Below are 40,707 nucleotides of genomic sequence, written 5' to 3'. Positions count from 1 at the left end.
TGGTTCGCCCATGTGAGAGTAGGTCATCGTCAGCTTCCTATTCTAAAACACCCCCTTTATTTGTTTAAAGGGGGTGTTTTTTTGTCAAAATAACATGCAGTATTAAGATGTTAATTTTATTCTTTTTATATATGCTGCATTAATAACCTACTTGTTACATAGCTTTACGCATTTTCACACTGTAAATTTTTGAATCCTATATACTAATTACATCAATGTCGATCCTTTTTTAACCTTAGGCGAACATTTGATGTTTTCTAAAAAATTACAAATATAATTAAATATCTAGGATAAAAAATGACACAAAAGCCCGTTAAACCAGAGCCAAATATGAATATTCAGCAAGGCAATGCTGGTGAAACTCATCAGCAGGCTGATAATAATTCAACTAATTTAACCACGCAGCAAGGTATTGTTATTGCAGATAATCAGAATTCGCTAAAGGCAGGTCGCCGGGGTCCTGCATTGCTGGAAGATTTTATTTTACGTGAGAAAATTACCCATTTTGACCATGAACGTATTCCTGAGCGTGTTGTACATGCTCGTGGTACGGCAGCCCATGGTTATTTTGAATTAACCAAATCATTAGAGCAATTTACCACAGCTAAGGTATTAACAGAGGTGGGCAAGCAAATCCCATTATTTGCTCGTTTTTCAACGGTAGCCGGTGGTGCGGGATCGATTGATACGCCGCGTGATATTCGCGGTTTTGCCGTCAAAATCTATACAGAGGAAGGTAACTGGGATTTAGTGGGTAACAACACCCCTGTGTTCTTTATCCAAGATGCGATTAAATTTCCCGATATTATTCATGCTGTAAAAATGGAGCCTGATCGTGGTTTCCCACAAGCGGCATCAGCGCATGATACCTTTTATGATTTTATCTCGTTAAACCCTGAAACCTTACATAACTACCTATGGGCGATGAGTGATCGCGCTATTCCTCGCAGTTTACGCATGATTGAGGGCTTTGGTATCCATAGCTATCGCTTTATTAATACCCAAGGCGAAAGTGTGTTCTTCCGTTATCACTGGCGTCCACGTTTGCAGCTTCAATCACATGTGTGGGATGAAGCTGTGAAAGTTGCCGGTGCTGATCCAGACTATCATCGTCGTGATTTATTTGAAACCTTGTTTGAAAATGGTGACGAAGTTGTTTGGGACTTTGGTGTGCAGATCTTTACCCAAGAACAAGCAGAAAAATTCCCATTTGATCATTTGGATGCAACCAAATTAATTCCAGAAGAATTAGTCCCTGTTGAAATCGTGGGTAAAATGGTATTAAACCGTTATCCCGATAACTTCTTTGCTGAGACAGAGCAAGTGGCTTTCTGCCCAGCGAACATCGTCCCAGGTATTGACTTTAGTAATGACCCATTATTACAAGGCCGTTTATTTAGTTACCTAGATACCCAGTTGTCACGTTTGGGCTCACCAAATTTTGCCCAGCTGCCAATTAATGCGCCAAAATGTCCATTCCATAATATGCAACGTGATGGCCATATGCAGATGCAAATTCCTAAAGGTCGCGTCGCTTATGAACCACAAAGTGTGGAACCAGAAAAACCGCGTGAAAATCCGTCAATTGGGTTTAAATCATTTACAGATGATTTAACTCAAAATAACGATGCGGTTAAAGGTCGTATCCGTGCAGAAAGCTTTGCAGACTTTTATAGTCAGCCGCGTATGTTCTATCGTAGTCAAACCCCTATTGAGCAGGCGCATATTGCTTCAGCGATTGTGTTTGAGCTTTCAAAAGTTGAGACCCCCTATATCCGTGAACGCATGGTTGCGCAGTTGTTAACGGTTGATGAAACATTGGGCAAACGCGTTGCCGATGGGTTGGGGATGAAATCAGTGCCAAAACCGATTGAGCCAACGGTTCCAGTGCAAGATTTGCCATTATCACCAGCTTTGCAGTTGATTGGCAAAGCCAAGCCAACGCTTGAAGGTCGTAAAGTGGCTATTCTAGTTGCAGATGATTCAAATGCAGAAATGCTTGAAAAATATAAAGTGGCGATTACTGCAGCAAAGGCAACACCCTTTATAGTAGCACCAAAAATTAGTATTACGTTAAACAATGGTGAAACCATTGCGGCTGACGGTCAATTGGCGGGTTCACCTTCTGTCTTGTTTGATGCAATCGTTAGTATCATTATGCCAGAGCAAGCGAAAAAACTAGCCAAAGTAAGTGAAGCGATTGCGTGGTTTAAAGACGCGCACGCCCATCTAAAAGCGATTGCTTATTGTGGTGCGACAGATGAATTTATTCTAATTCCCCAGAACATTGAGAAAGATGCCAGTGTGGTGGCTTTAAAGGAAATAGATACCTTTATCGAGAAGGCCAAATCGCGTGAATGGGATCGTGAACCTAATGTGCGTGATTTAGCATAACTCATCAACCTAGCAACAAAAAAGCTAGCTTATTATTAAGCTAGCTTTTTATTTGTTTGGCGGAAACGGAGGGATTCGAACCCTCGATACGCTATTAACGTATACACACTTTCCAGGCGTGCGCTTTCGACCACTCAGCCACGTTTCCAATCGAGTTGCAATTCCAAAATATAGGTAATCGCAAAACGGACGCCTATTTTACCCAAAATAATGCCAAATGTCATGTATAATTAATCAATTTTCATCAATGGCTAGAGTTGGTAAGTTATAGCGTATGAGTGGTTATCAGCGTTTTTCCCACAAATCACTGTCACAGACACTAGTAGTGATAGCTTTATCCTTATTGCCCTTATGGGCACATTCTAGCAGCTCTTTAGATTATCGCAAACAACATCTCAATCAATGCGGCAATACCTATGCTAACCAACAAAGTCCGCAGCCACTCTCGAATCAACCACTCTCAAATCAACCACTTGAGATTTATTATCTATGTCTAAATGGCTTTGCTGTGGGGTATTCGTCACTGAGTAAAACCGCCTTGTGGTCAGCGGAGTATTTGACACGAGCGCGTATTGAAAAAGCGAGCGAGTTATCTAGGGTTGATAATTTTCACGAAGAAAGTCAGCTGCCTAATCGGGTTAAAGGCTATTTATCTGATTATCGTAACGTACCTTATGATCGTGGGCATCTAGCGCCGAATGCAGATATGAGTACGCTTGAATCACAATATGACAGTTTTAGCCTTGCCAACATTGTACCGCAAAATCCTGTCAATAATCGTAGCACTTGGCGAGACATTGAGTCCCGTACCCGTTACCTAGCGATCAAACACAATCGTATCTATGTGGTGACAGGGGTGGCTTTTATCAGTAATCGGGTTAAGAAAATCAATAACAATATATTAGTACCCAGTCATCTGTACAAAGCGATTTATATTCCAAGTCTACAACAAGCAGGGGTTTATTTTGTCCCTAATGATGATAGTCAGCGAGTGGAAATCATTAGTCTGGATGAACTTGCGGTAAGAATAGGCGTGGATGCCATGCCAGGGTTATCAGGGAAGGTACAAAAAACGGCAATGACGCTGCCTATTGATGATTATTCACCAGCTACAAAAAATAAAAACACGCCAAAATCAGAGCCCGATAACCAGCAAATTTTATTAGTCTTAGTTAATTTAGTTTTGACCATTTTTGAATGGATAATCAGCCTATTTAAGTCCTAAAAATAGTAATTATACACAAATGACTGATTAGTCAGTTTAAGCTTTTGGAATTTTTTAAAAAAATAATTACTTAAAAATCAGTAAGTTAAAATTAAAAAAGCGGATAATTTTACCCTGTAAGGATGTAGAAAACTATTAGAAACTTTTGCGTATCAAAAAATATCTTTACCTCAAAACCATTTTGGCTATAATGATTGTCAATGGCACTGCATCTCACTTCCCTTACTTTTTTGCAGTGCGCTACAGAAGGAACTGTTATGAAAATTTCTCTTAAATCAATCAGCGTTGGTGTTGCTCTTTCTACTTTAAGTGTTGCTGCTATGGCTGCCGATCCAATCGTGGGTACTTGGCAAACTTATGAAGACAATCAACCAAAAGCGCAAGTTCAAATCTCACAAACAGGTGCTACTTTCACCGGTAAAATCGTTGCGGGCAATACTGAAAAAGCAAAATCTTTTGTTGGTAAAACTGTGTTAACAAACGTGAAAGCCAAAGGTAATGGCAAATATGCAGGTAAAGCAAAAGACCCACGTTGGGGTCTTGGATTAGGTGCAGATATTTCATTAAGCGGTTCAACCTTAACTTTATCTGTTCCAGTCAAAGGCAGCCAAACTTGGAAAAAAATTAAATAATCGCCCATGATTTGAAAGCCCAAAAAAGCTAGATATTAATATCTAGCTTTTTTATTTGTCCAATCGCAAGTTTTCTAGAGTCTTTTAGTATGCTTATATAAAAAAATAGGCTGATTGAATCAGCCTATGTTTATCATTCTTTGTCTATTCGATACGTTCGCCATGTACGGCTAAGTCAAGACCGGTGTATTCATCTTCATCAGTGACACGTAAGCCCATGGTTAATTGAATCACTTTAGCAATAATGAAAGTCACAATCGCGCAGTAGATGATAACCGCAAACACGCCTTCTAATTGCACCCATACTTGACCAATGGTCGATAAAGCCAGGGGTTTGCCAGTGATAGCAGGACTCACAAAGACACCTGTCAATATGGCACCGACGATACCACCAACGCCATGCAATCCAAACGCATCCAAGCTATCATCGATTTTTAACAGACGTTTGAGATAGTTGACTGCATAAAAGCAAACCAATGAGGTGATGATACCAATCGCTAATGCACCTGCTACCGTCACAAAACCTGCCGCTGGGGTAATACCGACTAGACCCGCCACTGCACCTGATGCACCGCCTAGTACAGAGGCTTTACCACGGACTAATTTTTCGATGGCAAACCAAGTCAATGCCCCTGCCGCTGCCGCTACTTGCGTGACGAGTAGCGCATTACCTGCCAATGCATTTGCCGCCAACGCACTACCGCCATTAAAGCCAAACCAACCTACCCAAATCAAACCCGTACCAATTAAGGTTAAAGCCAAGTTTGAAGGTGCCATTGGGTCACGGTTATAGCCATTGCGTTTACCTAAAACAGCCGCTAACACAATACCTGCTACACCGGCATTAATGTGCACGACCGTACCGCCTGCAAAGTCTAGCGCACCATCTGCCATTAACCAGCCGCCGCCCCAAACCCAGTGGCAAATCGGTGCATACACCAATAATACCCAAAGGGCAGTAAACACCATGAAACTACTAAATTTGATACGTTCAGCAATCGAGCCTGCTAAGATTGCCACAGTGATAATGGCAAAGGTCATTTGAAAAGTAACAAATAACAGGGTGGGCACGGTACCCGTTAAATCACTTAGCCCAATATTAGATAACAATGCATTATCGAAACCGCCAATAAATTGATTAAAATCGCTGCTACCAAACGCCAGCGAATAACCTAACACAATCCAAACAATAGATACTAATGCTGTGGCACCATAACTGTGCGCCATCGTCCCTAAAATATTCTTTTTGCGTACCATGCCTGAGTAAAACAACGCCAACCCTGGAATAGTCATTAGGAGCACTAATGCAGTAGAAATTAATACCCAAGCCGTGTCGCCCGCATTTAGCGTAGGCGTGTCAGCTGCATGAGCCACCAATGGAGATAACAACAATAACGATAAAATTGATTTAGTAGATACTAGTGGCTGTAAAAATTTGGCAAAAGCTGCCCTTGTAATGACGGCATTCATCGTAACCCCCTTAAAATTATTTGAGATAGTCGTTAAGCGGCTTGATAGGTCTGCGTTAATGTTTAAAGGATGGTCGACTTTAAAAGTTAACAAGCGTTGCCACAACGACAGTCATGATAGTGTTAGATAGCGTTAGCGCCTGTTTCACCCGTACGGATACGAATCACTTGTTCTAATGGTGATACAAAGATTTTGCCATCACCGATTTTGCCCGTGCTAGCCACGCGAGTGATAGCTTCAATCGCTGCATCAACCATTTCGTCAGTCACTGCAATTTCTAACTTAACTTTGGGCAGGAAATCAACCACATACTCAGCGCCACGATACAATTCAGTATGGCCTTTTTGACGGCCAAAACCTTTTACTTCGGTAACTGTGATACCTTGAACGCCAATCTCAGAGAGTGACTCACGCACATCGTCTAGTTTGAACGGTTTTAAGATAGCCGTAATTAATTTCATAATAATTTCCTTTTAAGTGCCGCTTATGGTTGGGTTAGTTACTAGCTGCTGCAGTGGCTTAATAGCGATTACCCTAAACAGCATTCGTATAGCGAGTTGAAAATGGTAGTTTGGATAATTCAAAAGCTATGCCAACTTTCATAAATGTCCTATTTTTAAGGGGGTAAAAAATACAACCTATTGAAAATAAAGCAAAAACTTTTTTATGGTTTCAATGCGACCATCACACAGAAAGCGTAATTTTATTATAACGAAAAAATAAAAATTCCTCTAATGTAAATCAGTTATTGCACCAAAAAGGTTATTTGGGTGCCATTAACGATTTTGTAGATAATTTTTAGAATTATTTTAATAATTAGCGATAAAAACAAAATAATTGCACCAAAAAAGTGCATTTTGCTGTCTAATATAGTCAAATTTGTTGGGTAATACAGATAAAGAGTATATCTTCATCGCAAAAATCGTAGCATTTAAACCGTCTTTTATTGCGGTCACTACAAAACATGAAAACTCACATTTAATCGCAAAACTTTTTGTCATAAAATGGTATGATAGAAAACGTCTTTTAGCTTATGCGGCAAGTATTGTTATTGCCTTATCTAGCGGTACCCTTATTTAAGTGTTACAAGTTTAAGTATTATAAGTTTAAGTGTTACAAGGAATTCTCGTGAGCCAACTCTCTGCCACTCAATCAGCCGTTTCACCTGCTTCAACCAACCAAAGCATGCAATCACCATCGAGCATGATTCAACGTGGCAATGGATTACAAGTGGTGGTTGGACTTGGCAAATCAGGCTTGTCGGCAGTCAACTATTTACACGCGCTTGGCTACCCCGTAGCTGTCACCGATGCCGGTCTGCCCAAACTTGCCGAGCATTTGCCAACCGATATAGTGACCAAGTTTGGGGCATTAGATGGCGAATTGTTGGCAGTGGCAGATCGCATTATCATCAGTCCTGGTATTGACCCTTACTTGCCTATATTTGATGGCGCACGTGCGAAAAAAATCGCGATTGTCAGTGATATTCAATTGTTCCATGAGGTAGCTAAACAGCGACATATTCCGATTATTGCGATTACCGGCTCTAATGCCAAAAGCACCGTCACCACCCTGGTTGGCGAGATGGTCAAAAATGCGGGGTTTAAAGTCGGTGTCGGTGGTAACTTGGGAACGCCCGCGCTTGATTTGCTACTTGAGCCCATACAGATGGCGGTGCTTGAGTTATCTAGCTTTCAACTACAGACCACCACCAATTTGGCCGCTAAAGTAGCCACCGTGCTTAACATGTCGCCTGACCATCTAGATCGCCATGGCAATATGCTCGGCTATCACCAAGCCAAACACCGAATTTTCCAAGGCGTGCAATCCATTGTGGTCAACCGCGAGGACTTGCTTAGTCGTCCGTTGGTATCCGATGATATGCCCACCATTAGCTTTGGTAGTAACGCACCTGATATGAATCAGTACGGATTGATAAAAGATAGCGATGGTGAAATCTGGCTAGCACGGGGTCGCGAGCGGTTGCTCAATGAAAAAGACGTGCCGATCAAAGGTGAGCATAATTTGATGAATGCGCTGTCAGCCCTAGCAATTGGCGAACTAGCAGGTCTGCCGCTAGACAGTATGTTAACAACATTAAAAAACTTTGTCGGGCTGCCACATCGCTGTGAATTTATCACAACCACCCATCAGCTCGATTGTTTTGACGACTCCAAAGGCACTAACATTGGCTCGACCATCGCGGCAATTTTGGGGCTAGGTAAAGTATATGCGCCCAAAGGCAAAAAACTTGCAGTGATTTTGGGCGGGCAAGGTAAAGGTCAAAACTTTGCTGAACTGGCAAAACCCTTGATGGATTATGCGCAAGTGGTGTACTTTATTGGAGAAGATGCCGATAAAATCGCGGCTGATTTGGCATCAGCGGGTTTAGATGCTCACAATCCTGCAGGGATTGTATTAACCAAATGCCAAACCCTGGAACAAGCGGTCAGTCAAGCTTGGCAAGACCAGCCAACATTCCCCGCTTTAGGCGTATTATTGCTATCACCCGCTTGTGCAAGTTTTGATCAGTTTAGTGGCTATGTGGAACGTGGACAAGTTTTTCAACGCTTAGTCAAACCCCAATAATCATTCGCTAGTGTATTTTTAATATTTAGGTTGTGTTATGCCCGCGCCCCATTCAACTACTTCTTCACTTTCTTCATCCCTCTCAGCTAACAGTGTTTCTGCTAAGAAAAGCCGCCAGTGGATTCCGCCCATTAATTCGGTGCTATTGACCACGGTGGCAACCATTATGGTATTTAGTCTGTTGATGGTGGCGTCCGCGTCAATACCTTTTGCACAAACCAAAAAACTGGGTGATTTTTACTTTTTCTATCACCAACTGGCGTACATGGGAATCGGTGCAGTTCTTGGTTTACTGGTGTATTTTATCCCGCTTCGCAAGACGTTTCGCTTAGATTTTATTATGTATGCGCTACTGGCTTGTCTTTTGCTGATTATTTATACCCTAATCGGTGGGTCAGTGATTAACGGCAGCAAACGCTGGATTGAATTGGGTGGTATCAACTTTCAGCCCTCTGAATTGGCAAAATTGTTGATGATTTTGTACACCTCAGATTATCTGGTGCGCCGATCAGAAGAGATTCGCAACCATTGGAAAGGCTTTTTGCGGCTAACACTGATAGCCATGGGGCTGATCTTATTTATCATGTTGCAGCCTGACTTTGGCTCGGTGGTGATTATTGCGACCTGTATTGCGGCGATGATTTTTGTCGGTGGCTTACCCATGCGCCAGTTTTTTATCATCATGGGTGCCATGTTTTTGGCAGGCACCATGGCGATTATGGGGGCAAGTTACCGACTAAAGCGGGTAACCTCGTTTTTAGATCCGTTTGATGACTTAAAAAATAGTGACTATCAGCTAGGTCGCAGTATTGTAGCCTTTGCCCGCGGTGAATGGTTTGGTGTCGGCTATGGGGAAAGTATCCAAAAACTCTCCCATTTACCGGAGGCGCATACCGATTTTTTACTAGCGATTACCGGTGAAGAGTTAGGCTTAGTGGGTGTGTCGTTTTTACTGGTGTTACAAATTATTTTGGTCACCACGGTTATGCGCATTAGCTACCAAGCGCTAGCACGGCACCAAACACGCTTAAGCTATTTTGCGTTTGGGGTTGGGATTTTGTTCTTTGGGCAAATTTTTGTTAATGCCGGCATGACCATGGGGATGCTACCTACCAAAGGGTTAACCATGCCATTTTTTAGCTATGGTGGTTCTTCTATGGTGGTTAATCTGGTTATCGTCGGATTGTTGATGCGAATTATCAAAGAAAGCCCAACAATTCCTGCCAATCAATGTCGTTATTATTAACGGCTTGCCAAAAGATTTTGTAAACTATCAACTTTTATACGCTGTTTGCCTTGCAGCGGCGTATGAGTCCATTGGCAAACCGCCTGCTCGAGCATCGTGGTTGGTTTATCCATATCAACCGGTGGCTGTTGTAATAATTGCAGTGCGGTCTTAATAAGTTGGGGTGCGGGGTAAGATTGAATCGGCTCGGCAAGCGTTTGTTTAGACAGTTTTTGCCCTTGTGCATTCACCAAAATGGGTAAGTGATAGTAGTATTGGTTAGGGGGAAAATTTAAATAATCCGCGATGACCATTTGCGGTATCGTCAATGGCAATATATCCAAGCCGCGCACAATTTGATTGACGTTTTGTAGTGCGTCATCAATCACCACCGCAAGCATATAATTAATCATGCCTTTGTTGGCGGTTGGCGTATTTGAGAAAGACCGCCCAATGCGCCGCCTTCTGACCACAATATCACCCTGTTCTAGTTGCGGATTGCCCGAAATCACCCCTTGCAGCTGATCGAAAAAAAGCATTGGGTTATCTGGCATCACTAAGCGTATGGCATAATCGCGCGATAACCGCTTATGGACACAGATTCTGGGATAAGGGTATTGGGTGTTGGGGTGGGCGAGTTGATAAGTTTGCAGGTATTTACGACTGCAATCACAGCCATAACTTACTGCTTTTAGCTGCTCATCCAATAACGCGTGATACGTGTTTAGGTGTTGCGACTGGTAACGAACGTTACCATCCCAGTGCAAGCCTAATCGATCCAAATCTGCTAAAATCAAATCGCTAAATTTTGGATGACAGCGCTCAGTATCAGTATCTTCAATCCGTAATAGCCACTGGCCTTGCGCTTGCTTAGCGATACAGTAACTGGCAATCGCAGTCACCAGTGACCCCAAATGCAAAGCTCCCGTCGGAGAGGGAGCAAAGCGACCAATAACAGGAGATGTTGATAAATTAAGCATGACCCCATGCTTGTTTTTCTTTAATCTCTGATAAGGTTTTGCAATCGATACATTGGGTTGCGGTTGGACGGGCTTCTAAACGACGCAAACCAATCTCCACACCGCAAGTCTCACAAAAACCGTAGTCGCCACTGTCAATTTCAGCAATCGATTTATCAATCTTACGAATCAGTTTACGCTCACGGTCACGCGTGCGCAGTGCCAATGCAAACTCTTCTTCTTGGGTGGCGCGGTCATTAATATCAGGCATCGCCGTTGATTCATCTTGAATATAAGATTTGGTTGATTCAGCTTCGCTAATTAACTGCTCTTTCCAATCTAATAAAATTTTTCTAAAATGCGCAAGTTGTGCGTCATTCATATATTCTTCTTCAGCCGCTGGCTGATATGGGGTAAAGCTTAATTCACGTTCATTTTGGGCAGATGCCATAGCTAATTCCTTTAAAAACCGATAGTGATACAATTTTAAGTTTACAATTTCATTACGAGTTCAGCACTTAAGCCAATGACACCGCGTTATTAACGCTTTAAACACTGCAATTCGCCAGTATATGAAATCAAACTAAAATAAACGCTAAAACCTTAATAAACAAGCTAACCAAACTTTCACGACATTAAGTTTATGAACATAAGTTCAACGACCATGAAAAATTAGTCAGATAGTATCTGTTCTTTTGATACCAGTTGCAAGTAACCCATTGTTATATAAATTTATCCAACGTAAACCAGGCGCAATTTCGTCAATGGTATAGTCTTTACACAAGGGTTTAAACTGTAGGCTGGTCGATGGGCAGCCAAACACAGATATCCCATAATTAATCTTATGCATTTCTTGGTGAATATGACCGACAAATATAGCTTTAATGCGGTCTAGATACGGCATTACGACTTCCCAAAAACGGTCCGCATTGATTAGGGTGTACTCATCAAGCCATGTTGAATCGATTAACACCATCGGATGATGACAAAAAATTGCACAAGGGCGACTGGCATTCGCCAACTGTTGCGCCAGCCACCGCAATGTCTGCTCGTCAATTTTGCCATGACTGTGTCCCTCACAAGAGGAGTCTAATAACAATAAGTCCCAATAATCGGTGGCAATACTATAGCAGTTTTGCAGGCGAGTATCTGCTTTGACTGGCAAATGACGGCGCTGGGCAAAAGGTAGATGATTATCAAGCTCTAGGGTCACATCATGATTGCCTGGAATGGCTATAAACGGAATGTCGACGTCGTTTAAAGTTGCAAATAAACGGTCATAATTTTGTGGGGTAGGTTCATGGCATAAATCCCCCGTCAGTACCAATAAATCAACATCATCGCGCTGTTGTCGAACTAAGGATAATACCGATTCAAATGTGTCTGCGGTATTAACGCCATTCATTAGCTTATTAGGGTCATTAAAAAGATGCAGATCACTTAATTCAATAATTGAAAAATAATCAGCATGGTGTTGTGATATCGAACTTGGCAGTAACGTCACTCAGTTATCCTTAGAATAATGACGGTAATCGTGGCAGTACAACTTTATCAAACAACGGTTAATTGACTTAAGTCAATCAAATAAGGCATGTTTTATATCACAAATGCTCATAATTGACAAACACAATAACAAAATAATTGTTGGCTGAGTCTCATTCTAAGCATTCGATAAAAAAAAGGTGGCTATTGGCAGCGCTGACAAACACCTGAAAGCTCAATAATGCTTGACTGAGTGGCAAAATTGGTCGATTGCTCAACCTCAGTTAGCATGGTCTGGATAGATGGGTGGCTAAACTCTTGTACCTCGCCACAGCATCGACAGACCAAAAAAGCGGCAACATGGCGATCGGTGGGCTGAGAGCAGGCAAAAAATGCCTTGCTGGAATTTAATTGATGAACCAAGCCATGTCTGAGCAAAAACTCCAAACTACGATATACAGTTGGCGGTGCGACGACTTTTTCGCTCGTTGATTGCAGCAAATCCAATAATTCATACGCTCCAATGGGCTGCGCGGCAAGTAAAATTAAACGATACACCTGCTCTCGCAATGCCGTAAAACGTAAACCTTGCGCTTGGCAATCTTGTTTTATCTGAGCAATCTGTGCTTCAATCTGCTCGGCGGTCATTTGTTGCATACACATGGACATAGATATAGATAGGTGGTGACAATTTGCGTCGTAACTATTGGCTGATTGAATAGAACTTCCAGCTGATTGAATAGAAGGTTGGGTCATATCACATAAAATCATCAATAACTATCAAATTACTTTAGCATGAAAACCGCATAATTTGTCTGCGAAATTAGCAGTTCGGCTATAAAACTACCTGACAATATAACAAGCCTAATAACACACTATTCATAATGACTGGCGATTAACGTCAGCATAGATAAAACAACCTTTAGCAAAATTTTAATCAAGATTCTGCTATACTACTTTTATCATTCCTGCCCACAATCAGCCAGCCCTTATTTTGCTATGTCAAAACCTGCCAAGCCATTTGACCCACAGTCTATCCAACAATCCATCAACAAGCAGTCATGGCTGATACTTGGGCTGGTTGCCATCGGGATTGTATGGGATGTTTGGCAAGGCAATAGCCAGTATACCGTGAGTAAAAATCTGCTAGCAGGTAGTGTGTTAGGGTGGGTGAGTCAAATCATCTTTGCTAAAATTTCCCTGAGCAAATCGGGCTATCAGCAGCGTCGTCAAATTGTTCATCGTTTTTACCAAGCGCATATGGCAAAGTGGGTGTTGACCATTATTGGGTTTGCACTGATTTTTCTGCTGTTAAAACCGCTAAATGCCCTTGCGGTATTCGCGGGCTACTTAATTTTGCAAATGAGTTACCTCATTATCACTTACCGAAATCCTTGGTAAAAAAAGGCTATTTACATTTATCTCGTAATCCTGGAAATAACCTAAACTAAATCACAAATAAATCTATTTAATCCTTTACAAAAAGGTAACAGTTGAATTAATATAGTGAAAATTTTTTGAAGGTGCGATTGCTCAGCGCTAATTGGCTAAAAAGAATTAGTTTTCAAGCAATTGCATATATGTTTTACTGATGACCCACTTATTTGAGTCAAGCAAAACACAGTAGGTCGATAGCCTATATTATTACGTTGATAAACAATCCGTTTATTCACGGTTCATCACCTTAGTTAAGCAGATTGCTTAAACGCCTCGATGTGCCTTTGACGTCATGTTTGCACTTCTCATTGAGTATCATCAGCTCAGTTAGATACGATTATAGTGTTAAGTTACAAATTTTTGTGATTAGACGAAATATCTGACGCTAACTCCCTCTATTATCGGCTCAATATAAAAAAGAAGTTAAGATTATGGCAGAAGCAAACGCAGAAATTACTTCAAATGAGTATATCAATCACCACTTGACAAACTGGACTTTCGGTAATCACCCAACAGAAGGTTGGATAGTTGCCGAAACCAAACAGCAAGCTTCTGAAATGGGTTTTAATGCGATTCATTTAGACTCAATGCTGTGGTCGATTGGTTTAGGGGTGCTTTTTTGTGCCATTTTTTATATGGTGGCAAAAAGAGCAACCTCGGGTGTACCCGGCAAAATGCAAGCTTTTATTGAAATGATTGTGGAGTTTGTTGATAGTAACGTTCGTGATACTTATCATGGCACATCAAAAGTTATTGCGCCATTGGCATTGACAATTTTTGTGTGGATTTTCTTGATGAACTTCATGGATCTTCTGCCAGTTGATTATTTGCCTGTAATTGCACAAAAAATTGGTGGTTTGCTAGGACATAACCCACACCATGTTTACATGAAAGTCGTACCAAGTACTGACCCAAATGTGACGCTTGGTATGTCGTTCTCAGTATTTGCACTGATCATTTTTTATAGTATTAAAGAAAAAGGTTTTGGCGGTTTTATTGGTGAATTAACCCTTCATCCATTTAGCGCAAAAAACCCAATCGCTAAAATCTTATTGATTCCAGTGAACTTTATCCTAGAGTTTGTAACTCTAATCGCAAAACCTATCTCACTTGGCTTACGACTATTCGGTAACATGTATGCAGGTGAATTAATTTTTGTGTTAATCGCCCTTATGCCATTTTGGATTCAATGGGTGTTATCAGTACCGTGGGCAATCTTCCACATTTTAGTAATCACTTTGCAAGCGTTCGTTTTCATGATGCTAACCATTGTCTATCTTAGCCTTGCATCACAAACTGAACATTAATTTCAAAACAGTAATGAGGATACATCAATGACTCTAGAAGGTATGACCGTTCTTGCCGTTGCTTTGCTAATCGGTTTAGGTGCACTAGGCACAGGTATTGGCTTTGCAATCTTAGGTGGCAAATTCTTAGAGGGCGTCGCTCGTCAACCAGAACTAGGTTCACAATTGCAAACTCGTATGTTCATCGTGGCAGGTCTTCTTGACGCCGTACCGATGATCGGTGTTGGTATTGCAATGTTATTGTTATTCGCAAATCCTTTAGCAGGTTAATAGGTACACTATCAGTACAATGTCCACATCATCTTATGTGGACAAGGATTGAAGAAACTTAATTAACGAGGGATTCTAAGTGAATATCAATGCAACCCTAATTGGACAATCGATTGCATTCGCCATCTTCGTGATGTTTTGCATGAAGTTTGTGTGGCCGCCTTTGGTTGCTGCTATTTCGGATCGCCAACGTAAAATCGCAGATGGCCTAAATGCTGCCGAAAAAGCCAAAGCAGACTTAGCAACTGCATCACAAGCTGCAGAGCAAGAGCTTATCGCAGCAAAAGCAAAAGCCGCTTCACTCATTGACCAAGCGAACAAAAGCGCCAATCAAATGATTGAAGATGCCAGAGTGCAAGCACAAGTGGAAGGCGAACGTATTCGTCAGCAAGCGCGTGAAGCAATTGATCAAGAAATTAATAAAGCCCGTGAAGGTTTACGCGCGCAGGTTGCAGAACTTGCCGTACTCGGTGCCGAAAAAATCTTACAAGAAAAGGTCAATCCAGAAACTCATGCCAATATGTTAAACCAATTGGCAGCCAAGTTATAAGTAGCAATAGTACAGTGAGGATATGATGGCTGATTTATCAACCTTAGCAAGACCCTATGCAAAAGCAGCATTTGATTATGCTAAAGAGCATCACGCTGTCAATGAGTGGCAAGATTACTTAAACGTGATGAATGCCATCGTTAGTGATAAAGCATTTGCCGATTATATCAATAATCCAGCAGTTGCTGCACAAGCTAAAGTCGCTACTTTAAAAGACCTTTATAACCAAAGTTCACCTGAAGATAGCAATACCGTGTTTAAGACTTTAAGCACCGCTATTGAAGGTGGGGCACAAGCAGATTCCAATGCTTTTGTTAATTTTTTGACGCAACTTGCAGAGCAAGATCGTTTGGCATTATTACCCAGTATCAATGAGCGTTTTGGTTTATTAAAAGCCGCTGATGCAAAAGAAGTTCATGCGTATGTCACGTCGGCATATCCATTAACGCAAGTGCAAGAGCAACTCATTGAAAACCGACTTGCCACCTCCCTAGGCGCGAAGGTCGTACTACATGTTAATGTAGACCCTGCCCTACTTGCAGGTGTGACGATCAAGGTCGGTGACAAAGTAATCGATGACTCTGTACGTGGCAAATTAAAACAGTTAAAAACACAGCTGACGGCATAAATTTCAACAAAATTGATTCTAGTCAGTAAAAATTAAGGAACAGTGCAATGCAACAATTGAATCCAGCGGAAATCAGTAATCTGATTAAGCAGCGAATTCAAGACCTGACTGCGGGTGCCACAGCAAAGAACGAAGGCACTATTGTCATGGTATCTGACGGTATCGTACAGATTCATGGTCTTGAAGATGCCATGTACGGCGAAATGATTGAGTTTGAAGGTGGCGTATATGGTATGGCGCTAAACCTTGAACAAGACTCAGTCGGTGCGGTTGTTCTAGGTGAATACTTGAATCTCCAAGAAGGACAAAAAGCTTACTGTACTGGTCGTATTTTAGAAGTACCAGTTGGACCCGAGCTTTTAGGTCGTGTGGTAGATGCACTGGGTAATCCTATCGATGGTAAAGGCCCAATTAACGCCAAGTTAACGGATAAAGTTGAAAAAATCGCCCCAGGCGTTATCGACCGTCAATCAGTTGATGAGCCAGTAATGACAGGTTATAAAGCTGTGGATACCATGATTCCAATCGGACGTGGTCAACGTGAGCTTATCATTGGTGACCGCCAAACTGGTAAAACAGCCATGGCAATCGATGCGATCATCGCGCAAAAACACTCGGGCATTAAATGTGTGTACGTAGCCGTTGGTCAAAAACGTTCAACCATCGCAAACGTGGTACGTAAACTAGAAGAAACAGGCGCACTAGCTTATACAACGGTTGTGGTTGCATCGGCGTCTGAGCCAGCAGCGCTGCAGTACATCGCGCCATACTCTGGTTGTACTATGGGTGAATACTTCCGTGACCGCGGTGAAGATGCGCTTATCATTTATGATGACTTATCAAAACAAGCCGTAGCCTATCGTCAAATTTCATTGCTATTACGTCGTCCACCAGGACGTGAAGCTTACCCAGGTGACGTATTCTACCTTCACTCACGTCTATTAGAGCGCGCTTCACGTGTAAGCGCTGAGTATGTAGAAAAATTCACCAACGGTGCAGTAACAGGTAAAACAGGTTCGTTAACTGCCTTGCCAATTATCGAAACTCAAGCAGGTGACGTATCAGCATTCGTACCAACCAACGTGATTTCAATCACGGACGGTCAGATTTTCCTAGAGTCAAGTTTATTCAACTCAGGTATCCGTCCAGCGGTGAATGCGGGTATTTCAGTTTCTCGTGTGGGTGGTGCAGCACAGACTAAAATCATCAAAAAATTGTCAGGTGGTATCCGTACCGCATTGGCACAGTATCGTGAATTGGCAGCGTTTGCACAATTTGCTTCTGACCTAGATGACGCAACCCGTAAACAGCTTGACCATGGTCAACGTGTGACTGAATTGATGAAACAAAATCAATACGCACCAATGAGCATCGCTGAACAAGCTGCGGTAATTTATGCTTCTAACGAAGGCTATCTAGCTGATGTTCCCGTCAACAAAGTGGGTGCATTTGAAGCAGGTTTGTTACGTTACCTACGTGACCAACATGGTGATTTTATGGCAGACATTGATAACACTGCCAACTATAATGATGATATCGCAAACCAATTCAAATCAGCGATTGAAAACTATAAGCAAAATCATTCATTCTAAGATTCAGTGAAATTTTAGAACTGCATTGTCATAGAACAAATGAACAAAGGGGTTATGATTACTTTGTTCATTTTTCCAAATTTCGTCCATGTTACAACAATGGGCGTGGACTGAAACTAAACATGGCTGTATGGATTATTTATGGCAAGTTTAAAAGAAATTCGAGCAAAAGTTGCTAGTATTAAAAGTACCCAGAAAATTACTCGCGCCATGCAAATGGTTGCAGCGAGTAAGATGCGACGTGCCCAAGAACGTATGCAACTAGGTCGTCCTTATGCTGATAGCATGCGTCGAGTGGTTTCTCATCTGGTTAAAGCTTCACCAGACTACAAACATCCTTACCTAGTACCTCGTGCAGTTAATCGTGTTGGCTATATTGTAGTCAGTTCTGACCGTGGACTTGCAGGTGGTTTGAATATCAACTTATTCAAAAAATTGATGCAGCACGTTAAACAACAAAAAAGTCAATCGGTTGAAACGCGTTTTGCGGTGATTGGTCAAAAAGGCGTGAGCTTCTTTAAAACATTTGGTGGTACGGTGATTGCAGCGGAAACTCACTACGGTGATAACCCAAGCTTTGAGCAACTCAGTGTCCCAGTTCAAGTAATGCTTGATGCGTATAATCGTGGCGAAATTGATGAAATTTACCTGGTATATAACGAATTCGTTAATGCCATGACCCAAAATCCCAGTGTGCAACGCTTAGTACCGATTGCGGCTGAGTCTTTGGTTGATGAAACGATGGCAAATCGTGAACACAGCTGGGATTACATCTATGAGCCCACTACCAAAGAGCTGCTTGATGGTTTGATGGGACGTTATGTTGAATCAATCGTCTATCAAGGTGTGGTAGAAAATATTGCTTCTGAACAGTCTGCACGTATGGTTGCTATGAAAGCAGCAACGGATAACGCAGGTAACTTAATTAACGAATTACAATTGGTTTACAACAAGCTGCGTCAAGCGGCGATTACCCGAGAAATTTCGGAAATCGTTGGCGGTGCTGCTGCTGTTTCATAATTGACCTACATTCAAGGAGAGCGTAATGAGTAGCGGTCGTATTGTACAGATTATTGGCGCGGTTATTGACGTTGAATTTGACCGTCAAAGCGTACCAAGAATTTATGATGCCTTAAAAGTCGAAGGCACAGAAACTACATTAGAAGTACAACAACAATTGGGTGATGGTATCGTGCGTACTATCGCCATGGGTTCTACTGAGGGTCTAAAACGTGGTCTACCAGTTAGCAACTCTGGCGCACCAATCTCTGTGCCAGTGGGTAAAGGTACCCTAGGTCGTATCATGGACGTTTTAGGACGCCCAATCGACGAAGCAGGTCCGGTAGAGCATAGCAACACTTGGGCGATTCACCGTGAAGCGCCAAGCTATGACGAACAATCAAACTCTACTGAACTTTTAGAAACCGGTATTAAAGTAATTGACTTACTATGCCCATTTGCTAAAGGTGGTAAAGTCGGTCTGTTCGGTGGCGCGGGTGTTGGTAAAACCGTTAACATGATGGAACTTATCAATAACATCGCAAAAGCACACTCAGGTTTATCGGTATTTGCTGGCGTAGGTGAGCGTACCCGTGAAGGGAATGACTTCTACCATGAGATGAAAGACTCAAACGTACTTGATAAAGTTGCGATGGTGTATGGTCAGATGAATGAGCCACCAGGAAACCGTTTACGTGTTGCCTTGACCGGTTTGACCATGGCGGAATACTTCCGTGACGAAAAAGATGAGAACGGTAAAGGTCGTGACGTATTATTGTTTGTTGACAATATTTATCGTTATACACTAGCGGGTACCGAAGTATCAGCATTATTAGGTCGTATGCCATCTGCGGTAGGTTATCAGCCAACGCTTGCAGAAGAGATGGGTGTATTACAAGAACGTATTACTTCAACCCAATCAGGTTCTATTACTTCGGTTCAAGCGGTATACGTTCCTGCCGATGACTTGACTGACCCATCACCTGCGACAACCTTTGCACACTTAGACGCAACAGTGGTATTGAGCCGTGATATTGCTTCACAAGGTATTTACCCAGCGGTTGACCCACTAGACTCAACGTCGCGTCAGTTAGACCCATTGGTCATTGGTGAAGAGCACTATGCTGTTGCTCGTGGTGTCCAAGAAGTGTTACAACGCTTTAAAGAGTTGAAAGACATTATTGCGATTTTGGGTATGGACGAATTATCAGAAGATGATAAATTAGTGGTATACCGTGCACGTAAAATCCAACGTTTCTTGTCACAACCTTTCCACGTTGCAGAGGTATTCACTGGCTCACCAGGGAAATACGTACCAATCCGTGAAACCATTCAAAGCTTTAAAGCAATCTTGAATGGTGAGTATGATGACTTGCCAGAACAAGCATTCTACATGAAAGGTGGTATTGAAGAAGTGGTTGCTGCAGCAGAAAAACTACGCGGCTAATTTCTCAATCAAACCCTGTTAGTTTAAAATAAAGTAACAGGGTTTTATCAACCTAATTTTGCAATACCATAGGAGAGAACTGTGGCAACTTTACAATGTAATGTCGTCAGTGCGAAAGAAACTATCTACTCTGGTGAGATTAGTATGTTAATTGCTACTGGGGTAGAAGGTGAAGTCGGTATTTTGCCAGGACATATTCCTTTTATTACGCTATTAAAGCCGGGCACCATGCAGATCAAAACCAGCAATGGCAATGATGAAATGGTGTATGTATCAGGTGGTGTTTTAGAAGTACAACCGCATTTAGTGACGGTATTGGCAGATACGGCAGTACGTGCGCATGACTTAGATGAAGCCAAAATTTTGGAAGCACGTCGTCATGCAGAACAAAGCTTGCAAAATCAAAAAGCCGATATCGACACCTCTGCGGCTTTGGCAGCATTGGCAGAATCTTTGGCACAATTGCAAACCTTACAAAAATTCAAAAACCGTGCCTAATTTTGATGGTACTATGTTTAAAGACAGTGGCTATGACCACTGTTTTTTTTATGGGTGATTGAAAATATAAGTGCTTAAAAAAAGCGTGATTAAAAAAGGGTACTTAAAAATTTGCTAATTATCTTTTAAACTAAATTTAGCAAAAAATTTTATCCGTTACCAAACAGATAACCTTATATCGTATGTTTTTCCAGCTTTTTATATGTGGTATTTATACTTTTTTTATGTTTAGTTACGTTTTAACAATATTAAATTGGCTATTTTTTCGCTAAATTAATTCAATTATATTGTAGTAGTACAGGTAATGCGTAAACTTTCATTACCTATTGCCGATAGATAAATAAAGATATATTCTGATATAAGTATTAAGAGTATGTATAAAATTTTTTGGAGGAAATTATGTCAGAAGAAGAGTTAATACCCCGCGTATTGATTGTAGAGGATGATGAGCGTCTTGCAACCTTGACCCAAGATTATTTGCGTAAAAATGGTCTAGATGTGGCAATTGAAACTGATGGTAACCGTGCGATTCGTCGTATTGTCGCTGAGCAGCCTGATATGGTGGTGCTTGATGTGATGTTGCCAGGTAGTGACGGTTTGACGGTATGCCGTGAAGTACGCCCTCATTTTCATAACCCTATCTTAATGCTAACCGCGCGTACCGAAGATATGGACCAAGTATTAGGTCTAGAAATGGGTGCGGATGACTACGTGGCAAAACCCGTTCAGCCGCGTGTGTTATTAGCGCGTATTCGTGCGCTATTGCGCCGCTCTGATACCGCGCCAACTGATGAAGTGCCGCAGCGTCTTGAATTTGGCGATTTGGTTATTGATAACGGCGGTCGTTCGGTTACTTTGAATGATGAGCTTGTTGACTTTACCAGTGCAGAATATGATTTATTGTGGCTGTTGGCATCAAATGCGGGTCGTATCTTATCGCGTGAAGATATTTTTGAACGTCTGCGTGGTATCGAGTATGATGGTCAAGACCGCTCGATTGACGTACGTATTTCTCGTATCCGTCCAAAAATTGGTGATGATCCAGAAAACCCAAAACGTATCAAAACCGTTCGCAGTAAAGGCTATCTGTTTGTCAAAGAAAACTAACAGAGTATTGATAAACACAGTATTGAAAAAAGTCAGCATCAAGCTGGCTTTTTTTATCGCTATTACTGGTAACTTTGCTACCTAGCGATTGGCAGATTTAGCACAACAATTTGCTACGTTACTAGACAATCGCTTCATGAATTTTACATTGTAATATTAATTTTGCTAGGTAATAATACGGCTATTATCTTTTGACCTTAACCCTAGATTTTTATGCCACTATTATCGTCCTTAAACCAATCCATCTTTCTGCGGATTTATGCAGGTCTGTTACTTATCTGTTTGTTGGTTGCGTTGTTTGCGCAATTGCTTATCACCACTATCAACGCAGAGCGCGTACAGACTTATCGCGAGGATATGGCATCAGCGGCATTTTATCTCATTGACTCAGGGTTGTCGCGCCAAGTAACGGCGCAAGAGCGTAATTTTTGGCTCTCTGATGTCAGTACCTTATTTGATACTAAGTTTGAAATCGAACCTACCTCAAAAGCGGATTTTAAAACCAGCGAAATTAATCGACTCAACAAACAACAAGCCGTAGTACGTTTTAATGGCGATACCAATACCGCAGAGATTTATCATAAAGTCTCGGGTGAGAATAACGTCTTGCATGTCAGCGTCAATAAACTCAATGAGCAACAAATTAAAGGGATAGGTGTGTTGCTGCTCGATGATTTGTCTTACTATCGCACCTTGGCAGAAAAACAGCAACGCTTGCAACAAATTCAAAAATTTTTCCCTTTTAAGCTCACCTTGCAATCCGTTAATAAACTGCAACTTGATACCGACCAAAAAGCGCGACTGTATCGCAAAGATATCGTGATTATGTTCCGTGACAATACCAGTGTAGAGAATTCATCGATTCGGGTACTAGCGCCGACTGAACTCCAAGATACTGTGGTGGATTTGGGACCCATTCCACTGTTTAACTGGTTTCCGCTTAATCTGATTATTAGTATCACGCTCATTAGTATGTTCTTAATCAGTCTAGGGGTGTATGCGCTGATTTTCCCATTAGAGCGTAAACTGCAGCTCATTCAAAGCGGTATCACCAAAGTGCGCGAAGGTAAGCTCAATACCAAAGTAAAAGTCGTGGGCGAAGATGAAATTGCCCATCTAGCGGCAACCTTTAATAGTATGACTGAGCACATCCGCCGTTTGATTGAATCCCAGCGCGAGTTGACCCGTGCCGTATCCCATGAGCTGCGTACCCCAGTAGCACGTATTCGCTTTGCCGTGGATATGCTGGCTGATACGGATGATTATGAAGATCGGATGAGTCAGCGTGATTATATCGACCAAGATATCGAATCGCTCAATGGCTTGATTGATGAAATTTTGACCTATGCCAAGCTTGAAGAAGGCTCACCTAAAATGGACTGGGAAGATGTCGATTTGCAAGAACTCGTTTCGCAGATTGTCCGTGAGACCAATGCGCTTGGTAAACCTGTCACCGTCAAAGTAGGTAAGGTGCAAAAAGGTGCGTTTGCACAAGCTGATAGACGCTATTTACACCGCGTGTTGCAAAACTTGGCAGGTAATGCCACCCGTTATGCCGAAAGTACCATTATCATCTCAGCAGGCTTAGAAAAAAATGAAGCCTTTATCAGTGTGGAAGATGATGGACAGGGTATTCCAGAAAAAGACCGTGAAAAAGTATTTATCCCGTTTGCTCGTCTGGATGATAGTCGTACCCGTGCCTCGGGTGGTTATGGTCTCGGCTTATCAATCGTGTCTCGAATTGCGTTTTGGTTTAATGGTCGCATGTCAGTGGATGAAAGCCCGACCTTGGGTGGGGCGCGATTTATCATGAAATGGCCGAAAAGCCAGCTAGCATCAAGTATTGAAGCCGATGAAATTACCCAAAAAAGTAGCGAGAAAAAATACACGGATGAGCAAGGGTCATAAGCTCGTTACGAGTGATGCTTGCAAATTTGCTCAAACTGGGCTAAATTTCAGTGAGTTATGCAATGGTTTAGCAAAATTTGCGCACATCAATTAACCGATGAGCGAAATCATCACAAGCGAGGATGGCATGCGTTACCTGTTTTTAGCCTTGGTGGCACTCAACATGGCGGTTTTCGGTTATTATAGTTTTTTGCGCAAACCTACTGAAAGCCAGTCCGTCTCACAGGCGCGCGCAGCATTGATTCATCCTGTCACAGCCACCGATGTGTCAAGTGAACTACCCCCCATGATTGGTACTAAAAAGTAAAAATTGGTATCAAAAATCAAGGCTACCAAAACCAAAGCTACCCAAACCAAAGTTACTAAGGAATCATGGTTAGCCTAACCTATTAAGTAACCAATTAGTCTTCTGTCATCTTTATTCTATAATCGGAATATTCACCATCACTACTAAGCCGCCGCCATTGGGCTGATTACGAGCGATGACGCTACCATTGTGCAGGTGAGTAATGCGGCTTACAATCGCAAGCCCAAGTCCACTCCCTTGCGTGGTACGTGCCGTTTCGCCCCGCTCAAACGGCTGCATAATCCGCTCAAGCTGATCTTCGGCAACGCCTTGCCCTTCATCGCTAACTTTAATGGTTAAGTATTTTTGTCTAGAGGTTATCTCTGACGTTAGGGTTTCATCGGTGACCACTTGCTCAGTAGGTCGTAGCTCATCATCAATGCCAATCTCAATATGAATGGGCGGCTGACCATAGCGACAAGCATTATTGACCAAATTAACGATCAGACGCTTAATGGATAAGGGTCGCAATGGCACACTGGGCAGATCGTCTTGGATATCGATAATAAATGGGGTGGGGGCAAACTGCACCACAATCTCGTTAATGATCGGACGCAGGTTGGTCAATCGTACCGCTTCATCTGAGCCATCTTTCATAAATGAAATAAACTGCTCCAAAATCGCGTCCATGTCCTCAATGTCATACACTAGCCCTTCCCGCAAAAACTCATCGGGTAGCATCTCAGCTGTGAGTCGCATCCGCGTCAGTGGTGTGCGCAAATCATGGGAAATACCAGCGAGCATAATATTGCGTTCTTTTTGGGTTTGGGTCAGGTTATGAAACAGTCGGTTAAATGCCAAATTTACCTGACGAATCTCTGTTGAGCCTTCATTGGTTACCAAATTGTTGGCATGTCCAAGGGTGATGTAATCAATCGCCACTTTTTGTAGGCGTTTGAGCGGGCGATTTAATTGTCTGACCAAAAATAAAATAGTCAGCAACGTGGCAAGCGGAATCCCCAATAAGAAAAAATAAATCGACGTTGGGCTATATTTGGCATAAAACTTGACGGGCTCTTGCAGCCAAACATCCGGATGCGCGCTGTCTTGAATATACAAAATCGGTACGGGTTTGAATTTAAAATTGACCGATACAGGACGCTGCATCACGGTTTCCATCTGTGTTGCCATCCGCTGGGTAAAATAATCCACCAAGGTTTTTTCTTGAAAAGAAGGTATCTGTTGTGGGTCAGTAATTACGTTAATATGTGAGGCATCAATGATCCAGTTTTTAAGCTCGGGATTGTTTTTAAAATCTTTATCCGCTTTATCAATCATCAACAGCTGATTGGCAAGATAAGTCGCATGGTTTTGTAGCTCTGGTAAATACAGACTGCGCCAAAAAAACCACAGCGACAACGCCACGCTCACCAGTACCATCAACATCACCATCAAGGTGGTTTGCCAAGTATGGCTATAGCCTTTGAGTTTGGGTAAATGCGGTTTCATGCTGGGGTATCCTGATGGTGGCTGTACAGCTGAGTCAAAACGGGCAACGGTACTTGCATCCTGTTATAATACGCAGATAGCTTGGCAAAATTAAAGGGGCAATCATGCAGTTTTCAAAGTTTGGTGAAAAGTTTACCAAAAACAGCGGTATTTTGCAGTTAATGGATGATTTGGGCAATGCGCTTAACAGTGAGCAACCGATTAATATGCTCGGCGGTGGCAATCCAGCACGTATCGATAAAGTTAACCAAACCTATTGGTCGGTGTTTAAAACCCTAGCTGAAGGTGAGATGGGCTCAATGGCCATCGAAAATATCGGAAACTACTCAACGCCGCAGGGCGATGCCAAGTTTATTGCCGCATTGTTAGATTTTTTTAATCGCCATTATGATTGGGGACTTACCACAGACAATATCGCCCTGACCAATGGCTCACAAAATGCATTTTTTTATTTATTCAACTTGTTTGGTGGGCAGTTTGACGATACCACACAAGGCAGCATTGATAAAAAAATTCTATTACCACTTGCCCCAGAATACGTGGGATATGCCGATGCCCATGTGGATGGGCAGCATTTTATCGCAGTGCCACCCAGCATCGAATTTGTCCAACACCAAGGCGAAGACGGCTTTTTTAAATACCGAGTCGATTTTGATACGCTAGAAAATTTGGCTGAATTGCACAACGGCGAAATTGGGGCAATTTGCTGCTCACGCCCCACCAACCCAACAGGCAACGTGCTGACCGATGACGAAATGGCACGCCTTGAAGCGATTGCCAAGCGCTTTGATATCCCACTGATTATTGACAATGCGTATGGGATGCCATTCCCCAATATCATCTATAGCCAAGCCACGCTCAATTGGAATGAGCAAATTATTTTGTGCTTTAGCCTATCAAAAATCGGTTTGCCTGGGGTGCGTACAGGGATTGTGGTCGCCAATCCGCAGGTGGTCAAAGCGATTAGCAGCCTAAATGCGATTGTTAATTTAGCGCCGACCCGTTTTGGTGCGGCGATTGCTACGCCACTGCTACAAGATGACCGACTAAAAGATTTGTCAGACAATCATATTCGTCCGTTTTATCAAGGACAAGCCAAATTAGCCGTGCAGCTGCTAAAACAAGAATTGGGCGACTTGCCAAGCCCCTATAACAATGCGATGAAAATCCATAAACCTGAAGGCGCGATTTTCTTGTGGGTATGGTTTAAAGATTTGCCGATAACCACGGTGGAATTGTATGAGCGATTAAAAGCCAAAGGCACATTGATTATCCCTAGCGAGCATTTCTTTGTTGGCGTGGATACTGAAAACTTTAGACACGCGCATGAGTGCATTCGCTTAAGCATCGCCCAAGATGATGATACCTTGAGAAAAGGCATTGCCACGATTGGGGAAGTGGTGAGAGCGGTTTATGCCAAGCAATAAAAAAAGGCGCACATCGCGCCCTTTTACTGTTGTTTTGAACAACTAAATTTTCCACTCCACAAAATTCTTCAGTAGCTGCAATCCTGCGGTATGGCTTTTTTCGGGGTGGAACTGGGTCGCAAACAAATTATCTTTAATCACGCTAGCACAAAACTCGAGGCCATAATCACAGGTTGCCGCCACAATCGAGGTATCAGACGGCACACAATAAAAACTATGCACAAAATAAAAATGGGTATTGTCTTCAATCCCTTGCCATAGCGGATGCGCCAAATCCATATGGGTAATAGTATTCCAGCCCATATGCGGCACTTTAATGCGTTCATTTTTGTCATCTAGCCAATGATCATCAAAGCGTTTGACGTCACCCCCCAATACCCCTAGACAGTCTACCCCGTCATTTTCTTCTGAGCGCTCAAACAACGCCTGCATCCCCACACAAATCGCCATCACAGGCTTATTAAATACAGCCGTTTTGACAGCATCAGCAATACCTGCTGCCTGCATCTCTGCCATACAGTCGCGCATTGCCCCTACGCCAGGAAAGACGATTTTGTCCGCTGCCGCAATCACCGCAGGGTCACGCGTGATCGACACATCAGCGCCCACTGCCGTCAAGGCTTTACCCGCCGAATGTAAATTACCCATGCCATAATCTAACAATGCAACCTTTGTCATCTGTTATCCTGTTGTCAAAAAAAGCCCAAAACTGCGATTAAACGCTGATATCACTTGGCGCTAATCTATCGTCAATTACTAAAGAAGTTTTGAAAAATGCCAAAATAGCCATTATATTAATATCATCACATTGCTGCGCAAATAGCACTATTTGCAAAATTTTAAGGACAATAATAATGGCAGAAAAAAACTATTATGACATTTTAGGCGTCGATAAAAAAGCCAGTGAAGCAGATATTAAAAAAGCCTATCGCAAACTGGTGCGACAATATCACCCTGATATCAACGACTCACCCGATGCCGACGCCAAAATGGGTGAAATCAATAACGCCTATGAAACGCTCAAGGACGCTGAAAAACGCGCCCAATACGACCTGATGCTCGACAATCCTTATATGGGTCAAGGCTTTGGCGGTATGGGGGGCGGCATGGGCGGCGGTCAGGGTTTTAATGCCAATATGAGCCAAGCGGATTTGGATGAAATCCTTCGCCAGTTTGGCGGTGGGGCTGGCGGTCGTCAGTCGCAAGGCGCGGGTGGCTTTAGATTTGATGATATTTTCTCAACATTTGGAGGCGGTGCAGGCGGGTTTGCAGACGGATTTGGTGGCAGACAGTCGCAACGCTCGAGCAAAGGCGACGATCAGCATGCCGAGTTATCAATTGATTTGAAAGCCACTTATGAAGGCGATATCCGTAAAATCAGCCTAAATTTACCCGTACAAACCGCGACAGGGCTGGATTATCAAACCAAAACCATTGAAGTCAAAATCCCCAAAGGTATTGCCGAAGGGCAACAAATTCGCTTGGCAAAACAAGGCAATCCAAGCCCGTATGGCGGTGATAATGGCGATTTGTACCTAAAAATCAAATTTAATCACCCAGACAATATCCGTGTAGAAGGCAAAGACGTGTTCCAAACGGTAGACGTTGCGCCTTGGGAAGCAGCTATGGGCGGTCAAATCACGGTCAACACGCCTGCTGGCAAGGTCAATGTCAATGTCCCAAAAAATAGCCGCACGGGTACCAACCTGCGCCTTAAAGGTAAAGGTATCCCAGCCAAAGAAGCCGGTGATTTGTATTTAAGTTTAAATATCGTGTTGCCAAAAATTGATACAGACGCAGATATCCAAGCGTTTGAAGCGTTCAAATCGGCATTTGCCTCGTTTGCGCCAACGCGCTAATCTATTGATAATTAAGCTCTAGTGATAACTAAGCAATAAAATAGGCAGTACAATAAAAAAAATGACAAACCAGCACCAAACATAACTATAGAGACACAACAGGAGTGCAACATGGCTCAAACCACCAATACGGATTTATCATTACGGTTAACCTTAGATGATTTGATTATGGCGAGTAGTTGGGATAAAAGCTGGGTATTAGCGCTAATGGATGAAGATATTATTTATGCTGAAACACCTGCTATCGACAGCCAGCCCTATTTTAATAGTGCACAATTGACCACAGTGCGCCTTGCCTCACGCCTACGCCGCGATTTTGACGCCAGTCCGCAAGCGATTGGCTTGATATTAGCGCTACTTGACGAGCTAAGACCGCTTCGGCAGTTACAGCGGCAAATCACGCTCACGCGAATGGTTCATGATGTAGATGACAGCTAGTAAACATCAAGTTAGCCAACATCAACTAGGTGAATTTAATGCTAAAAAAGGGCGGGTTATAGTGTGATAATCCGCCCTTTTTATTTGCTATAGTAAACGATTATTGGGTATAACCGTGGTTACGGAGCCAGTTTTGTAGGAGTTGGATTTCGGCTTGTTGGGTATCGATTAGAGTATTGGTAAGGCTACGCACTTTGTCATCGTTACCATATTTTGCAACCACTTGTGAGAACGCAATCGCGCCTTTATGATGAATCAGCACGGTTTGGGCAAACGCTTGGTCGGCATTTTTAGTCATGACCGTGTCCACCATTTCTTGCTGCATATCATCGATAATGCTATCGATTTCTTGCTGCGCTGCCACACTATCTGCCATCGGCTGATTAGGGTCCGCGGTGTTTTGAATCAGTTGCATGGCAAGCCAATTCTGTAATATTTGTGATTCATTTTGGCGTGAGCTGATAATGTCTCGGGCTAAACCTAGCAGTTCAGGGTTTTTGCCATATCGCTGCTCAATACTGGCAAGCGCGATGGTTTCATCAAAATGACTCAGCATAGCTTTGACAAAAATCATATCAGGCGAGATGGGTATATAGTCAAATTGATTGAGGGCGGTTGGCTCACTGGCTGCAGCCGCATCGATACTCGGCTGCTTGATGACAGTAAAATACGCTTCTTGATAGTCATTGATGGTACTTGAGTCAGGCATCACATAACCTTGTGCCAGTTGACTGACGGTAAGCATGTTGTTATTGATTGCCTGTGTGTCTAATACTTGTGGCAACGGTTTATCATCAAACTCTTGGGGCGCGCTCACGGTAGCAGCGGTAGGGGGTGCTGGCTGCTGAGAATCAGATTGCTCACAACCAATCATGCTGATAACTGCGATGACAAGCAAGATTGATGGTGCAGTGTTGGACATGCATCGGCTCCCATGCCTTGATTTTATACGGTGTGTTTTGAAATGATGATTGTAAGCATTAACTGTAAGCGTTGACTGTCAGCATTGATGATCAGTCTTAGGCAAGAGTATAAAGTAGGGCAAGCACAGTGACTATATCAATTGTGTCATGGCAGGTTACTTATCATTTGCTAACTGCTGATTGTGCTAGCTGTCGATTGTGCTAGCTGCCGCTTGCGGGCAATATCCCTGCCAAGGTAAAAAATGCGCGATAAGCGGCTACTTTTTTCTCCAAGCTTTGCGGGTAAGCGCGCGAGGTGGATGGCAACCGATAAATACCAAATGTTCGCCCAAAAGCGTTAACTTCAAGAAACTGATTGGTTTTTGGCAGTTTATAGGGTGTTTGGCTGGGATCAAAATAGGGTGACGCGGGGTCACTGATACTTTGGTTCACCAGCGCTATCAGCACTTCTGTGGCTTTGCCACCGGTGGTGTAAATCCACTTGACCTGCTCAAGCTGTGCCAAAACTTTACCCAAATTAACTGTAGCAACCACGGTCAGATGTTCATCAGCCGCATTGCCTTTTTCGCGGATGACATGAGTGACTGAGGGACATTCACCGATGTTATAAGCCTGTAAAAATGCTTTGATTTTTTCGGCATCAAAGCGTTTTTCGTCACCGACTCGAAAATAATCGATATCATCAAAAAACACCTTGCCCATGATACGCCACATATCGTTATAAAAATTTGGGTAATGAAATGCCATGCACCATTTGTCAGGTGTGGGCGGCATGGTACCCATCATCAAGACTTTGGTATCAGCAAAAAAGAAGTTACCAAACGGATGGGCTTCGACACGCGGGTCAGTCAATAAATCAGCAGACATATCAGTTTTTATTTCTAATTAAATACACGCCAAGCGCGGCACTGGCAATAATCGGTAACAGCACCATAAAAAATGGTGAAAATCCCGTGCTTAGACTGACAAACCCGACCAAATCTTGCAGATAACTAAATATCAAGCCAAAGAGCAGAGCAATCACAATGCGATAGCCCAAGCTTTGGTTACGCAAGGAGCCAAATACGAATGAACAAGCAACCAACACTAGCGATAGCATGGCAAAAGGCGACAATAGTTTTTTCCAAAAGGCAACTTCATGCTCAAGCGAGCGGCGTTTGTCTTTGGCGAGAAGCTGTTGGTGCTGCCATAATTCGGTCACTGACATGTTATCAGGGCTGCGTGTTAACAAATAAATCGCTGATGGCTCAATGGGTAATTGCACCGTCATAGTCGGGATGGTAGTCAACTGACTGTGTCCATCGGCAGCGATGATTAATTGTTTGATTTGTTGCAGCTGCCAGCCCGATGTCTTATCGGCGGTATTTTGACTGACAAAGCTGCCGGTATCGGCCTGCAGCACTTGCTGGATATGGGCAGTGTCGTCTAGCTGCCAAACTTTGATATTTTTGAGCTCGCCTTTGGTATTGGCATAGTCAATATTGATGATGCGGTTGGCTTGTTTGTCCCAATAACCGTTGATGGCACTTGATAGCAAAGGTTTGTCATGTTTGACTTGGTGCGCTAACTGATTGCTAGTTGGCACTACATACTGGCCAAGTAATAGACCGATAATGACAAAAAGAATCGCTGATTGCATCACCCAACCGACTATTTTAAAGCGGCTGATACCTGCTGATTGAATCACCGTCAGCTCACTGGTGTTGGCAAGCAAGCCTAGACCTACCACTGCGCCTAATAGCGTGCCAAATGGCATATAGTCAAGTAAATCACTGGGTGCACTATAGGCAATAAAACGCAAGGCATCTAAATAATTGTAATGATCATTGAGATCCTGCAACTCTGCTAAATAATCAAAGACGACTTTAAGTAGCCAAAGACCAATGATAGCCCCTGCCATGGCAAAAAGCGCTTGTTTTTTAACGTAACGAGATAAAATCATGGCTGACCGCCTGCGGGCAACTGACGACTTTGGCGACGATAGCGGACACGATGTACCACGCGGCTTTGCCAATTTAACAACAATGCAAATGCAATAAACCCAAGCATTAGCCAAATATATGCGTACTCACTAATGCTTTCTTTACCAATGGCAGTGCGTAGCGAAATGATACTAATCGCACAGCTAGCGAATATGAGCACGGAAGGTAACAAACGAAGCCAGCGTCCTTGACGGGGACGTACCTGTGCAAGCGGGGTAGCAAGCATCGCCGCAATGATGATCAGCCACGGCATGGTAAAGCGATAGCCTAGCTCGGCTTTGACTTCGGGTTTTTGGGTATTGGCGAGCAGTTTGGCAGTAGTTTGGGTTTCGACATTGGTTTCGGTAATTTTTTCGCTGGCAGGTTTTTCTAGGGTAATGCGATATTTTTCAAAACTGGCTTGGTTATATTTGGCTTGATTGGTGCCAAGCTCATAGCGACGACCCTGAAACAAATCTAGCTGCATTGAGCTATCCGTGTCTTTACTGGGTACTTGATAGGCGCGCGTGGCCGTGATGATGACATCGTTTTTGGCGATTTTGCCGCTTTTATCGGTTTGCTGCTGCACCACGTATAAGTTTTTGAGTTCACGTTTTTCTTTATCAAATTCATCGACGTAGAGATGATAGTTGCCACTGCTGATAAAGGTTTTTGGACGCACTAAATCGAGCAGACTACCGAGCGACTGGGTTTGCCAAATCTGCTCACTGTTAGACAGTCCCCATGGTTTTGCCAAAAGACTAATTCCCATTTGAAATACAAATAACCCAGTAATCAGCGGAATCATCAAACGTGTCAAACGGCCACGACTGATGCCACTGGCAAACAGGACGCTCATCTCCTGATCCACGTACATACGACCGAGCACGAGCATCAGTGCGATAAAAAATGACAGCGGTAAAATTAGCTCAAGAAAGGTTGGAATGTTATAGCCAATAATAGCAAATAGCAAACCCACATCCAGCCTGCCTTCTGCGGCGATACCAAAATAGCGGATTAAGCGACCGCCGAGCATCAGCGCCATCAGAAATAACAGCACAATCGCAGTATTAGCGGCGACTTGTTGCGTCATATAGCGTCGTAATATCACAAGTAACCACCTAATATTACTCAAAAATTAATCAATTCAAACAGCTAGGGAAGTAAATGCCAATATTGTACGACATCATACCATTCGGCGCATCTGTTAATCGGCTATTTTAGCGCGTCACCGACAGATTATGAATATGAATACTGTAAGGTAACATTTCACAATGACTTTTCACCACCACTTTTTACAGCCGCTTTATCAAAGCCATTTTTTACAAAGACTTTTTACAACTGCATTTTACTCTACACAATGACGCCTGCTATCCCATCGCGCAGTGATAACCCAATGCTATAACCCAAATACCATAATAGGTATGCTATGATAATAGTTATTTCTTGATGACAATAATTAAGGAGCTTAAATGAGTTTGACATTGACACTAGCGACCGCGCTTAAAAAAACGGTCAAGAACAGCTATCACGTGGTATTGGTAGATGACAATAGCCAAACTATGGGGCAACTAACGAGTGAGCTACAAACCGCTGTCAGTCGCTTGATTGAAGCGAGTCGTTTTAAGGGTAAGCTTGCCGACACCGCAATCAGTTATGGCACAGACAACAATACGGGTCTGTTATTGGTTGGCGTGGGCAGTCAAGACAAATTAAACGGCGGTAGCCTGCAAAAAATTGCTAAAGCGATTTATGCAAGTTTGAGTCGTCTTACCAAATCTGCGGTGATTAGTTTAGGCGATAGTATTGATGAAGTGAGTTTTGGTCAGTTGGCGTTAGCCCTGTTGAATCAAAGCTATACCTTTGATATTTATAAATCGCAAAAAGCGGATAAACCGACGCTAAAAGACGTGACCTTATTGGTCAGCGCAGACAACCAAGCCGCGTTTGACACCCTGCTACATTTGCAACAGGCGACTGCGCAAGGTCAATCACTCACCAAAGATTTGGCAAATCAGCCACCGAATGTGTGTTTCCCTGCCTATCTTGCAGAGCAAGCGCAAAACTTGGCAAATCAATACCCAGAGCTATTGACGGTCAAGGTATTGGGTGAAAAAGACATGCAGCAATTAGGGATGAACTGCTTTTTGGCAGTGGCTCGCGGCTCCGCGCATGAAGCTAAGCTGGTATTACTTGAGTACAATGGCAAAGCCGCCAAAAAAGACAAAAGCAGCAAAACCAAAGGCAAAAAATCAAGCCTAGAGCAACCGATTGTACTCGTGGGCAAAGGCATTACCTTTGACAGTGGTGGTATCTCACTCAAACCAGGTCTGGGCATGGGCGAGATGAAATACGACATGGGCGGTGCAGCGGCAGTCATGGGCATGATTAAAGCGCTATGTGAAGCGCGTCTACCGCTGCAAGTCGTTGGCGCACTCGCTTGTGCAGAGAATATGCCTTCAGGAACAGCGACTCGCCCTGGCGATATCGTCACCGCCATGAATGGTAAAACCGTGGAAATCCTCAATACGGATGCCGAAGGTCGTTTGGTACTGTGTGACACCTTGGTGTATGTACAGCGCTATCAGCCAAAAGTGATTATCGACATGGCAACCTTGACTGGGGCGTGTATCGTGGCGCTGGGTTATGTGCGCTCAGGTCTATATAGTAACAATGAAGATGTGATTTTTGAGCTTGAACAAGCTAGCGAATCAGCGTATGACCGTGTTTGGCACATGCCACTGGATGATGACTACCAAGAGCAGCTTAAATCCAACATGGCAGATATGCAAAACATTGGCGGTATGCCGGCAGGGTCAGTCACAGCGGCGTGTTTTTTATCGAAGTTTGTTGAAGATATTCCTTGGGCGCACTTGGATATTGCAGGGACAGCGTGGCAGTCGGGCAAAGAGCCAACCGCAACGGGTCGTCCAGTACCGCTATTGATGCATTATCTTTATCGCCAAGCTGCCCAAGATGCGGTCTAGGTGATAGGACGCTGACCCCTAATGATGGCATCACAAATTAGTTTTTATATTTTGTCCCCGCAAAAAAAACAGCTCGCTTTCGTCTGCAAGCTGATTTCAACCGTGCTAGCCAAAAGCGAGGATAGCATTATCGTAGTGGCAGCATCCGAGCTATTACCCTCACTTGATGACCGATTATGGTCATTGAGTGATGTGGCGTTTATTCCCCACCAAATTATCCAGCAACTTGATGCTTTTCATCATCAAAAAATCCCTGCCAGTGTGGTACTTACCGATAATATCGAGCTTGTCACCCAATTTGATGGCGTCGTCATCAATCTCACCAACGAAGCAATTGTAGATACCCAAGCTAGCCGCCTGCTAGAAGTCATCGACGCCGCACCTGAACAGGTTGAAAGTGGTCGTCACAAATACCGCGTTTATCAAGGACAATTACAAGCCCTAGCAACTAGCAGCCTACCTACCATCCAAGTTTTTCAAATCCGATAACCTCTCTACCCAACACTTTGATAGAGTTAAGTTGACAAGTTGACGATTTTAAAAATAATTTATGCAAATTGTTAAAAAATGTTAATATATCAGCCATTTTTGCGGTGAAATATTAAGAGGTTATTATGTTAAAGCTTATCCAAGCATATCAGCGCGTGGGGTTGGTGCCTTTGATTGTGATAGGGCTGATACTTGGTATCTTAGTCGGTTCATTAGCCAATCCGACTATCATCGGCGGTTTATCCATGAGTGTGGCGCAAACCATCTCAATTTTAGGTGCGTTGTTTGTCGGTGCGTTAAAAGCGATTGCACCGTTGTTGGTGTTTATCTTAATCATTGCCGCTATCAGTCAGCATAAATCAGGCACTCAGGTCAATGTCCGCTCAACCTTGGTGCTGTATATGGCAGGTACGTTCTTGGCAGCTTTGACGGCGGTAGTAGCAAGCTTTTTATTCCCAACCGAATTGATTTTAAAAGCCGGTGAAGTCAGTCAGACGCCACCGTCATCCTTAGCAGAAGTGATAAAAGCACTCTTGACCAACATGGTGGAAAATCCTATCAAATCGATCGTCAATGCCAACTACATGGGCGTGCTATCGTGGGCGGCGATTTTAGGTCTTGCCTTGCGCCATGCCTCAGACAATACCAAGCAAATGATTAACGATTTAGCGGAAGCGGTCTCAAGCGTGGTCAAATGGGTGATTTGGTTTGCGCCATTGGGCGTGTTTGGCTTGGTGACACAAACCATCGCTGAAACGGGTCTGTCGGTGTTATTAAGTTATGCCCGTTTGTTAGCCGTGTTAGTCGGCTCTATGGCATTTATCGCGTTGGTTGTAAACCCATTGATTGTGTTTGTCAAAACCCGCAAAAACCCCTATCCATTGGTATTTACCTGTCTTAAAGAAAGTGGCATTACCGCCTTCTTTACTCGCAGTTCAGCTGCCAATATTCCTGTGAATCTAAACCTTGCGCATAAGTTGGGTTTACATGAAGATACTTATTCAATCACTATTCCACTAGGTGCCACCATTAATATGGCAGGGGCAGCGATTACCATCAATGTCATGACATTGGCAGCGGCACATACGTTAGGTATTCATGTGGACTTCGGGTCTGCGCTGTTGTTAGCGGTGGTATCTACCTTAGCTGCGGCGGGGGCATCGGGTGTTGCCGGGGGGTCATTGCTATTGATACCATTGGCCTGTAGTTTCTTTAATATTCCTGATACCATTGCCATGCAGGTAGTCGCGATTGGCTTTATTATTGGGGTAGTACAAGACTCGGTTGAGACAGCACTCAACTCATCAACGGACGTGTTATTCACCGCGGCAGCAGATCCCAAATATGCTTATCACCGCTAAAAGTTGCTAAAGATTTTGAGTCATATAACAATAAAAAAAGGTATTCAGAGTGTCTTTTTTATTGACCAAATAATCAATCCACTAATTAGCCACAAAAAAAGATGCCACGCAGGCATCTTTTTTTATAAAAATCGTTTAACAATTAGCGATTATGGGTTTACTACAACAGGTACAGTTTGTACGTCAACAGGTACGGTTGTCGTTGTTGAGGCAATCGCTGTGTTATCATCAACCGGTTGCACGGTGACCGATTGAACCGCAGGACCTGTTTGGGTAACTTGCGCTACAGGCACCACCCGAGGATTTGATTGGGCATTTCTAGGCGCGACTGGCGCAACAGATTTGTTGCTGCTTTCGTCGATTTTTAGGTCAGCTGGGATATCAATGTTTACTTCGCTCGTTCTTTTAGTCGCTTTGCTGCCTTTTTTAGCCGTGGCTGAAGCTTTTGCGCTGTGCTTATTTTTTGATGCTTTTGTTGATTTTTGAGTGGTGGCTTTTTGTGGTTTTGCTTTTGCCGTGGCTACATTTTTGTGTGTGGTCGTCGATTTGGTCGTAGTCGTTACTTTGGTCGCTGCTTGGGCACTCACGGTAAGACCTGTTGCTATGACTAATGCAGTAAGTGTTGTGGCTAACTTTTTCATAATTTTTTCCTCATTGTTGATTGCTATACTTGTGTCTATAGTTATATAGGTAGTTAGTATAATTCCCAAATATGACAGTATTATAAAGAGAATCACTGTTAAGGGAATACTAAAAGCCTAGATGCCATTATAAAACAATCATCGGCAGCAACAATGTAAGGATTAGGGACAAAATGTTGAGAATACGTAAACAAATCCTAATGCCATTAAGGAAGTCACTCGGTGGCGTTAACAATCAGTGAGATTGTCAATGCAAGCTACAGCTACATTAACACAGCATTGCAATACTTACTAATGCTTACCAGAAGCATGAACATCATTAACCATGCATGGTTTTTTTTTGCCCTTTGTTATACACAGGCTATGAGAAAGCCACAAACCTTACAAAAGTGCTCGTTACAACGCTATAGAATTATTTTAATATGTACTCATGCAATAAAGCATAGGTTAACAGGCTTTAACTAAAACTAAAATGTAAAGTGTTAAAGTATCTAAATGCAAAATGTCTAACTGCAGCGCATGACATTTAAAACAATAAAAAAAAGGAGAGTTATCATGTTTCGTTGGGCTATTATTTTTGCGGTAATCGCACTCATTGCGAGTTTCTTAGGTTTTGGTGGTGTCGCAGGTCTATCAGCAAACTTGGCATATGTATTTTTGGCAGTGGCGGTGATTTTATTCATTGTCGCCTTTATTAGCCGAAAAGTTTAAATCCGACGTTACAAAATCGCAAAGTTTTACAACGTTTTAATAAGTTAAGATAGGTCGATTTAACTGGGTATGGTTTTATCGAATATGCTTAAAATAACCTTTTAATATATGAAAACACGTTTGTTTGATGCAAAGTGTTAAAAATTAAAAGGTTATTTTTTTTTATCAGAATTTTCATTCAAATATAGCTTTGCCTCGTACGCCAACAATGCCAATAAGGCAACCAAAAATGGCATGATGTAATACAGTAATCTAAAAATCAATAATACCGCCAGCATCTGCGTCCGATCGACTTTTGGCAAAGCCGTAATCATGACCACTTCAAATACGCCCAATCCCCCAGGGACATGACTTAAGATGCCAATTGCCATGGATTGAATAAACGCAGAAAAGGTCGCCCAATAGCTGATATGTTCAGAAGGCGGCAACAGTAAGTACAGTACCAACGCCACGGTACTTAAATCTAAAATGGCAATCGCAATCTGTTGCAGCACAATTTTGGCGGGCGGTAAGTCAAAGCGCCAACCGCGAATCACCACATGTTTGCCTTGCTTGCCAGCATATACAATAATAGCAGCAATCATACTTAACATGGTGATGCCAAGCACCCGTACATAAAAAGTATGCTCAAAGATGCCAAGGGATTTATCCAGTTCAGATAATAGTTGAATGGTAATCTCAGGATGGCTAGTCAAAGATGCCCCAATCAACGTGGTAATGCCAAAGGTAAACGCCATCGACACCATCCAGACGATGTTAGCAATTTCATTATGAGTCAGATTAAAACGGCGATAGTTACGATAACGGATACCACTCGCAGTGACAAGATTGAGTCCAATGGTGTGACTAATGGCATAAGCGGTAAAAGAGGTGAGGGCGACATGGCGGTAATCAAGTTTTTTGCCGATTTGGCGGAGCGCAATAAAATCATAAATGGTGAGTACTAAATAACCAAAAGCCACCACGACGGCGGCGATAATAAGATGGAAGGTAGGAATATGCGCGATAGCGTCTAGAACGTCTTGATAGTGCACAGTTTTGGTCAAATGATAAAGCGCACGAATTGCCATAAAAAAAATCAATACCGTAATCGCTGTCAATGCAAGTCGCCAAACCTGCTTAAACCAAGAGCTATTCATGCATTCAACCTAATATTTTTTAGTAGACATTACAATCATTTAATCGTCAACATTACTTTCATTATCTTCAAACAATGTTAAATTCAGCTCGTCATCTTGCGCAGTAGGGGTTTGGTGCGCCAAACGCTCGGCACGCAGTCGTTTGAGTCTTCGAATAGTCAATAACTTAAGTACTTGCCGCTTTTGCGAGTCATTCATCATTAGCCAAAGGTCACGCTCGGTACGATTGCGCAAACAGCCTTTACAATACCCTTGTTTATCTAGCTCGCAGACTTGAATACAAGGACTGGCAATCTCAAATAACTCTTGCTGCTCCATCGCGGTGATAACTCCTGACGACGCCATGCAAATGGACGAGTAATCCACCTATGCAGAGATAGGGTTAACTGGGCGGAAAATCAAATAATAGCGGCAAAAACGTACCATCAACTACGGCTATCTAACTAACACGACAAATTTTAACGTGTTGAAACCTGGCATCATGGCTATTTTAGCCAAGCAATGCTAAGATTAAATGTTGGCCAAATCAACCACAGTCGATATGATAATTTACTATAATTAAAAAATAGCGAGAAAACCATGCAAATTGTGTATATTCACGGACTTGATAGTAATCCAAACGCCGAAAAAGCGCAAAAACTCAAAGATTTTTGTGCCAAAAATTTTCCACAAATTCATGTTGTTGCGCCCGACTTGAATCGTTCACCCAACGAGTCGATTGCTTTAATCCAAGAAATTATTGCCAAAGACCCGAATACAGGTTTGGTCGGTAGTTCGCTGGGTGGATTTTATGGCAATATTTTGGCAAATTTGACAGGCAAAAAAACGGTATTGCTCAATCCAAGTGTGCACAGTGGCACAAGTCTCAAGCGTTTTTTTGGGGAAGATTTTGACAGTTTGCCCGATGACTATGTTGGTCACGTGACCCCCGATGGCTGGCATATTAGCAAAAAAGATATTGAGTGGTTGGTAGCAAATCGCCCCAAACAATCGCTCAATCCGCAAAATTTATTGGTAATTTTGAAAAAAGGCGATGAGTTGCTCAATTTCCAAGATGCGGTCAATTATTTTAGTCAAAGCGCTTTGGAAAAAAGCAATGCCCAAAGCCATATCATCGTGGAAGAGGGTGGCGACCATGTGATGAGTGATTTTGAAACCAAATTACCGCAAATTGTGCAATTTTTGTTTGGCTTGCCGTTGATTCAATAAAAAATGTTGGTCAAATTAAAGTTTAGTGTTATTTAATGGGAAAAAAAT

Annotated in this window: 40 protein-coding genes and 1 tRNA gene; 25 read left to right on the top strand and 16 right to left on the bottom strand. The window is 42.8% G+C overall.

The window, feature by feature from the left end; all coding sequences use genetic code 11:
- Positions 1 to 297 precede the first annotated feature (297 nt).
- On the top strand, positions 298 to 2,394 hold the full coding sequence (locus tag RT143_RS02015) for a catalase (protein ID WP_313090798.1): 2,097 nt from the start codon (positions 298 to 300) through the stop codon (positions 2,392 to 2,394).
- 57 nt (positions 2,395 to 2,451) lie between these two features.
- Here RT143_RS02015 and RT143_RS02010 read toward each other — a convergent pair.
- Positions 2,452 to 2,542: transfer RNA gene (locus tag RT143_RS02010), tRNA-Ser, on the bottom strand.
- A gap of 126 nt (positions 2,543 to 2,668) precedes the next feature.
- On the opposite strand from RT143_RS02010, the gene RT143_RS02005 reads away from it, so the two are divergent.
- Complete coding sequence (locus RT143_RS02005; RefSeq protein WP_313090796.1) at positions 2,669 to 3,619, top strand: DNA/RNA non-specific endonuclease; 951 nt, start codon at positions 2,669 to 2,671, stop codon at positions 3,617 to 3,619.
- A 257-nt stretch (positions 3,620 to 3,876) separates the two neighbouring features.
- Positions 3,877 to 4,251 (top strand): DUF2147 domain-containing protein, encoded by a 375-nt coding sequence (locus RT143_RS02000; protein ID WP_188875943.1) that lies wholly within the window; start codon positions 3,877 to 3,879, stop codon positions 4,249 to 4,251.
- Positions 4,252 to 4,395: 144 nt separating this feature from the next.
- Here RT143_RS02000 and RT143_RS01995 read toward each other — a convergent pair whose 3' ends face one another.
- Positions 4,396 to 5,721 carry an ammonium transporter gene (locus tag RT143_RS01995; RefSeq protein ID WP_409519675.1) on the bottom strand — a complete coding sequence of 442 codons (1,326 nt, stop codon included), beginning with the start codon at positions 5,719 to 5,721 and terminating at the stop codon, positions 4,396 to 4,398.
- A gap of 122 nt (positions 5,722 to 5,843) precedes the next feature.
- Positions 5,844 to 6,182, bottom strand: a complete 339-nt coding sequence (locus RT143_RS01990; protein WP_007115809.1) for a P-II family nitrogen regulator — start codon at positions 6,180 to 6,182, stop codon at positions 5,844 to 5,846.
- Between the two features lie 724 nt (positions 6,183 to 6,906).
- Between RT143_RS01990 and murD the strand changes: the two genes are divergently transcribed.
- Together murD and ftsW are read left to right on the top strand one after the other, a co-directional pair.
- Complete coding sequence (gene murD, locus RT143_RS01985) at positions 6,907 to 8,310, top strand: UDP-N-acetylmuramoyl-L-alanine--D-glutamate ligase (RefSeq protein WP_313090806.1); 1,404 nt, start codon at positions 6,907 to 6,909, stop codon at positions 8,308 to 8,310.
- 37 nt (positions 8,311 to 8,347) lie between these two features.
- On the top strand, positions 8,348 to 9,556 hold the full coding sequence (ftsW, locus tag RT143_RS01980; RefSeq protein WP_313090795.1) for a putative lipid II flippase FtsW: 1,209 nt from the start codon (positions 8,348 to 8,350) through the stop codon (positions 9,554 to 9,556).
- Here the strand turns inward: ftsW and gluQRS are convergent.
- From gluQRS to RT143_RS01960, 4 genes are all read right to left on the bottom strand, one after another.
- Entirely contained in the window at positions 9,553 to 10,515 is a 963-nt protein-coding gene (gene gluQRS, locus RT143_RS01975; RefSeq protein ID WP_313090794.1) for a tRNA glutamyl-Q(34) synthetase GluQRS, read from the bottom strand. The genes ftsW and gluQRS overlap by 4 nt on opposite strands.
- On the bottom strand, positions 10,508 to 10,945 hold the full coding sequence (dksA, locus tag RT143_RS01970; protein ID WP_036594643.1) for an RNA polymerase-binding protein DksA: 438 nt from the start codon (positions 10,943 to 10,945) through the stop codon (positions 10,508 to 10,510). The genes gluQRS and dksA overlap by 8 nt, the downstream gene beginning before the upstream one ends.
- 225 nt (positions 10,946 to 11,170) lie before the next feature.
- On the bottom strand, positions 11,171 to 11,998 hold the full coding sequence (locus RT143_RS01965; RefSeq protein ID WP_313090793.1) for a metallophosphoesterase: 828 nt from the start codon (positions 11,996 to 11,998) through the stop codon (positions 11,171 to 11,173).
- A 182-nt stretch (positions 11,999 to 12,180) separates the two neighbouring features.
- The gene (locus RT143_RS01960; RefSeq protein ID WP_313090792.1) at positions 12,181 to 12,633 is read right to left on the bottom strand and encodes a Fur family transcriptional regulator; all 453 of its coding nucleotides are present in this window, start codon (positions 12,631 to 12,633) and stop codon (positions 12,181 to 12,183) included.
- A gap of 342 nt (positions 12,634 to 12,975) precedes the next feature.
- Between RT143_RS01960 and RT143_RS01955 the strand changes: the two genes are divergently transcribed.
- The 12 genes from RT143_RS01955 (at position 12,976) to RT143_RS01900 (ending at position 24,026) form a co-directional block, all read left to right on the top strand.
- Complete coding sequence (locus RT143_RS01955; RefSeq protein ID WP_313090791.1) at positions 12,976 to 13,377, top strand: ATP synthase subunit I; 402 nt, start codon at positions 12,976 to 12,978, stop codon at positions 13,375 to 13,377.
- Between the two features lie 467 nt (positions 13,378 to 13,844).
- Positions 13,845 to 14,720: a F0F1 ATP synthase subunit A gene (gene atpB / locus RT143_RS01950; RefSeq protein WP_007115819.1), complete on the top strand. Its 876-nt coding sequence runs from the start codon at positions 13,845 to 13,847 to the stop codon at positions 14,718 to 14,720.
- Positions 14,721 to 14,747: 27 nt separating this feature from the next.
- A complete protein-coding gene (gene atpE / locus RT143_RS01945) occupies positions 14,748 to 14,990 on the top strand; it encodes a F0F1 ATP synthase subunit C (RefSeq protein ID WP_007115820.1) in 243 nt (80 codons plus the stop codon).
- Between the two features lie 79 nt (positions 14,991 to 15,069).
- Positions 15,070 to 15,540 (top strand): F0F1 ATP synthase subunit B, encoded by a 471-nt coding sequence (locus RT143_RS01940; RefSeq protein WP_036594652.1) that lies wholly within the window; start codon positions 15,070 to 15,072, stop codon positions 15,538 to 15,540.
- Between the two features lie 25 nt (positions 15,541 to 15,565).
- The gene (locus RT143_RS01935; RefSeq protein WP_313063150.1) at positions 15,566 to 16,168 is read left to right on the top strand and encodes a F0F1 ATP synthase subunit delta; all 603 of its coding nucleotides are present in this window, start codon (positions 15,566 to 15,568) and stop codon (positions 16,166 to 16,168) included.
- A 47-nt stretch (positions 16,169 to 16,215) separates the two neighbouring features.
- Positions 16,216 to 17,760, top strand: a complete 1,545-nt coding sequence (gene atpA, locus RT143_RS01930) for a F0F1 ATP synthase subunit alpha (RefSeq protein WP_144918688.1) — start codon at positions 16,216 to 16,218, stop codon at positions 17,758 to 17,760.
- 141 nt (positions 17,761 to 17,901) lie between these two features.
- Complete coding sequence (gene atpG / locus RT143_RS01925) at positions 17,902 to 18,780, top strand: F0F1 ATP synthase subunit gamma (RefSeq protein ID WP_050325148.1); 879 nt, start codon at positions 17,902 to 17,904, stop codon at positions 18,778 to 18,780.
- A gap of 25 nt (positions 18,781 to 18,805) precedes the next feature.
- The gene (atpD, locus tag RT143_RS01920; RefSeq protein ID WP_188875817.1) at positions 18,806 to 20,206 is read left to right on the top strand and encodes a F0F1 ATP synthase subunit beta; all 1,401 of its coding nucleotides are present in this window, start codon (positions 18,806 to 18,808) and stop codon (positions 20,204 to 20,206) included.
- 81 nt (positions 20,207 to 20,287) lie between these two features.
- Positions 20,288 to 20,704 carry a F0F1 ATP synthase subunit epsilon gene (locus RT143_RS01915; protein WP_060995382.1) on the top strand — a complete coding sequence of 139 codons (417 nt, stop codon included), beginning with the start codon at positions 20,288 to 20,290 and terminating at the stop codon, positions 20,702 to 20,704.
- Positions 20,705 to 21,103: 399 nt separating this feature from the next.
- Positions 21,104 to 21,811 carry a response regulator gene (locus RT143_RS01910; protein ID WP_007115827.1) on the top strand — a complete coding sequence of 236 codons (708 nt, stop codon included), beginning with the start codon at positions 21,104 to 21,106 and terminating at the stop codon, positions 21,809 to 21,811.
- Between the two features lie 213 nt (positions 21,812 to 22,024).
- Positions 22,025 to 23,719 (top strand): ATP-binding protein, encoded by a 1,695-nt coding sequence (locus tag RT143_RS01905; RefSeq protein ID WP_313090787.1) that lies wholly within the window; start codon positions 22,025 to 22,027, stop codon positions 23,717 to 23,719.
- 97 nt (positions 23,720 to 23,816) lie between these two features.
- Positions 23,817 to 24,026 (top strand): hypothetical protein, encoded by a 210-nt coding sequence (locus RT143_RS01900; protein ID WP_286190360.1) that lies wholly within the window; start codon positions 23,817 to 23,819, stop codon positions 24,024 to 24,026.
- A gap of 111 nt (positions 24,027 to 24,137) precedes the next feature.
- Here RT143_RS01900 and RT143_RS01895 read toward each other — a convergent pair whose 3' ends face one another.
- A complete protein-coding gene (locus tag RT143_RS01895) occupies positions 24,138 to 25,514 on the bottom strand; it encodes an ATP-binding protein (protein WP_313090785.1) in 1,377 nt (458 codons plus the stop codon).
- Positions 25,515 to 25,618: 104 nt separating this feature from the next.
- Here RT143_RS01895 and RT143_RS01890 point away from each other — a divergent pair, with 104 nt between their 5' ends.
- Entirely contained in the window at positions 25,619 to 26,941 is a 1,323-nt protein-coding gene (locus RT143_RS01890; RefSeq protein ID WP_313090784.1) for a valine--pyruvate transaminase, read from the top strand.
- 42 nt (positions 26,942 to 26,983) lie between these two features.
- Here the strand turns inward: RT143_RS01890 and hisH are convergent, their stop codons facing one another.
- Entirely contained in the window at positions 26,984 to 27,619 is a 636-nt protein-coding gene (gene hisH / locus RT143_RS01885) for an imidazole glycerol phosphate synthase subunit HisH (protein WP_313090783.1), read from the bottom strand.
- 176 nt (positions 27,620 to 27,795) lie between these two features.
- Here hisH and RT143_RS01880 point away from each other — a divergent pair, with 176 nt between their 5' ends.
- On the top strand, positions 27,796 to 28,800 hold the full coding sequence (locus RT143_RS01880; protein WP_313090781.1) for a DnaJ C-terminal domain-containing protein: 1,005 nt from the start codon (positions 27,796 to 27,798) through the stop codon (positions 28,798 to 28,800).
- Positions 28,801 to 28,911: 111 nt separating this feature from the next.
- The gene (locus RT143_RS01875) at positions 28,912 to 29,238 is read left to right on the top strand and encodes a chaperone modulator CbpM (protein ID WP_313090780.1); all 327 of its coding nucleotides are present in this window, start codon (positions 28,912 to 28,914) and stop codon (positions 29,236 to 29,238) included.
- 100 nt (positions 29,239 to 29,338) lie between these two features.
- Here the strand turns inward: RT143_RS01875 and RT143_RS01870 are convergent, their stop codons facing one another.
- The 4 genes from RT143_RS01870 to lptF form a co-directional block, all read right to left on the bottom strand.
- On the bottom strand, positions 29,339 to 30,160 hold the full coding sequence (locus tag RT143_RS01870; protein WP_313090778.1) for a DUF305 domain-containing protein: 822 nt from the start codon (positions 30,158 to 30,160) through the stop codon (positions 29,339 to 29,341).
- A 202-nt stretch (positions 30,161 to 30,362) separates the two neighbouring features.
- Complete coding sequence (locus tag RT143_RS01865; protein ID WP_313090777.1) at positions 30,363 to 31,028, bottom strand: DNA glycosylase; 666 nt, start codon at positions 31,026 to 31,028, stop codon at positions 30,363 to 30,365.
- 1 nt (position 31,029) lies between these two features.
- Positions 31,030 to 32,103 (bottom strand): LPS export ABC transporter permease LptG, encoded by a 1,074-nt coding sequence (gene lptG / locus RT143_RS01860; protein WP_313090774.1) that lies wholly within the window; start codon positions 32,101 to 32,103, stop codon positions 31,030 to 31,032.
- Entirely contained in the window at positions 32,100 to 33,215 is a 1,116-nt protein-coding gene (gene lptF / locus RT143_RS01855; RefSeq protein ID WP_409519674.1) for an LPS export ABC transporter permease LptF, read from the bottom strand. Before lptF ends, lptG begins: the two co-directional genes overlap by 4 nt.
- Before the next feature lie 379 nt (positions 33,216 to 33,594).
- On the opposite strand from lptF, the gene RT143_RS01850 reads away from it, so the two are divergent.
- The 3 genes from RT143_RS01850 (at position 33,595) to sstT (ending at position 36,959) form a co-directional block, all read left to right on the top strand.
- The gene (locus tag RT143_RS01850; RefSeq protein ID WP_313090772.1) at positions 33,595 to 35,109 is read left to right on the top strand and encodes a leucyl aminopeptidase; all 1,515 of its coding nucleotides are present in this window, start codon (positions 33,595 to 33,597) and stop codon (positions 35,107 to 35,109) included.
- Between the two features lie 21 nt (positions 35,110 to 35,130).
- Positions 35,131 to 35,598 (top strand): DNA polymerase III subunit chi, encoded by a 468-nt coding sequence (locus RT143_RS01845; protein ID WP_313090770.1) that lies wholly within the window; start codon positions 35,131 to 35,133, stop codon positions 35,596 to 35,598.
- 125 nt (positions 35,599 to 35,723) lie between these two features.
- On the top strand, positions 35,724 to 36,959 hold the full coding sequence (gene sstT, locus RT143_RS01840) for a serine/threonine transporter SstT (protein ID WP_313090769.1): 1,236 nt from the start codon (positions 35,724 to 35,726) through the stop codon (positions 36,957 to 36,959).
- 149 nt (positions 36,960 to 37,108) lie between these two features.
- Here sstT and RT143_RS01835 read toward each other — a convergent pair whose 3' ends face one another.
- A complete protein-coding gene (locus RT143_RS01835) occupies positions 37,109 to 37,600 on the bottom strand; it encodes a hypothetical protein (RefSeq protein WP_313090768.1) in 492 nt (163 codons plus the stop codon).
- A gap of 555 nt (positions 37,601 to 38,155) precedes the next feature.
- Between RT143_RS01835 and RT143_RS01830 the strand changes: the two genes are divergently transcribed.
- On the top strand, positions 38,156 to 38,311 hold the full coding sequence (locus RT143_RS01830; protein ID WP_065253562.1) for a DUF1328 domain-containing protein: 156 nt from the start codon (positions 38,156 to 38,158) through the stop codon (positions 38,309 to 38,311).
- Between the two features lie 152 nt (positions 38,312 to 38,463).
- Here the strand turns inward: RT143_RS01830 and RT143_RS01825 are convergent, their stop codons facing one another.
- Both RT143_RS01825 and RT143_RS01820 read right to left on the bottom strand, forming a co-directional pair.
- Positions 38,464 to 39,450 carry a putative bifunctional lysylphosphatidylglycerol flippase/synthetase gene (locus tag RT143_RS01825; protein WP_313090765.1) on the bottom strand — a complete coding sequence of 329 codons (987 nt, stop codon included), beginning with the start codon at positions 39,448 to 39,450 and terminating at the stop codon, positions 38,464 to 38,466.
- A gap of 39 nt (positions 39,451 to 39,489) precedes the next feature.
- Positions 39,490 to 39,795 carry a DUF1289 domain-containing protein gene (locus RT143_RS01820; protein ID WP_227716709.1) on the bottom strand — a complete coding sequence of 102 codons (306 nt, stop codon included), beginning with the start codon at positions 39,793 to 39,795 and terminating at the stop codon, positions 39,490 to 39,492.
- A gap of 234 nt (positions 39,796 to 40,029) precedes the next feature.
- On the opposite strand from RT143_RS01820, the gene RT143_RS01815 reads away from it, so the two are divergent.
- Positions 40,030 to 40,659, top strand: coding sequence for a YqiA/YcfP family alpha/beta fold hydrolase (locus RT143_RS01815; RefSeq protein ID WP_313090763.1), 630 nt, complete (start codon positions 40,030 to 40,032; stop codon positions 40,657 to 40,659).
- The last annotated feature ends 48 nt before the right edge of the window (positions 40,660 to 40,707 follow it).

The sequence above is a fragment of the Moraxella sp. CTOTU48268 genome, assembly GCF_032069585.1.
GTDB lineage: Bacteria > Pseudomonadota > Gammaproteobacteria > Pseudomonadales > Moraxellaceae > Faucicola > Faucicola cinerea.
The sequence above is the reverse complement of the archived record's forward strand: the minus strand, read 5'-3'. Positions and strand labels throughout refer to the sequence as shown.

Coding starts and splice junctions, on each gene's coding strand:
- RT143_RS02015 (WP_313090798.1), top strand. CDS start 298: ATGACACAAAAGCCCGTTAAACCAGAGCCAAATATGAATATTCAGCAA.
- RT143_RS02005 (WP_313090796.1), top strand. CDS start 2,669: ATGAGTGGTTATCAGCGTTTTTCCCACAAATCACTGTCACAGACACTA.
- RT143_RS02000 (WP_188875943.1), top strand. CDS start 3,877: ATGAAAATTTCTCTTAAATCAATCAGCGTTGGTGTTGCTCTTTCTACT.
- RT143_RS01995 (WP_409519675.1), bottom strand. CDS start 5,721: ATGAATGCCGTCATTACAAGGGCAGCTTTTGCCAAATTTTTACAGCCA.
- RT143_RS01990 (WP_007115809.1), bottom strand. CDS start 6,182: ATGAAATTAATTACGGCTATCTTAAAACCGTTCAAACTAGACGATGTG.
- murD (WP_313090806.1), top strand. CDS start 6,907: ATGCAATCACCATCGAGCATGATTCAACGTGGCAATGGATTACAAGTG.
- ftsW (WP_313090795.1), top strand. CDS start 8,348: ATGCCCGCGCCCCATTCAACTACTTCTTCACTTTCTTCATCCCTCTCA.
- gluQRS (WP_313090794.1), bottom strand. CDS start 10,515: ATGCTTAATTTATCAACATCTCCTGTTATTGGTCGCTTTGCTCCCTCT.
- dksA (WP_036594643.1), bottom strand. CDS start 10,945: ATGGCATCTGCCCAAAATGAACGTGAATTAAGCTTTACCCCATATCAG.
- RT143_RS01960 (WP_313090792.1), bottom strand. CDS start 12,633: ATGCAACAAATGACCGCCGAGCAGATTGAAGCACAGATTGCTCAGATA.
- RT143_RS01955 (WP_313090791.1), top strand. CDS start 12,976: ATGTCAAAACCTGCCAAGCCATTTGACCCACAGTCTATCCAACAATCC.
- atpB (WP_007115819.1), top strand. CDS start 13,845: ATGGCAGAAGCAAACGCAGAAATTACTTCAAATGAGTATATCAATCAC.
- atpE (WP_007115820.1), top strand. CDS start 14,748: ATGACTCTAGAAGGTATGACCGTTCTTGCCGTTGCTTTGCTAATCGGT.
- RT143_RS01935 (WP_313063150.1), top strand. CDS start 15,566: ATGGCTGATTTATCAACCTTAGCAAGACCCTATGCAAAAGCAGCATTT.
- atpA (WP_144918688.1), top strand. CDS start 16,216: ATGCAACAATTGAATCCAGCGGAAATCAGTAATCTGATTAAGCAGCGA.
- atpG (WP_050325148.1), top strand. CDS start 17,902: ATGGCAAGTTTAAAAGAAATTCGAGCAAAAGTTGCTAGTATTAAAAGT.
- atpD (WP_188875817.1), top strand. CDS start 18,806: ATGAGTAGCGGTCGTATTGTACAGATTATTGGCGCGGTTATTGACGTT.
- RT143_RS01910 (WP_007115827.1), top strand. CDS start 21,104: ATGTCAGAAGAAGAGTTAATACCCCGCGTATTGATTGTAGAGGATGAT.
- RT143_RS01905 (WP_313090787.1), top strand. CDS start 22,025: ATGCCACTATTATCGTCCTTAAACCAATCCATCTTTCTGCGGATTTAT.
- RT143_RS01900 (WP_286190360.1), top strand. CDS start 23,817: ATGAGCGAAATCATCACAAGCGAGGATGGCATGCGTTACCTGTTTTTA.
- RT143_RS01895 (WP_313090785.1), bottom strand. CDS start 25,514: ATGAAACCGCATTTACCCAAACTCAAAGGCTATAGCCATACTTGGCAA.
- RT143_RS01890 (WP_313090784.1), top strand. CDS start 25,619: ATGCAGTTTTCAAAGTTTGGTGAAAAGTTTACCAAAAACAGCGGTATT.
- hisH (WP_313090783.1), bottom strand. CDS start 27,619: ATGACAAAGGTTGCATTGTTAGATTATGGCATGGGTAATTTACATTCG.
- RT143_RS01880 (WP_313090781.1), top strand. CDS start 27,796: ATGGCAGAAAAAAACTATTATGACATTTTAGGCGTCGATAAAAAAGCC.
- RT143_RS01875 (WP_313090780.1), top strand. CDS start 28,912: ATGGCTCAAACCACCAATACGGATTTATCATTACGGTTAACCTTAGAT.
- RT143_RS01870 (WP_313090778.1), bottom strand. CDS start 30,160: ATGTCCAACACTGCACCATCAATCTTGCTTGTCATCGCAGTTATCAGC.
- RT143_RS01865 (WP_313090777.1), bottom strand. CDS start 31,028: ATGTCTGCTGATTTATTGACTGACCCGCGTGTCGAAGCCCATCCGTTT.
- lptG (WP_313090774.1), bottom strand. CDS start 32,103: ATGATTTTATCTCGTTACGTTAAAAAACAAGCGCTTTTTGCCATGGCA.
- lptF (WP_409519674.1), bottom strand. CDS start 33,215: ATGACGCAACAAGTCGCCGCTAATACTGCGATTGTGCTGTTATTTCTG.
- RT143_RS01850 (WP_313090772.1), top strand. CDS start 33,595: ATGAGTTTGACATTGACACTAGCGACCGCGCTTAAAAAAACGGTCAAG.
- RT143_RS01845 (WP_313090770.1), top strand. CDS start 35,131: ATGATGGCATCACAAATTAGTTTTTATATTTTGTCCCCGCAAAAAAAA.
- sstT (WP_313090769.1), top strand. CDS start 35,724: ATGTTAAAGCTTATCCAAGCATATCAGCGCGTGGGGTTGGTGCCTTTG.
- RT143_RS01835 (WP_313090768.1), bottom strand. CDS start 37,600: ATGAAAAAGTTAGCCACAACACTTACTGCATTAGTCATAGCAACAGGT.
- RT143_RS01830 (WP_065253562.1), top strand. CDS start 38,156: ATGTTTCGTTGGGCTATTATTTTTGCGGTAATCGCACTCATTGCGAGT.
- RT143_RS01825 (WP_313090765.1), bottom strand. CDS start 39,450: ATGAATAGCTCTTGGTTTAAGCAGGTTTGGCGACTTGCATTGACAGCG.
- RT143_RS01820 (WP_227716709.1), bottom strand. CDS start 39,795: ATGGCGTCGTCAGGAGTTATCACCGCGATGGAGCAGCAAGAGTTATTT.
- RT143_RS01815 (WP_313090763.1), top strand. CDS start 40,030: ATGCAAATTGTGTATATTCACGGACTTGATAGTAATCCAAACGCCGAA.